Consider the following 57671-nt stretch of genomic DNA (forward strand, 5'->3'; position numbering starts at 1 on the left):
GTAAAAACAGAAGAGGTCACAGTGGATGGAAAAAAGGTTGAAATGGATTTGAATGAATGGCAAAAATTCTGGCAAGTTCATTCTATGCACTATGATTCTGATGCGCAGGTTATGAAAAACATTAGTGCTACCTATCTACCCGCTACCCAATCTGTACAACTCTCCCTAAACGAAAAACCTCTAAAACAAGACAACACTAGATGGAATTCTCACTATATCCAGCAGTACAACCTCACAGAGGAGGAATCATATCCCGGACCTTTTGAAGAATTACAGTCTGGATCAAATGACTATAAAATATATCATGGGCTTCCACCAGTTGACAGGGGAGAGCTACCTGCTCTTGATGTGTTTTATTGAGAATAATATAAAAAATGTCACATTCCATCCCCTTGCTGTGTCTGTATGCCATCGATTGTGTTAATCGGTCAATGATGATGCTCCCCCATTTTCTTAAAAGCTACAGCTTTCAGGTCAAGGTTTTTAATTTCATTTGAGTTTTCCTTGATTCTAATGGTGGCGTTAGTGTTTACATTGGTGAAACGGGAAGTGCTCCTTTCTTTATTTGGCCAGATGATTTCCAGAGTGTCAATGGTACTTGTTTTGCCTAATCCTATTTCAGCCATCAAACTATTGCCTCCAAAACTGGCACCTGTACCGACAGTATGATAAATTTTCCTGCTTATACCTGTTTCCTGAATAGTTGCTATGATTTTAGCGCCTATAGCAGAACGATTACTTTTACTGCCTTCCAGTACTATATTTATCCAGTTGTTGGTATTGCCAATGGGGTTTTCAAAAAGGATGTTTTGGAAATTATCCCCTTCATAAGCACCTCCCATTACGGCATATATATCCTGATCGCCATCCATATCCAGGTCTCCAAACCCAACGGCATGGCCTTTTTGAATATGCCCAAAACCACCGCTATAGGTTACATCTTCGAATGTTTTTCCATTGTTGTTGCGGTACATTTTGTTGGGAACTATCGATAGAAAACTCGGATCTCCGGTGGCCAGATAGAAATCCGAAAATCCGTCATTGTCCAGATCGCCAAAGTTGCAACCCATAGTGGTTACAGGTTCAGTGAGCCCTGCTTCAGGTGCAACATTGGCAAATGAGCCATCCCCATTGTTTCTGTACAGCTTTGGCCTTCGTTCCTCCAGGCGATAGTCATCAGGATTGATGATATTGGCCATCATCATGTTTGATGGAGAGATATTGCCTGATGAATAGCCGGAAACAAAAATGTCTTCAAAACCATCGTTGTTGTAGTCAAATATCCAGGTGGAAAAACTTTGGATTGGCCCGGATACTCCAATACTATCTGTAGCCAGGTTAAACGACAGGGCATTTTCAAGGCCGGCATTGATGTATAATAGGTTTTTACCGTTAAAATTGGAAATATACAAATCCGGATAACCATCGTTATTGATGTCACCCGTGTCAACTCCTTTGAAAAAACCAGTTTCCGTAATGCCTGCAATTTGAGCTATGTCACTAAAAGTTCCGCTCAGACTATTCAGAAAAAGCTGGCAATTGTTTTTTCCTTTGGGAGTAGATTCGTTGGCAATAAATATATCCAATAAGCCATCCAGATTAAAATCAGCCCATATAGCTGTCTGAGTTGGCCGGGGAGAATAAATACCAGATTCCATAGTAACATCACTAAAGGTGCCATCACCATTATTTCTGATCAGTGAGTTGGGTATTTTGCCATAGTCTTCCAACCAGGCTCCTCTCAAAATGATAAAATCTAAATTTCCGTCATTGTTATAATCAGCTTGCTTAAGGTTTAGCCCACCAGTGACACCAACCAATCCTGTAAAGGATGTTTTGTCAATGAAGCCACCTTTTTGGTCATTTTCAAAGTATCTGATTTGACTGTTAAAAGCCCATGATGACACCATAATATCCAGAAATCCATCATTATTAAAGTCATCCAGACAAATGCCTCCCGACAATTCATTGACATCTACCCCAAGATCCATTGCTATATCTTGAAATTTGGGAAACTCATTTTTATTAAAATATGCTTCCGGTATCCGAAATTCTTCCGGCACACTATCAGGGTATCCGCCCAGGGTCATGTGAGCAACATTCAAAAGGTATTGAATTTCATAATCATAGGGGTTGATTTCTAGCAATTCTTCAAGATAGCCTATTGCTTTCATAGAACCTTCCTTATTGATATGTTGGGCTTTTTTGGAAATTGGGATAATGCAGGATTCATTGTTGTGGTTGGTGATGCAGTTTTCCTGCTCGGCTTTTCTCAGGTAGCAAATGGCCAGTTGTGTTTTAAATTCCGTCATAGCCTTGTCTTTATTTGGAAGGGGTTTTTCAAGGTAAAAATTGTGAAAGCTTTCAAAAAGTTCAATAGCCTTATCTGTTTCACCAGACCGGAGCAGTTCAATGCCATAGTCATAAATGACTAGGTTTCGTTTTGCTCCAACTTCCATTTCGCCCAATTTTTGCTGGATTTTACCTGCTCTTTTTTTATTCAAAACATAACCTGCTTTTTCAGGGTCTATTGTGAGATATGATTCGTTTACCTTTTGTATCATCAGTTGGGTAATACTGTCTGGTTTCACTTTTGCTTCATATATTTTTATCCTGGTCTGGTTATTTTGGATAGGGTCACACCCTGCCGAAATGAATAATATAAGCACTGAAATGAGTATATGAAATACCTTGACATTCATTGTATAACGAATTCTGAATATTTTTAATGGGTTTACTATAAAGATGTGGGAGGGTAATATTCTATGGCCTGAAGAACATCCTTATTATTGCCTACCAGTATTACTTCCTTGCTCCCTATTTTAATGGTTGTCATTTCCTTTGCATCGAAGGGAGCGAAAAAGCCACTTTTCTGGATAGACATTGGATCGAAATTGCCTTTTCCGTCACCAATAAGCAACAATCCTGTACCGGCATCATTACGGGGTGTTTCAATTTCTGAGGAGTACAAATTTCCGGAAATTAACAGGTCTTTATTTCCATCACCATCGTAATCCTTTATCAGAATATTGTTAATGGAGGACACCTGTGCCTGATTGGGTAAGGGAACTATTTTAAAACTACCATTGCCAAGGTTTTCAACGTAGGCTGACGCAAATGTTTTGGCCTGAAGATTTAAAGCTTCCTTAAGAGATTCTCCATATACTTCACTAAGGTTGGAATCACCAAATTTCTCGTATGTACCAAACTTCTTACCGATATCAGGTATTTGCTGCGTAGAGCAATCTTTTCCTCTTACTGGAAATGCTTCTCCATGCTCATAGTAACTCAGTACAATGTCCAGACTGCCGTTGTTGTCAAAGTCCGAGCTATAGACTTCAAAAGGCTCATGAGTTGAGGCTTTATATTTATAGTTGAGGCCCAGGTTTCCTACAATAAAATCTTCATCTCCATCCTGGTCCATGTCATGGGCTTGTACTTCGTAATACCATCCTTCACTATCCTCCAGTCCGTCTAAAATTTGTTTTTCGAAATGTCCATTTGCGGTTTGTGTGAAAAAAGTAATTGGCATCCATTCGCCAACAACTACTAAGTCAATGAGTCCATCATTATTGTGATCTGCCCAGTTGGCTGCAGTTACCAGTCCGAGATTGTTTAGTTCCGGGGCTTTATCTTTTGATACCTCATACAAGGTACCGTTTCTGTTTTCCAGTAAATGGCTGCTGGCAGGGTGGGGGTATTTCCCCGGAATTAGCCTGCCTCCTATGAATAAATCCATGTCGCCATCTTTGTCATAATCATAAGGTACTGCACACGATCCGCTCGACAGGTATTGGGGAACACCATTTATTTTTTTTGTAAACGTGCCTTGCCCGTTGTTTAAGTACAACCGATCCTGAAGTGCCGGATCTTCCGGGCTAAATTCGTTTCCTCCGCTTACCACAAATATGTCCAGGTCATTATCGCCATCTACATCAAGAAATGTAATTCCCATATCTTCGGATTTTTGATCCTGTGTCCATGCGCCTTTTTCTATTTTGTCGAACTTCCCATTTTTGTTTTGTATGAATAATGTGCCAGAATGTCCTGCCGATCCTCCCATATAAAAATCATCTCTGTTGTCACCATTGACATCTCCAACACCTATACAGGGGCCAAATTCAGACATCTTATGTGGTAACAGTACTTCTTTGGCATAATCATCATAATTATTCTCCAGATGAAGTATATCATTCAACCCCAAATCCTGAGCACTGTTTTTAAACAAAAGATTTTTAGCAATATCTGCCGATACCTGTTGCGTTGCTTCTGCCTCTTTTTGACTGACTACAACCAGTTGATTGGTATTTACATTTTCCAGAATATTTTTCATTCCGTTTTGCCACTCTATTACCACCTTGTCCACCGAGGTTTCTACCCCTACTCCGAAGTGGGCAATGTCTTCACTTTTGGACATATATCCTCTTGCGTTGGCCAATTGGAATGTTTGCCATAATTTATCCTTTTGATATAGGGTAACTTTGGTGCCATATACATTTTGCTTTTCAGAAGGACTTAACTTGAAACGCAAATAATTACCCTTACCACTTTCAATGGTATTATTTTTATATAAAAGGGCTTTATCATCGATATTGTTGATGATTAGATCTAAATCTCCATCCAGGTCTAAGTCGGCATAGGCTGCACCATTGGATAGGGTTTTCATTTCCATACCCCACTCATCAATTTTCTTACTGAAAGTATAATCGCCATTATTTTTGTAGATGTAATTTGGCAGCTTATCCATTGGTGCCAGATCCACAAAATCCATTACATCGACTAACTCGCTCGGATTTATTCCTTTTTTCTTTGCTATGCTGTTGAGGCTATCCAATTTATGGTCGTATAGGGCAGTAAGGTCGCTGTATCGATTGTTGTGTTTGACACCATTGGTGACGAAAATATCTTTAAGGCCATCATTGTCGAAATCAGCAAATAAGGGAGCCCAGCTCCAATCTGTACTGGTGACCCCAGCTAATTGAGCCAGATCACTGAATGTACCATTGCCATTATTTCTTTGGAGTGTATTAAACATGTATTGGTAGTGTCCACCTTCGTTTACCAGTTTCCAAAATGCTTCAGGTTTCATTGCCCCCATGTGCGTTTTTATCCTTTTATGATCTTCTGCCATCATATCGACTACCATAATGTCCAGGTTGCCGTCATTGTCATAATCTGCTACATCACTGCCCATACTAAAGTTTGATATGTGCTTGGCTGCTTGATAAGCAGCATCTTTGAAAGTACCGTCTTGTTGATTGAGGTAAATATGGTCTGCTACATCAAAATCATTGGTTACATAAATATCCAGCCAGGTATCGTTGTTGAAGTCACCCACGGATGCAGACAGTCCAAAAGCAAAATTTCTTGTGTTGGTTTGATCTGTAAAATCTTCAAATTTATTATTGCCCAGGTTTTTGTAGAGCTTATCGCTGAATAGCCGATTAGAAGCCATCGACTTGTTTAGTTTACCACCTTGTCCGGGAATACTTGGAGGTTGGTTTACCAGATACATATCGACTAAACCATCTTTGTCAAAGTCAAAAAATATGGATTGTACAGAAAATCCATGATCGTCCAAACCATAAGTACTGGCTTGGTCAGTGAAGGTTAGGTCACCGTTATTGATATAGAGTTGATTGGCACTTTTTTCATCTTCCAGATAGACACTGCGACACACATAAATGTCCTGATCACCGTCATTGTCAATATCGACAAAAGTGACACCAGTGGACCACTTATTGTCATTTGTAATGCCGGCATTATCAGAAATATCTTCGAACTGAAACTTACCTTTGTTTAGGTAGAGTTTGTCTCTTATCTGATTGCCGGTAAAAAAAAGGTCAGGTAAGTTGTCATTGTTGATGTCTCCCACTGCAACTCCTGCTCCTGATATAAATTCAACATTAATGATGTGATTGTTTTCTTTGGATTGTTGTACGCTGTTGATGAATCCTATATTAGAATAACTGGCAGGTATAGAGGTAAAAAGCTTATTGTCTTTGTAATTGATATCAAAATCATTTCCACAGCTACTATATAAAGCAGTTATTAATATTGAAGTAGTAATTGTCTTGAATAGTTTCTCCATATTTTTTGATACTTCTTTTCTAGTTTATTATTATTGACTTCCCAAAGGTGTTGTTCAGGGCAGTCAGGAGTCAGGGGATAGTGTAAATTTTTAAATACGATTACCCTGAGGTGTTGTTTGATGATTCCCTATTGAGCTTTTAAGGCTATTTTTAAGGATTAATGATAAAAAAAGGGCTGTTCAAAAAAACAATGCCTTTTGAACAACCCGGTTAATTTTAATTAAATCAATTTAAAAGTTTGGACCACCAGTATCCCACCATAGGGGCGTACCTATTTCATCCGGGCCTTCCAGTTTAGTAGTAGCGTCTGCTACACCTGCTGTGTTGTTGTTACGTTCAGCATTTACAAATGGCAATCTTCTAAGGAAGTCAATGGTTTTCCCATCAGCATCCTTGGCAATAACACCCCAATCTGCATTACTATCATTTTTATAGTTATATGGGAGCTTAGGATACCCTGTTCTGCGATGATCCACCCATATCTCTATGGTATTCATATAGGCAGCAATCCATTTCTGAGTCATTATTTTTTCCAGTTTGATCTCATTGTCGGCTGCTTCATCCCATTTTACAGTCACATCTATGCGGCTTACAAAATCATTAATCTCACCGGCAGCTTTGGGATCATTATAGTCAATAGGTGTTTTAGTATCATCTGCAAGATAGTCAGCAGCACCAGCAGCACCCCATTCTGCAAATGAGTCTTTGACTCCCTGCTCATAGTGCTCCTGTGCTGAGCCGGCACCTGCCCAGCCTCTTAGTGCTGCTTCAGCTAATAAAAAGTGAGTTTCGGCTGACATAAAGCAACGACGCATCCCATCAGAAGTGGTCGGATTAAAATCAGAACTGATGTTGGAAAAAGTAAGTCTGTCATCTTTGGCTACTAATAATGCTCCATTTCTGATTCCTTTGTATGGATAAGAAGGATGATCAGGGTATAAAGTATTGTCAGTAGCAGGATCGAAATATTTGGAAATTCTGCCATCTTCATAGCCTACGAGTACGGATTCCATAGTAGCACTCATACGTGTATCACCCCATCCAAAACTAATTCTGGCAGGGGGGAAAAATCCTGCATATAACTTTATTTTAAAATCGTCAGCAGCAGTTGTTATCAAACCACCTGCTGCAGCTATTGCTTTTTCACCCTGGACTTTAGCTAATGCTGGTTCCACTTTTGAAATACGCATGGCAAGTCTTAACCTCATACTATTGGCGAACTTAATCCAGCTTGGTATATCTCCACCATAACTGGCGTCAAATGCTGTCATACCTCCAAAATCTGAATTAGCTGTCAGAGTAGCAACAATTTCATCTAACTCTGCGAACCATGTATTGTATAATGTTTCTTCACTGTCGTACAAAATGGTGTTTTCCAAAGACCCGTAATTTGTATAAATAATAGGGCCATGATAGGCAGACAACCTTGATGCAGAAAGAATTCTAACCAATTTTGCCCAGGCTACAAATACTTCATTATTTTCAGCCTCCGCTATTTCTATTACCTTTCCACTAGGACCAAACACATTATTGTAACAACGATCCCAGTAAGTATTCCATCGAATGTAGTAGGTAGTGTTGTTTATACCGCTTGTAAAAGGTGTTGGTGTACCTAGTTGACGTGTCCAGGAATCGTGAGCCAGATTGTGCTCAATTTGATCTCCAAATATATTGCCAAGCATGGTTGGGAAAAATGCTCCAACGTGATTGTTATCCTGTCTTAACGATTCATCTGAAATCTGATAAGGATTCGTATTGGCTTCTTCAAAGTTATCAGTACAGCCATAAAATAGAAATGCTAGTACTGCTGTAGTATATATAAATATATTCTTTTTCATATCTCTCTAAATTAAAAGCTTATGTTGATGTTAAAACCAATAGTTCTGGTTGCTGGTACATTGAAATTGTCCAATGACTGGCTATTTCTATTGGTACTCATTGCCAACTCAGGATCGAATGGTGCGTCAATGTATAAGAACAGTAAATTCTGACCAACAATTGAGAAACTAACAGGTAAAGCAAGACTGGTCAGTTTCGTATTATAAGATAATGACATCTGCGTTAACCTAACATTTGTTCTGCTATACACATAAGGCTCCATGATACCATTTCTACCACCAATGGTGCGATAATAATCTTCTGGGACAATTTGAGTGACAGTAGCACCATCTTGAACCGCATTGATTGTAGTGAATCCCTGATCTCTGTCGTCTGCTGTTCTTTGTGATACTCCCGCCTCATCGAGCATAGCTTCTGTTTTACTAACCGCTTTTCCTCCAAATTTACCATTTACGATAAAGTTCAGTGAGAAATTTTTATAGTCCAGAGAGTTGGTCCAACCCAAACTCCATACCGGATTTAGATTTCCTCTGTAGTTTAAGTCAAAATCTTCTGTAGCTGTTTTGAGTGGCACACCATTTTCAAGCATTATTCTACCCTGGTCATCCCTAAGAAAGCTTAATGTATATATGTCCCCAATAGAACCACCTGCTTTAAATTTAGCTTCATAACCTTCAGAAGAACCTGTAGATATAAAATTATCTGGGTTGTCCGGGTTTGCCGAAACAACCGTATTCACATTCTTAGAAAAGTTAAGGGTAGTTTTCCACTTGAAATTAGTGGTGAAAATTGGTGTGGCATCTGCAATTATTTCAATCCCTTTATTGTTTATTTCTCCTATATTTATTACTCTGGTATTGTATGGAGACCCGGCAAGTGCTGCTACTTCTAAAAATTGATCTTTACTTGTGATATTGTAGTAAGTAAAGTCAAAACCTATTCTATCATCCAAAAACCGCCAGTTGGTTCCAAACTCTTTTGTCGTAATAATCTCTGGTTTCAACTCAGTACCTGGAGCAATAGTGCCGCGGTTAACCCCTCCTGAAGCACCATCAACGGTATTGGATGGTATTATATAGTTCCAGGGCAATTCAAGGCCTACTCTGTTTAATGATACTCTTACTTTAGCGAAACTAATTGGTTCGGGCATACTAAACATTTCACTTATGATACCAGTTAAACCAACCGCAGGGTAAAAATAATTCTCATTTCCTGTGCCAATTAAGGTAGATGCCCAGTCAGTTCTTCCTGAAAAATCAAAATACAACATGTCTTTGAAGCCGAAGGTTGTGTTTACAAACAAACCTTGTTTGATCACATTACTGGTCAATGTCGAGTTTACCGCTACTACTTGTGGAAGGTTTTGGAAATAAAATTCATTTGCATATAACAATCCATTTGTACCTGTATTCACACTTACTCCTTTACCATAAGTTGTCTTTTGATAACTTGTTCCGGCTATTACTCCCAGACTAAAATCTTCAAAATTATTATTGTATTTTAATATAGCATCTGTGTAAGTTAGTTGATCAGTGAATTTGCTGTAATTCCAGGCACCATTGGGATGAATGTTGGTAGTATTTCCCCCAGATGCATATTGAGTCTCATTTAGCTTATCTGCAAAATCAATATTGCCTCTTACAGATAAACTGACTTTGTCAGAAATTTCGTAATCTAAGTTAAGGCTGCTGATCACACGTTTGGTTTGATTCACACTTGGCTGTCCCTCAAGTATAAACCACGGATTGGACTGATGGTGGTCAACAACAAACCAGTTCATAACTTCTACATTTCTATCTGGGTCAAGTATGGTTGGATTGTCCTTATAAATTTTGTAATCCCTTTCCCTTGGAAATCTGTAAAGACCAGTCAAAGCATTCAAATAATATCCGGCTGCCGGACGGTTTTCTGCTTTTTCCTGAGACAGCATAACACTCGAACTTACTTTCAACTTGTCATTCAACAACTTGGTTGACTGCTTAAAAGTAAGGTTGTTTCTGTCATAGGTGTTATTTTGCATAATACCTTTTGCATCCACATTCGCATAAGAAAAATATGTCTGAGTCTTGTCAGTACCACCACTAATAGAAACAGAATTGATTCTATTGGTCCCGGTTCTGAAAAAATCATCTACATAATTGTCAGCGTAGTTACCCGGATTGGTGTCCCAGCTTTCTTTGATTCCTCCTACAGCTCCATACTTGTATTGTAAGTCTGGCTTTAATAATACACTTTCAAATGTGAAACCGGAACTAAACTGTACTTTGGCTGCTCCGCTTTTACCTTTTTTTGTTGTGATTATGACAACACCATTGGCTCCCTGGCTTCCATAAAGTGCAGCAGCATTAGATCCTTTAAGGACACTTATACTTTCGATATCATCAGGGTTTATTTGAGACATTCCGTCTCCACCATCAACTCCACCCCACATGCCAGGCTGGCCACCTCTGTTATTGGCCATTGGAATACCGTCTATAACAAATAAGGGCTGGCTATCACCAGTTAAGGATTTATCGCCTCTCAAAAGCACTCTTGTTGATCCTCCTGGTCCGCCGGAACTTTTCTTGATTTCCACACCAGCAGTTCTACCGGAAAGGCTATTCAAGAAATTAATATCTCTCGCTTTGGTTATCTCATCGCCATCAACAGTTTGTTGAGCATAAGTCAAGGTACTTGCTTCTCTTTCTATACCAAGAGCAGTTACCACCAATTCATCCAATTGTTGAGCATCTAATTCCATGCTTATGTTGATAGATGTTTGACTTCCAACTGTTACTTCCTGTGCGATATATCCAACATAACTGAATACTAAGACAGCAGAACCATCTGGTACTGAAATTTTAAAATTACCTTCAATGTCAGTCAATGCACCTTGAGCAAGTCCTTTTACAGTAATATTGACACCCGGTAGCCCCTGAGAGTTTTCATCAAGAACTTTTCCTGAAATACTAATGTCTGCTTTTTCTTCCGTGACGGGTTTTTGTTTACGACTTTCTTTTTTCGTTACTGAAATGGTATTGTTGATCATTCTGAACTTAAGACCTGTATCTTTAGAGATATTCTTCAGAATCTTGTTCAACCCTTCTTTCTTGTAGTCAAAAGAAAGCTTTTCATTTTTGGAAATTATTTGTTTGTTGTACCCAAAGATGAACTCTGTTTTCTCTTCCAACTTTTCGAAAATTTCTTCCAAAGTGGCTCTCTCTACATTGATAGTTACTTTAATGTTTTCGAGTCTCTGACTGTTGGAGTTCTCAGCTAGGAGCAGCTGCATTGCTATTACCTGCACCAAAAACATATAAAATGCTCGTTTTGATGTCAAAATCAATAGTTTTAGTAGTTTTAAATACATAAATTTGTAATGATTGTGTGAAACAATTATTTATAAGTAGGATCCGGGTCTGGTGCGAACAGATTCGGGTCTTTTTTTGCATATACGAGAGGTATATCCAATTTCGTATGTCACATAGGTTGGGTAATTCTAAGATGTGTTGTGCATAATGATTTTGGTTTAGTTTTTACATATACCTCCAGAAATTACCACTTCCTTGCTGTTTACAAACCGGAAGTCGATACCCTGGATAAATTTTAAACTTTTCAAAATGTTCTCAAGGCTTTCGTTTTTATAGCTACTACGAAGAATGAGGCATTCTTTTAGATTTGATTTATCAAAAGTGATAGTTACATCGTACCATCTTTCCAGAATGTCGGCAGCTTCCCTCATTGATACATGATCGAACAGAATGGTATTGTCTTTCCATGAGATAACTTTATCTAACTCGACGTTTGTTTTGGTTAGTTCATTTGAAACAAGATCAATGTAACCTTGTTCTTTGGGAAGCAATAGAATGCTTTCTTTAGCTAATTTTTCATACTGATTGACACTCACCTTTACTTTGCCAGTCACAACTGTAACGGAAGATTTTTTCTTTTCAAACGCCTGAATGTTGAATGAGGTACCTAATACTTCGGTGGTTAATTTTTTAGTCTTGACGATGAAAGGTTTTTTAGGGTTTTTAGTTACTTCAAAAAATGCCTCTCCAATCAGTTCTACTTCTCTGGTATCATTTGCAAATTTTTCAGGGAATATCAGTGTGCTTTCTGAATTCAATCGAACCTTTGTTCCATCAGCCAGTACTATGGAATACTTTTGTCCTTTTTCTGCTTTTCTTATGACTGTTGATACTTTTGATTTTTCCAGAACATCCTGATCACTGCTGTACATCAAAATGCTAAGTACCAGTAGTATGGATAAGGATGCCGCAACAAGAAGAGAAGAAGTTGTGATTAGTTTCCTGCTTGTTGACTTGTTGGCTTTTGGTTTAAGTTTTTGTTCTAATTTTTCAAAAATTCGGTTTTCAACCTCACTGTGACGACCATGAATAGATTCATTCCATTCATTATTTTTTTGAAATGAATTCAAAAAATCTTCTACAATGCGCACCTCCTCAGTCGTGCACATATTGTTTTGGTATTTGTCAAAGAGTTTAATTAATTCAGACTCATTCATTATTTACTAATTATCAATGTACAATAGATAGTACCTCAACTCAGCAGGAGGTACCATTGATATTCTATTTATTTTATAAAAAATAACTAAAAGAATGAATGACAGATTGGAAATAGAAAAACGACGCTTAGGGTTGTTTAACTCTTTACTAAAAAAACAGTGCAAAACACAAGATTGAGATGCTGTCAAAAGAATCTCTTAAATGCCTGAGTGCTTTGGATACCTGATTTTTTACTGTTTGGTTGGTAATGTTAAATTTCTTGGAGATTTCCTGATGGGATAGGTTTTCGTACCTGCTGGCATAAAAAATTTCCCTACATCGGTCTGGTAGTTGAGAGAGTAAATTGTGAAGAGAGTGTTCAAGTTCCTTGAAATTCAGGGATTCTTCGGTGTTGTTTACAAATTTGATGACATTTATTCTGTCTATGTGTTTTTTAGCAATTTTTCCGTTTCTAAACACATTGAAAATTTTAAATTTTACCGATTGGTAGAGGTAGTGAGATAAGTTGGAAATTAGGACTTTATCTTTTTTTGCCCAGAAATCGACAAAAACATCCTGAATTACATCTTCGCAAATTTGTTTGTCATCTAAAAGATTATGAGCGTATATATACAGCTTGTCCCAGTACCTCTTATATACTTCCAAAAACGCTTCTTCACCGTTTTGGAGAAGCCTCATCAACTCTATATCAGTTAGTGTATTATAGTTTGAAGGGCTTTCTGATGTATTTGTCTTTTTGGGAATCAAGTTTTGGGTAAATGATTGTCAGAAAGGCAATGTATGAAATTTAGAGCATAAATGTAAATTATGGCTGTTTAGTTTTCTGGCCTGGCCCGGGATGTATTATATATGTCTTGGTTTAAACACTTTTAAGTAAGTATGTTTTACCCAAAACATTTTTGATAACCCTTTGTCTTTAAAATGGAGTACTTTGATTTATGTTTTTGCAATGAAAATCATTTTGGATCGTACCTCCAGACTTTATCGTGCATTGTAAAGAGGCTGTATTTGATGCCATCGAATACCAAAATAGGGCTGGAATGGTCTCCTTCTACGATTGGATTTTGTGGGTATTTTGTCCAGTGAATCAAATCTGTTGACATGGCTACATTAGAAGTCCAAAGTGCTTCAACTCCCGGTTTCATCCAGTCAGGGTTTGACGAACCATGATAAAACATGTAATATTTCCCCTGATATTTAATAATTTGATTGGTGGCTACAGCACCGGCATCATATTCCTTTGGCCCTTTTTCCAGTACAGCTTCATCCTGCATATTAGTCCAGTTTTTAAAATCTGTAGAAGTTGCCAGCCATATAGCTTCGTCATCACGTTCGTAATAAAGATATATTTTCCCATTTTCTATCCACATGGTAGGTGTACCATAAGGTCCTTCGCTTATAGGCTCTCCATTTACTTTAAAAATAGAAATATCTCCTTTTGAATCCCAATTGATGCCATCAGTAGAAGTGAGCAGGTGCGTAATGTCTCCTTTTCCTTCAGCGAGCATATAATACAAGTTATTGTATTTTATCACATGCATGTCTTCCACCCATATATCTTTTAATATAGGTTTTTCTGAAAAGCGTTCCCAGTTGATACCGTCTTTAGAAGTAGCATAGCCCAGATATTTCACCTCGGAGATTCCTTCATTATATCCTGAATACCACATTTTGTACAACCCGTCTTCATAGAGGATATAGCCTCTTTCTCTTATCTGCTTGTCCCAGGTTTCGGTTCCCGTTCCTTGAAAAATGGGATTGGATACAATGGGAGAGAATTGTACCATAGCCTCCGGAAAATCTTCGCTTAGATTGCTTTTTTCGGATTTAGTAGTTTTTGTATTACAGCTAAATCCTACCATTATTAATAAAAATAGGCTAAAAAGAGAAGTAGTTTTAATCTTAATATTCATATGTTAATTCTTTTAACTTGTTCAATTGTGTCAGGAGTGTTTTATAAAAATCTGTCTTCTTAGTTATTTGAAATGAAAAAACTAAGGATAGAATTCCATTATCGTGTTAGTAAGGAAATAAGATGCTTTAAAAGATAAAACGAAAGTAAAAATAAAATTAAAACTATGCAAAAAGTTTCGAATACTTATTATTAATTTGCAAGAATAGAAAGTATGAGTATCTGTTTACATTATTTAATTAGAGCCTGTCTATAAAGTACGATCCACACTTTACTAAGCTTTTAAAGATTGGTAAAGCTGTTAAAACAGTAAGCTTTAAGAATCCTGAAAGGCTTCTCAAAGCACATTATAGACAGCTCTAATTAGTCCTAAACTATCTTGTAAACAGGGTAAACCAGAAAAGGATTAACCTAATTTTAAAATATTATGAGTAACGAAAACCAGAGATTGCTTTCCCTTGACTTTTTTAGAGGGGCTACCATGTTTTTATTGATAGGAGAATTTTCGCATCTCTTTAATTATATGCGTGACCCTTCTCTTGAAGGTACGCTTATTTATGCTTTAGGCCATCAACTTGATCATGTAGAATGGCATGGATTGGCTTTTTGGGATTTAATTCAACCATTTTTCACCTTTATAGTGGGGGTGGCCATGCCATTGTCCTTTGCAAAGCGGATGCAAAAAGGAGATTCCTACAATGATATTTTCAAACATACATTGAGAAGAGCATTTCTCTTGCTGTTTTTCGGATGGGCACTGTACTGCATTGAGCCAGGAGAAATTGTTTTTCACCTGAATAATGTCTTGGCACAATTGTCTGTTTCTATTTTGATTGCCTTTTTGATAATGCAAAGACCAGCCTGGATACAAATTGTTGTTTCATTTTTGTTAATAGCCATTTCAGAATTGCTGTATCGTAATTTCTGGGTAGATGGATTTAATGAAGCTTTTGTTCCGGATAAAAATTTTGGTTCCTGGGTTGAAATACAAATTTTAGGTAAGCTTTCCGGTGGGCATTGGGTACCATTTAATGCCATTCCTACTACTGCTCATACCATCTGGGGAGTTTTGGCTGGCAAGTTGCTGATGTCTGATAAGTCGGAGCAATCCAAGTTGAAGGTATTAATAATTGCCGGAGCAATAGGAGTAGTTGTGGGTTACGGAATGGACTATTTTACTCCTATAATAAAAAGAATTGCAACCAGTTCGTTTGTAATTGTGAGTGGAGGATGGGCTTTGCTTGTATTGGCATTGTCTTATTATCTGATAGATGTGTTGAAATATAACAAGGGAGTAATATTTTTTGCTATTGTGGGCATGAATCCGTTGTTTATCTATTTGTTTGCTCATGTTGGTGGAGCGGAGATGCTTCGAGAAGTTGTGTACCCGTTTACTATGGGGATATTCTCTTTTACCGGAGACATTATGGCAAATGCGATTACCAGTATTGTTACATGGTTTGGGCTCTGGTATATTTGTTATTTCATGTACAAGAAAAAAATATTCATTAATATTTAACTGTACAGTTGAAGTTGGAGCGGATTTTGAAATTTAAAGGATGTAGATTTTCCTATGTAATTGGGGAAATCTACTTTTTATAGATGATAGATCAGATTAGAGAATTATCGAATAAATACTGGAGGCCTTCTGTAGATATAAGGAGGTATCTGCACATGCATCCGGAACTTTCCTTTAATGAAAAGGAAACCTCGCAGTATATTGAAAGTAAACTGAGAAAGCTCCCTTTGGATAGCCTGTCCAGAATTGATCAAAACGGTTTACTCGGTACAATTCACGGAAGAGATTCAGGTAAGACTATCTTACTAAGGGCTGATATTGATGCCCTTCCAATATTGGAGGAAAACCAACATGATTTCGTGTCTAAAAATTCTGGTGTGATGCACGCCTGTGGCCATGATGCACACACTTCGATGTTGATTAGTGCAGGTAAAATTCTGTGTGATTTGAAGGAAAGTTGGAATGGAACAGTCAAGATATTGTTTCAGCCTGCCGAAGAAAAAATCCCAGGAGGAGCACCATTGATGATAAAAGGCGGGGTGCTGGAAAATCCTAAACCATTAAGTGTGGTAGGTCAGCACGTAAAGCCTGAATTGGAGGCAGGAAAAGTGGGGGTGAGGCCTGGGAAATTTATGGCTTCTTCAGATGAAATATACATTAAGTTTATAGGAAAAGGAGGGCATGGAGCTATGCCGGAATATTGCATAGATCCGGTGCTTATAGCAGGTCATTTTCTTGTAGCTGCCCAGCAAATTGTTAGCCGAAATGCCAATCCCAAAATACCAACAGTTTTATCCTTTGGAAAAATTGTAGGAAACGGTGCGACCAATGTAATTCCTGACAGTGTAATTTTAGAAGGTACTTTGAGAACTCTGGATGAAGACTGGAGGAAAGAAGCCTTGCTGAAAGTCAAAACACTCGCAATTGGTCTTGCGGAAAGCATGGGAGGAAAATGTGAAGTTGATATTGCTCATGGTTATCCATTTTTACTCAACAATGAAGCTTTGGCATTGAATCTTAAAAAAGGAATGCAGGAATACATGTCTCCTGAAAATGTAGTGAATGAAGATATCTGGATGGCGGCAGAAGATTTTGCTTATTACTCTCACGAGCTACCGTCGTGCTTTTATCTGTTGGGAGTTGGAAATAAAAAGAAAAACATTACTTCAGGGTTGCATACTCCAACTTTTGATATTGATGAGAAAGCTATGGAGGTTGGTGCCGGATTAATGTCCTTTCTTGCTATCAGAGAATTACAATAGATTATTCAGTCTTAAAACCTAACTCATAAAGTTGTTTCTTCACTCCCGGGTAGAGTCGCATGGCATTTTTGTAATAAATTTTTTCAAGCACATCTTTTGGGAGTTCTAAGCCAACTATGTCAGGTCCTCCGAAAAAGCCGCCTTTAACTGTTCCTTTTGTTTCTAAAATCTGAAAAGCTTTAAGGTATTGCTCAATTCGCTCATTCGTCGTGTCTTCGTTTTCCCAGGCTCCTATATCCGTTGCAAATACAATGCGATCTGCCCATTCTATCATGAAAGATCGTAAGTTGTCTCTGTTTACCAGATGATAATATTGAAAGGTGGCAGCTAAATCAACATGTAAATTAGGGAATGTGTGTAGCATATTTCTGAGATAATCTATTTGAGCATCCTGACACATCAGCCAATTGCCATGTGCGGCTACTACTGTTAAGTTGGGATGTTTTTCCAATACATTTCTCCAGGCTGTTATCTCTTTCCAATATTCTATAGGGTCGGCAAGCCAGGCGGTGCGCTCTCCCCACGGGCCGTTAGGATCAGCAATGTGCACTGATGCTCCAATCATTCCAATCCTTTCCATTTCAGCAAAGGTAGGTTCGTGAGCAGGGTTGTCTATATAGGGAAAGCCATCTTCCTTGTTTTTTAGTTTTCTATACCAGGGGCCAGACCATATTTTATAACCAACAAAGCCTTGTTTCATTAGACCTTCAAGATTTTCTGGTGCGTGTTGTAAACCGTCATGTGCCGAATAATCAGAAATACCACATAATATGCGCCCTTTGCTCAAGGTGAGGATTTCTTCAGGATTCTCAATTGGATCATTGCCTTTTCCCAGATTGATCCATACGGCCATATCAATGCCATTTTTATCTAATATTTTTTTTCTCAGGTCAAGGTAATTGGAAATAGCTTTTGGATCACTTCCTATGTGAGTATGTACATCTATTCTTGGAATGTCAGGATAGGCCGTCTTTAGCTGGGAGTACAGATTTGTTGATAATACGAGGGTAATGGAAAAAATAATTGAGATGGTTGCTTTCTTAGATTCTTTTGCCATGACTATTGGTTTGCGTTCTATCTTGTTTCGTAAAAATAAGTAAACGAAAGATAAATTATATTATTTATAGTTTATTTGTTGTATTTATTTACGAATAATGTATTTTTATGTATAAAAATATTGCAAAACATGTTTATTTGCAATGCTATTTGCTATGTTTGCTTGCGCCTTTGGAGTAATGGTGTGTAAAATCTTTCAAAAGGTAACATTCTGAAAATTATTTTTTCGGAATGTTACTTTAAACAAGGAGACCGTAATCACGAATCTGTTATTTGATAAAGTATAGTTTGTGTCTCTTTTGAAAGTTTGAAGGAGTAGTTGGATATATAACATTAATAAAATATGTCAATAGAAAAATCAGGATCATACCTGAAAAAAATAGGTCCAGGCATTATCACTGCAGCTTTGATCTTTGGCCCGGGAAGCCTGACCATCAATACCAAGCTTGGAGCCAGTTATGGTTTTTCCCTGATTTGGGTGATTGTGTTGGCAATGGTGTTTATGACAGCTTTTACAGCTATGACTACTAAGATAGGATTGTCTGGTTCTGTTTCTTTAATAGAAAAAATAAAGAATGAATTAGGGAAGCCTTTAGCATATATAGTTGGAATTGGAGTGTTTTTGGTTACGGCTTCATTTCAGGCTGGTAATACTATTGGAGCCAGTGTAGCATTTTCTGAACTATTCAATTCTTCTGTCATTTTCTGGATAGCATTGTTTACCTCATTGGCTATTTCTTTGCTTTTCTTCAAATCGTTTTATAAGATTCTGGAAAAACTCATGATTGGCTTGGTAATGTTGATGCTTACCTCATTTTTACTAACGATTATAATGGCAAAACCGGATTTAATTGCCATCATGAGAGGGTTAATTCCTAATATACCCAGTGGATCAGAATACCTGATTATTACACTTACCGCATCCAGTTTTTCGATAGTTGGTGCGTTTTACCAGTCATATCTGGTGCGTGAAAAGGGCTGTGCTCCGGAAGATTTACAGGACTCATTAAGTGAAAGCAGAACCGGAATAATTATTCTGGGACTATTATCTACAATGGTAATGCTTTGTGCCGGGGCAGTTTTGAAAAACAACAACATAGAGGTGAAAAATGCAGCAGATTTGGGAATGGCTTTGGAGCCTTTGTTTGGATCTTTTACCTCCAAAGCTTTTATGATTGGCTTTTTTGCAGCATCCTTTTCATCCATGGTCGGCAATGCAACTATCGGAGGAGTGATTCTCGCAGATACATTCTTTTCTGAAAGTCAATTGAGCAACATCAGAGTGAGAATGATGATTGTGTTGGTAATTGTTATAGGAGCAATAGTGGCCTTTATTTTTGGTTCTCTTCCTCTCCAACTGATCATTTTTGCTCAAGGCATTACCGTCATGATTGTACCGGTTTCAGCTGGTGTCATTCTGTTTTTTGCCAACTCTAAAAAAATGTCAACAGAGCTGCAAAATACCAGATACTTAAACGTGATGGGCTATTTGGGAATAGCTGTTTTGCTGATTATGTCCATGTATAGTGTGAAATACCTGTTTTTTTAATGAATATGAAGAAGATAAATAATGTAGAGGAATTGGAAGATCAATTGGCACATCCCACGCCGGAATTGATAAATGATCTGGTTAAAATTGATGGAGATATCATGATATTGGGGTTGGGAGGGAAAATGGGACCTAGTCTTGCTAAACTGGCTGTAAATGCCATTCGTGAAGGTGGATTGAAGAAAAAAGTAATAGGTGCTTCAAGGTTTTCGAATAAAAAGCTAAGAGACGAATTAGAGGGAAATGGTATTGAAACCATAGCCGGAGATTTGTTGGACGAAGATTTTTTGAAAAGCCTGCCGGAATGCAAGAATGTTATTTATATGGCTGGTAACAAATTTGGAACAGCTGGCAATGAACATTTTACCTGGGCTATGAATGCTTATTTACCCGGGCGGGTAGCGGAGAAATATAAGAACTCCAGAATAGTGGTTTTTTCAAGTGGAAACATATACCCATTCATGCCAACTGATAGTAAGGGTGCCAATGAGAGTGTAAAGCCTGATCCGATTGGTGAGTATGCTCAGTCTTGTCTTGGCAGGGAGCGGATTTTTGAACATTTCTCTATCAAAAATCAAACTCCGATGCTGATTTATCGCCTAAACTACGCAGTGGATTTACGTTATGGGGTATTGTTTGAAGTGGCCAAGTCAGTATTTAATGAGAAACCTATTGACATCACTACAGGTTATGCCAATGTAATTTGGCAAGGGGATGCCAATAGCTTTGCAATCAGTTCATTATTGCACTGCTCTACTCCTGCAAAACTGCTCAACATAACCGGCCCTGAGGTTATTTCTATAGAGTGGCTTGCAAAAAGGTTTGGAGAACTTATGGGCAAGCCTGTACGGTTTACAGGAGAATCAGAACCAACTACTCTGCTCAACGACGCTTCGCATTCTTTCGAACTTTTTGGCAAACCAAAAGTGGCATTGGATAAGGTTATAGAATGGACGGCAGATTGGGTGATGTCCGGTGGAGAAGACCTTGGAAAACCCACTCATTTTCAAGAACGAAAAGGAAACTTTTAAACTATGAAATTATCAGAAGAAATTAAGGAGTTGTTATTTGAAGGGACAGTTATTCCGGCTCATCCGCTTGCCCTTGATGCCAACAGGCAGTTGGATGAATTTCACCAGCGTTTGCTGACCAGATATTATGCTGCTTCCGGTGCTGGGGGTATTGCTGTGGGTGTTCATACTACTCAATTTGAAATCAGGGACCCGGAAATCAATTTGTACGAAAAGGTGTTATCGTTGGCAGTATCAGAGGTGGAATCTATCGGGCTAGATCGCCCTTTCATTAAAGTTGCGGGTGTAAGTGGTTCTACTGAACAGGCTGTAAATGAAGCTAAAATAGCCAGGAAATTAGGCTATGACATAGTATTGGTAAGTATCAATGGGTTGAAAGACTGGTCTGAAGAAGATCTCTTGGACAGAGCCAGACAGATAGGAGAACACATGCCTCTTTTTGGATTTTATCTACAAACTTCTGTAGGTGGTAAAGTTCTTACCGAGAATTTTTGGAAAGAATTTGCGGAAATACCAAATGTGTATGCCATAAAGATCGCGCCGTTTAATCGTTATCAGTCCATCGAAGTGGTCAGGGCAGTTTGTAATTCCTCCCGATGCAACGATATAGCTATTTATACCGGAAATGATGACAATATCCTGAATGACCTGTTAACAACCTATCGTATAAATACTGAAAGAGGTATAGTAGATAAAGACATAGTAGGTGGCTTGTTGGGACACTGGGCAGTTTGGACCGAAAAAGCAGTTAAATTGCTGAATCACGTTAAAAAAGTGAAGCTTTCCGGAGGTCAAATGAATAGAGATTTACTCACTAAAAACATAGAAGTGACAGATTCTAATGCTGCATTTTTCGATACTAAAAACAATTTCAAAGGATGTATTGCAGGTATTCACGAAGTATTGCGCAGACAAGGATTGCTCAAAGGAATTTGGTGTCTTGATCCAAATGAAACGCTTTCAGTTGGGCAAGCAGAAGAAATTGACCGGGTTTATAAGGATTATCCTGAACTCAACGATGATGCGTTTGTCAAAGATCATTTAGAGGAATGGTCTCAGAAAATAAAGGCATCAACTTTATCTGTGAATTGAAATAACAAATGGAACGCATGAGAAATTTGATTTCTATTTTCAGTATTTGCATGGCAGTTTCCTGTTCCGCTTTTTGTCAGTCTTTTGACAATTATTCAGAAGTAATCCAAATGGGAGATAAAGGAGAATCCTTTAAGATGGTGGCTATTCCCGGTGGACAATTTAAAATGGGAAGCCCTGAAAAAGAAAGCAATAGAAAAGCTGATGAGGGGCCTGTTCATACCGTTCGAATTGATAGTTTATGGGTTGGGGAATTCGAGATGACTTGGGAGTTGTTTGAACTGTACTTGAATAAAAATATTGATAAACAACAAACAAATTTGTCAGACGCAGTACAATTAAAGGTGGACGCTATTTCACGTCCAAGTCCGCCATTTGAAGATCCCAGTTTAGGGATGGGCAAGCAAGGTTTTCCAGTTGTAAATATATCCCCTTATGCAGCTTTAACTTTTTGCAAGTGGTTGTCAACTGTGACAGGGCATTTGTACAGATTACCCACCGAAGCAGAGTGGGAATATGCATGCAGGGCAGGGAGCAAGACGGCTTTTCATTTTGGAGAAGACCTTTCACAATTGGATGAATACGCTGTTTATTTTGATAATAGCAACGGCCAATATGCCAAAGTGGGTACTAAAAAAGCCAATGCCTGGGGATTGTACGACATGCATGGTAATGTATCTGAATGGACACTGGATTTGTACGATGATCAGTTTTACTCAAAATTTGAGGGACAGGAAGCTGATAACCCATGGAATACACCTTATGTACTTCACCCAAGAGTTTACCGGGGGGGATCGTGGGATGATGATCCGGAGGATTTACGGAGTGCTGCCAGAATGAAGTCGGGGCTTAATTTACAACGAGGAGATCCACAAGTACCGAAAAGCTTTTGGTGGTACACCAATTCTGAGTTTATCGGATTCAGGGTAGTGCGATCTTATAAAGAATTAACACAAGTAGAAATAAGAAAGTTTTGGGCAAAAGTCCTGGACGAATAAAGTAATAATAAACATCCTTTTATTATGAGAATGAGTAAAGACGTAAATCAAGGAAGAAGAAAATTTGTCAAAACAAGTGCCGCAGTAGCTGCAGGAGGTACTATCCTCAGTAGTTTTCCAATTACTTCATTTGGAGTTGGAACCCAAAGTGAACTACGGGTAGGTTTAGTCGGCTGTGGTGGTAGAGGTACAGGAGCAGCCAGTGAGGCATTAAAAACCTCTAAATCGGTAAAACTTGTGGCACTTGGGGAAACGTTTGAAGACCGATTGAGTGGAGCTTACTCACAATTGAAATCTACTTTTGGAAATCAGGTAGAAGTTCCTGATTCAAATAAATTTATCGGTTTTGATGCCTATCAAAAAGTAATTGAAAAATGTGATGTAGTGATTTTGGCCACACCACCTCCATTTCGCCCACAGCATTTTGAAGCCGCTGTAAAAGCAGATAAACATGTATTTATTGAAAAACCTTTATTTGTGGATATTCCCGGTTATCACAAAGTAATGGAAACCAATGAACTGGCCAAACAAAAGAAATTGAATGTAGCTGTGGGTTTGCAGTTGCGGTTTGAGACTGGCTACCAACAGATGGTTGAAAAAATCAACAATGGAGCTATTGGCGACATTACGTCGCTGAATGTGTATTACAATGTCGGTGCACCTAAAATTCATCCCAGACAACCGGGACAAACGGAGATGAACTATCAGGTGAGAAACTGGAGGTATTTTACCTGGTTGTGGGGCGGACAGCTTGCAGGGCAGGCTATTCATCAAATTGATGTGATTAACTGGCTGATGAATGATTATCCGGTGACTGTAAATGGTTTGGGAGGGCGGCAGGTTTTTAGTGGACCTAATCAGGGAAATACGTATGACCACCACTATGCTGAATTTGAATATGCCAATAAGATAAAATTGCATGTGCAGTGTAGGAATATAGACAACAACTGGAATAAAAATGGTTTTCACATACAGGGAACTACAGGTTATGCAGATGACAAGTCTCGTATTTACGATCCTTCCGGTACTATTGTGTGGAGGTACCGTGACAGAGATGAAACTATTGGTTCTTCTCAAAGGTGTCAATCCAATTTCATCAATTCCGTGTTGGAAAATAAACCACTCAATCAGGTGGAATACGGAGCTAAATCTACCTTGGCTACTATTATGGGTAGGATGGCGATACATTCCGGTCAGGTCATTACCATTGATCAGGCATTGGCTTCTACAAAGAGTATTTTACCAAAAGAGTTTCACTGGGATGCAGAAATGCCGGATATGCCGGGTGCAGATGGAAACTACGAAATTCCAATGCCGGGCAAAACAGAAGTATTGTAAAATGGGGTTGAATTAAAATTTTATGGTTTTGAAATTTAGAACAATGATGAGGGCAATTTCTTTTTTTCTGGTGCTGATACTGCTCTGTTTTATTTCTTTTGCTCAGGAGAAATATGTCGTGTCTGCTAAAAGCAATATAAAAGTGACAGGTACTTCTACTTTACACGATTGGGAAGTGCTATCCAATGAAATTTCCGGTAGTTTACTTTTTGAATTGAAAGATAAGGGTAAAAAGAACCAACCATTGAAAGGAAGTATAGCCAGTGCTGAGTTGAGTTTAAAGGTGGAAAGCCTGAAGAGTGAGCGTGGAGAAACTATGAATGGCAAGATGCACAGGGCATTGCTGTATGATGAGTTTCCTCAGATCAAATTTTCACTGACAGAAGCCATTCCGGTAAATGAGGCCAGCACAATTGCCAAGGGAGTTTTGGCCATAGCAGGAACGGAAAAAAGTGTACAGATTGGAGTGGATTTGGATGTTTCAGAAGATACTATTTTGATTCAGGGTTCGAAAAACTTTAAATTGAGTGATTTTGAAATCGATCCTCCTTCTGCCATGTTTGGACAGATAGAAACAGGAAATGATATCGTGATTTCTTTCGACCTGAAATACACCAAAGAATAAGTGCAATATTATTACAATAAGAGAATAACTATTAACAATTGGAGAAAAATGGAATCGTATCGTCTTAAGTATAGGTCTTTGAAAATAAAGTTATTTACGGTATTGCTTTGTATTTCTTCACAAATACTGATGGCTCAAACTGTAACCATTAGAGAAGAAAAAATAACCATACCCACCTATCCTTTTGATAACCCTAATCCGGTTCCTTTATTGGTTTCCAAACCAGCAGTATATCCCTATCATAAATTTGACGGGTATAGTCATAAAAGCGAATTGAAAGATTGGAAAGTCATTACGCTTGAGAATGATTACATCAAAGTGATGGTATTGCCTGAGGCAGGAGGTAAGGTTTGGGGCGCAATTGATAAAAGCACAGGAGCGGATTTTATTTACAAAAATGAAGTAATGAAGTTTCGCAATATCGCCTTGCGTGGGCCATGGACTTCAGGTGGAATTGAATTCAACTTTGGCTATATCGGGCATACACCGTCAACTGCCACTCCTGTGGACTATTTGACGAAAAAAAATGAAGATGGTAGTGTGAGCTGTTTTGTTGGCGGTATCGACCTGCCCTCCAGAACACAGTGGAGGGTCGAAATCAAGCTTTCGGGAGATAAGTCATATTTCGAAACCAATGTATTGTATTTCAATCCCACGAATACCACAAAATCATATTACAACTGGATGACTGGTGCGGCGCATGCCAGAGATGGATTTGAAATGATTTATCCCGGTAATCAGGCTTTAACTCATTCAGGAATGCCGGTTTCCTGGCCTGTAAATGCAGAAGGCATTGAACAAAACTTTTATGAAAACAATAATTTTGGCAGTCATGTTTCTCAGCATGTGGTAGGTGCCTACGAAGATTTTTTTGGAGGATACTATCATGATGAACAACGAGGGTTTGGCCATATTGCACCTTACGAGCAAATGCCGGGACAGAAAGTCTGGTTGTGGGCATTGTCCAGATCAGGTGGTATTTGGGAGGATTTGCTGACAGATACTGATGGTCAATACATGGAATTTCAGGCAGGGAGAATGTTGAATCAGTTTTCACCCGGTAGTCTGGATAATCCTATTACCAAAGCGGAGTTTCAACCGTACAGGTATGACACCTGGAATGAGATTTGGTTTCCGTACAACAAGATCGGAGGAATGGTGGATGCATCAGATATGGGAGTGCTAAATGTTAAGAACAACAACGGAAAGCTTAAGATAGGGCTGAATGCATTGTCCTTTGGTAAAGCCACCATTAAGGTGTTGCAAAAGGGAAAAGAGGTTTATTCAAAAACGCAAGACTTTTCACCCAATCAGGTCTTTATGGATGAATTGTCCATAGCACAAGAAGAAGGTTTTGAAGTAGTTGTTGAGGGGCTTGATTTGGCTTATAGTAGTACACCAAAAGAAAACCTGAAACGTGAATTTAATTCTCCTCCAAAAAAGGAAGAGACTGCTGGATTACTCTTTCATGAAGGTTTGGAATTAAAAAGATCAAGAAAATTCACTAAAGCCATTGAAGTACTAACAAAGGCGGTGGAATTGGATCCGTATCACATTGATGCGTTGAATGCCCTTGCAGAGATTTACTACAACAAGGGTATGAATGAGCTGAGTTTACAATTCGCAGGCCAAACATTGACATTGGATACTTACGATCCTGCTGCGAATTTCATCGTTGGGAATGTTTACAAATCGATGTATGATTATACCAATGCATTGGAGTTTTACGGTTGGGCTGCCCGATCTATGGAGTTTAGAGCTGCTGCTTATATGGAGATGGGAGGCATTTATTTAATAGCAAAGAAATACAAGAAAGCACAGGAGTATCTTCAAAAGTCTTTGAACTATAATGGAACCAACTTAATTGCCATGCATTTGTTGGCTGTTGTCAATAGAAAATTGGTAAGGAATGATGAGGCACAAAAACTGCTTTCAAAAATATTGGACATTGATCCCCTCAACCACTTGGCTGGCTATGAATTTGGCTTGTTGGATGCGAGTAAAAAAAGCAGCTTTAGTGAATCAATTAGGACTGAATTGGCTTATCAGGCTTATTTGGAAATGGCAATGCATTACTACAATTATGGATTGAATGATGAAGCGTATGACATATTGGAGATTTCACCAGACCATCCAATGATTTTGGGTTGGAAAGCCTTTTTGCAGCAATCTAAAATCTCAGAAAGCAAAAAGAATCTTGATGCAATGACGGCTGCTTCTCCGGAATTTGTTTTCCCTTACAGAACTGAGTCTATTGAGATGTTGAAATGGGTCAATACTCAAACAAATAGTTGGAAGGCAAAATATTATTTGGGACTCAATTATTGGGCAAAAGATAGGGTAGAGGAGGCATCAGTTTTGATTGAAGCTTGTGAAGATAAGTCCGATTATGCACCATTCTACACTTCAAGAGCATATTTGCTAAACTCAACGAAAACAACAGACCAGCTTGCTGACTTGGAAAAAGCAAGGGCGCTTGATAATGAAGATTGGAGGAATTGGGACAATATCATAGATTATCGACTGAAAAACAACGAAGATCAGTTTGCATTGAAACTGGCTCTTCAGGCGGTAAAGAAATTCAAAGGAAACTATGAGTTGGGGCTAAAGCTTTCTACAGCTTATGTGAATACAGGTCAATATAAAAAGTGTATTGATTACCTCAAAACGCTCAATGTACTTCCTTTTGAAGGAGCAGGAATTGGAAGAGAAATCTACGAACAGGCACATCTTTTATATGCCATCGAGAAAGTGAATTCCGGGCAATACAGCAATGCTTTGAAGCTGGTAGATCAGGCAAGATTGTGGCCGGAAAACCTAGGGGTAGGAGCGCCTTATGATCCAGATTTAAGAACAGAAGACTTTTTAGCGGCTCTTTGTTTAAAGAAACTGAATGAAGATAGTTATAAAGATTACGAGCAAAAAGTTGTTGATTATACCGTAGCTAAACTTGCTCCTAATTCGCTTCAAACCATATTGGGTTTGAAGCTATTAAAGTCATCAAACTCAGCAAAATTCGATGAAATCACCCAAGATATTGTGAAATCAAAGTCTTCTAAAAGCAATCGAATGAAATGGGTTTTGGCAGCTTATGAAGAAAATGACTTAGCCATGAAAGAATATGCTGATCTCCTAAAAGATGACTATGATTTTAAGATTGTTTCAGCATTATTGCAGTTGAAGTAATGCCTCAATGTTGCGATTATTTCTGAGATTTGAATGCCTTTTTTTTATCGTCGTAAATCGTTGATAGTTTTTTTGTAAAGTCATCCAATTCATCGGAGACAATTCTGATGAACTTTGCATATTTTTTAAGGCTCTTAAGGTCGATATTGTCGTTTTCAATCATGGAGCTGAGTCCGAGCAGGTTGCTTAAAGGTCGGCGGATCACATGGGCAATATCAAATGAAATTTGCTCCAATGTCAATTCATAATCCTTCCTGTTGGTGATATCCAGATTTGTTCCAACTAATCGAAGTGGTGTACCGTCCTTGTCGCATTCCAAAATAGCCATGGCGCGAACGTAGCGAATAGAATTATCAGGCTGTAAGATCCGAAATTCAATGTCAAGGTTTCCTTCACCTCTCATTACTTTTTCTGTATTTTCCTGAAATGCTGGTTTATCTTCAGGATGTATCAGTTCCATCCATGCGGCATGATTTTCCTTGAATGATTCTTTTTTAATGCCATATATTCGAAACATACTTTCATCCCAAATTAACTTGTCTTTGGCTATATCCTGATCCCAAATCCCTAATTTTGAAGCTCTGGTAGCCAGAACTAACCGCTGGGTTGTAATTCTTAGTTCTTCCTCAGCTTGAATACGGTCTGTAACATCTCGGAAATTATCGACAATTCCATTGATGGAAGGATCATGTAACATGTTGGTAACGACTGCTTCCAGCCATCTCCAAGAACCATCTTTATGTCTGACTCTGGAGGTATGCCCTTGTACAGGAACTCCTGGTTTTTGCATTGCATTAACTATAGCCATTTGGGCTCCCTCTGCTTCATCTGGGTGGATCAAGGTCATCATGTCCAGTTTTAGTACATCTTCAGGAGAATAACCTAGGATTTTGGTAACTGATCGAGAGACATATATGGGTTTTGCTTCTGGTGAAATAATAATGACACAATCAGAACCATTTTCGACGAGTGCCTCAAATCGGGTTTTGCTACTTTCCAATTCTTGAAGTGTATCTGTACTTATTGTAACAACCACATATACAAAAACAGACCCTATAAGAAAGAAAATGCTAATTAGCAATTCGAACCAATTAAATGGGCTGAACATGACAAAATAACTCAAAGCCAGATAACTAACCAAAAAGAATATAATCAAACCAAATAAAATACGCCAATTTTTGATCTTACCATATTGAGATAATTTGCTGAATTTTTTATACAAATAAACAGCACCCCAAAAGAATACAGCAGCACCCAGAAAGAACAATCCTGATGCAATTAATGACGTATTTGTAATATATTCCATTGACTATTTTTTGTAAACTGAGAAGGAATAGCATTTGATACTGTCAATCTTATAATTTAAGATTGGGTATTTAGCTGGTATCATTTACAAATAATACTCCATTATAGTTCTGATACTAAAACAATAGTAAAATAGCGAATATATTTCAATTGTAAATTCTACTTTTAATTTATACTCGGAAAATCAAAGAGAAGTTATTTATTGTTTTTTTGCCAATTTAAGAAAAATGAAGATTTAATATCAATGGCGATGTAATAAAAAAAGGCAAACCAAAACCGGCCTGCCTTTGTCAAGAAATTTATTTCTAATTAAACTTTCTATTTCTTAGTAACTATCGTTTTGATCCAGGTAACCTTCTAAAATGGAAGCTCCATCAACAGCAGACTGAGGAATTGGAAACAAACGTTTCTTAGGATCAGCATTTGTTTTTTCTGTATAAGAATCTTCATATTTTCCAAAACGGATCATATCAGTACGTCTTTGAAATTCCCAGTAGAATTCAAATCCACGTTCACGATATAAGATATCAAGATCCATTGCAGTAAGTGCTGGAGCGGTATGCCTGGCAGTTCTTGATGCTCTAACGATATTGACATCAGCTAAAGCACCCGGAGCATCTCCTTTACGAAGTTTAGCTTCAGCACGCATCATAAACATATCTGCATAACGAAGTACAACTAAATCGGCCTGTCCTCCATTTCTACCTGAACTGGATTCTTTACTAAATTCATATTTTTCCACTCTATATCCAGCACTATGAGAGCTATTGGTTGTGAAATCAATTTCAAGGGTATGGTCAACAGGTGCCCCAACTTCTGATCTATTATTAATAACCAAATCAACTACATATTTATCTCCTTCACATCTTTCAAAAGGATCTCCACCTCTTTCGTGTTGCAGGCCATATAACAAACCTCTGTAAATACCCCTGTCAATTTCAAAATCTGCTGCACTTACACATCCGGGTTCATTAATTAAATTGTCTTTATGAAATCTCGGATCAGCATCTGCCGGATCAACGTCTCCGTATGCATCTACCCATGTTTGATAAAAATCAGGGGTAATAGCAGGGCCATCAGTACCATTGGCACTGGGGAACTCTGGAAGTGGATAAAAATCTCCTGACATAGAAAAATAAGCCATACGATTATGTCCACCCAAATCAGCTCGCTGATCAATAGCAAATATTAGCTCTTTATTGGTATGATTTTCATCATCAAATATCTCAAAATATTCAGCTGAAAGTTGATGCTCTTCAGAGTTAATTACCTTGTTGGTATAGTCAATAACCGCATCCATATCTGCTGCACCAAAATTAGGTGTCCCGATAGGATCTCTATAAACAGGGGCATTCAAATAAATTCTGGCCAATAAAGCCCAAGCACCTGTCTTTGTCATTCTACCCGGTCCAACGGAAGTTGCTGTAGCTAAATCTCCTTCAACAGCTTTCAACTCACTTATCAAATAATCAACCGCTTCACTTTTTCTAAGAATTACGGATTGATCTTCAATCCTGTCTTTAACAAACACCAAACCAAATGCATCCAGCAATATATGATTGAAAAGAGCTCTCATTGCCCTGGCCTCAGCCAAATAGACAGCAGCTTGAGGGTCAGTTTCGGCCAGAGGTGTTAAAACAGCGATAGCACTAACAGATGCGGTGATATGTTTTGTAACTCCATTCCAAACGTCTTTCATGATGGCGTTTCCTGGTGTTGGCAAATGCTGATATAAATCTGAAAATTTACCACCATCACCCCAATCGGTACCACCTCTATAGGGTAATATTGCTTCATCTGTTGAAATTTCCTGCATGGAAAAGTATTTCGTATGTACCCATATGTCATTATTTGCATTTGCATACACAGGGGCTAATGCCGCTATTGCTTCATCAATTCCTGCGGTACTGGGAGTCAAAGATTCGTCTAAAACAACTTCTTCCAGATCTGTGCAATTCCAAGTTAATAGCAAGCTGCTTAGCAACAATACTGATGTTATCTTGTTTTTCATATCTCTATTTTTTATTATTAAAACGTAAGATTAAGACCGATCACAAAGGTTTTAGCTTTTGGATAGGCGAATTTATCGATACCAAAGGACTGAATTCCACTTATAGAACTATCCGTATTTACTTCAGGATCATATCCATCATAATCTGTAATTACAAATAGATTTTGCCCGGTAAAGGTTAGTCGCAATTCTTGAAGCCAGTTGATAGATTCTGTATTAAAAGAATATCCAAGTGTTAAATTATTTAAACGCAGGTAAGAACCGTCTTTTAAATAACGTGTTGAAACAGCTGCAGCATTTATGATACTTTCATTTGGATATTCAGAAGCTATAGGTGTGGTATTATTTGATTTGCTCAATAATGTTTTGTAGAAGCTACCCATAGCAGTATGGTCATAAATTTCATTTCCGGATACTCCATTGAAATTCATATTTAAGTCAAATCCTTTATACCTTAAATTTGCATAAAAATTATAGGTCAAATCGGGTAAAGCACTTCCAACAACAGTTCTGTCGTTTTCAGTAGATATACCATCTTCATCTTGATCTATAAATTCTGAAAAGCCATCTTCATCAATTCCTGTAAAGGTTTTCATATAAAAAGCTCCGATTGAAGCACCACTTACAAATCCGTTGATAGTAGCATCCGTAAGTCCCTGGCCAGAAGCCGATCCCGTAGTTACAATGGTAAAAGGAGAGTCCTTTACTACATTGTCAATAAAAGTGGCATTTCCACCAAAACTGTAGGATAACCCTTCATTATTCCGCTTGGAATAATCCAGTGCTATTTCAAGCCCCTTGTTTACAATTTTCATATTTGGGACATTAGTCCAATAAGTAGGAGCAGGAGATATAGGATCTACAGGTACTACCTCTAATAAAATATTATTTGACACTTTGTTAAAATAATCTACCGTACCAGATAATTTACCATCAAAGAAACCAAAATCAACCCCAATATTGGATTGTGTAGATACTTCCCATTGAATGTCAGGATTTGCAAAGCGAGTATATACAGACCCTACCGGGTAAGCTCCATTTTGATCAATCGGATAACTAACATTACTAGATGTGCTAACAGTAAAGGACTCTTTCGTGATTTTGTTTGGAATTTCCTGATTTCCAGTTTGACCCCAACCCGCTCTTAATTTCAAATCGCTAAAGAATGAATCACCCATAAAGTCTTCATTTAGAAGTCTCCATGCACCAGCCACAGAAGGAAATATTCCATATTTATTGTTTCCGCCAAATTTAGAAGAACCATCAGCTCTTACTGTAGCTGTTAATAAATATTTGTCTTTATAATCCCAATTGACTCTTCCAAAGAAGGATTGCAATTCGTTTTCGTATGCGCTTCCAGAAGGCCGATTGTTATCACTAATGGTTAGTTCTCCTCCTAATCCCGGATTGTTGCGAGGTTCTATGCCTGTGTCAGCTGGAAATTCGTCTATAGACCATATATTTTCTCTAAAAGAAGTTTTTTGATACGAATGGCCTCCCAAAACACTGATATTATTATCTCCAACATCAAAAGTATAGGTCAAATAGTTTTCAATTAAGTTGTTTTCATAATTGCCAAATGTTTGTCTCAAACTACCTAAATCATTCCTTTCCGTATTGGCAATAGTTTGTTCATCCCTGCCTGAAGATCTGTTCTCGTAACCCACATTCATTTTATATACCAATCCATCTATAATTTCAAAAGAAGGTGCTATGCTGAACAAAAGTCTTCTGGATTCAGAAAAGTCTCCTACATATTTATTGTGTAGTAGTGGATTTTCCCAGTTTACAGGATTGTTGATTTCACCATCTGAGGTATAAGCATCAAATGTAGGGTTGGTGCTATATCCCACGTTATTGTTTCTAGATTGTTCTGTGATTGTTGTATTTAAGTTATAGTCGATATTTAATCTATCATCCAATAATTTTTGAGTTACATTAATTCTTGCACTTGTTCTTTTAAGGCCTGAATTATAAATAACCCCCTCTTGATCCTGTAAACCTAAAGAAGCATAATAATTTATATTTTTAGTCCCTCCGGATAAAACTAAATTGTGATTTTGGGTAATGGCAGTACGTGTCAATTCATCTTGCCAGTCTGTAGATCCACCACCATCTATTAGTTCATTCCCTGGAATTGCTGCCACTTCTTTACGGAACTCATCGGCACTAAATACATTTAATTTACGTGCCAGTTTAGATATACCTAAACTAGAAGAAATGGATACCTTAGAAACACCCTCTTTTCCCTTTTTAGTGGTGATAATCACAACACCATTGGCTCCTCTCGCACCATAGATAGCTGTTGCAGAGGCATCTTTCAAAATATCAATTGATTCAATATCGTCCGAATTGATGAAGTTTAAAGGGCTTTCTCCTGAACCTGTTCCTGCAAGTCCCAATGGAAATCCGTCTAAAACGAATAAAGGACCTGAACCTGATCGAAGGGTTCCTTGTCCACGAATAATAATACGTTGGCCACTACCAGGTTCTCCACTCGAAGAAGTTACATTGACACCAGCAGCTTTACCCTGTATTAATTGCCCGGGAGAGTTCGTAATTCCTCTATTGAAATCTCCACTCTTTACAGAGGTAACAGAACCTGTAATATCTTTTGCCTCTTGTACACCATATCCTACCACTATTACTTCAGATAGTGTTTCAGCATCTACTTCCATGGAAATATTGATTTCTGACCTGCCGTTTATGGGAGTCTCAATGGTTTTATATCCAACAAAAGAAATAGTAAGAATTGCATCTTCCGGCACATTGATCTTGTAATTGCCGTCTAAGTCAGAGGTAGTACCAATGGAAGTTCCTTTCACAACGACCGAGGCACCAGGTAGTCCCTGACCATTTTCGTCATTGATCTTTCCGGAAATTTCAACATCAGCCAGCTTCATGTCATCGATAACCTCGATGATATTAGCCTGACCAAAAACCTTTTTGCTAACAATGATATCCTGATCTACTCTTTTAAATTGAAGGCCTGATTTTCTTGAAATAAGCCTTAAAACATTCCCTAATGATTTATTTTCAACATTCAGGCTGATGTTTTTTTGCTTTTCCAGCAAGTCGTTGTTGTAGATAAAATCAAATTTGGTTTCAGAGCTGATTTGTTCAAAAACTTTTTCAATGTTATGCTCCTTAAGGTTTACCGAAAGGTAAATTTCTTCGACACTTTTAATTTGGGCATTTCCTTCTTTTGCCAAAGAGAGTGAAAGGAAAAGGCACTGAATGCAAAACCCATACATCGCATATCTAGACATAATGATAATTTGCCTTAGTAAGTATAGTTTCATAAATTTGTTATGATTTGGTGAAAAATTTTTTTATCGAATTAACGCCTTGAAGGAAAGCGTAAGAGGGTCTGAAAGTTTTCTTTAGCTTACTTCAAGGTTCTTTATTTTTGAGATAGCTCTCTAGCTTGTGTTGTTTGTTTTTCCCATATTATTTTCGTTTTAGAATTACTTTATTGTCTGTGATTTCGAAACTGATTTCCGAAGTGTATGAAATGGCCTTTAATACATATTCAAGACTGTTGTTGTCGAATTTTCCGGTATATCGTTTGTTCATGATATTGTTTCCTCCTTCGAACTCTACGTCCAGGCCATACCAGGCTTTCAATCTGCTCGCTATGTCCTTTTGACCTGCATTTTTGAAAATCAAAATACCATCTTTCCATCCGATTACTTCTTCCATATTGAAAGAGGTAGTGGCTATTTTTCTTTCCTCTCTTTGATATGAAGCCATTTCATTGGGTGTGAGGAAAACCACATCCTCTGCCTCGTCTTTATAATATGAGGCTTTTTTAACTTCAACTTTTCCTGTTACTACTGCTACTTCTATATTATCAGATTTAGCATAGGCCCGTACATTGAATGATGTACCCAATACTGTAGTGGAAATATCTCCGGTTCTAACAATGAATGGCCGGGATTGGTCTTTTTCAACCTCAAAAAATGCTTCACCTTCCAGAATTACTTCCCGGTAGTTTTCCCTAAAGCCTTTTTCGTACCTGATTTTACTATCTGAATTGAGTATTGCTTTTGATCCGTCAGGTAAAATAATGGTCGATTTCCTGCCGTTTGGATTTGATTTTTCGATGAATACTATTTCTTCAACAACAGTTGGTTGATTCGAATATTGATAGACCGAAAATCCGATTCCCAATACAAAAATCAATGAAGCAGCCACTTTCAATAAGAGCCATCTTTGGCCTGACTCTGTTTTTTTATTTCTTCTCACCTTGGTGTGTAAATTTCCACGTTCTAATAACAGGTTGTAGTCGTTGTTTTTTTCTAATACGCTTTGAATAAAGTATTGCTTATCAGGCATACCTTCAGGCATTTTATTGGGCATTTTATCCCATGATATTTTCATAATGGCTGAAACTTCTTCCTTGTTTTTAGGGTCAGACATCCAGCCGTACACATATTCTTGTTCTTCTTCGGAACATGAACTACTTATGAATTTTTGAAGTAATTCTTTTGTCATGATATTATTGCTTATGCTATTAAATACACCGTATTTTTTAGCAGCCCCCACTCTTCTGAAAATATTTTTATCCTAGAGTGATATCATGCAAGTGTTTCTTCTTTTGATTTGGCTTTGAATAGTATTGCAAAACTGATTATCATTTAGGAGAAAAAAAGAGTAGTGTTGGTTATGTTTTAGTTAAGGAATTAACGAAGTTGATTAACCTAATTTTACCAATATTAAGGATATGTGATTTTGAGATACGGGTTGTTTTACACTAAACTTTAGGCAGAACGACTGTCTGAGAGGCCTCAGGTGTAGCTCATGTAACTTCTGAGGTATTTGATGGCACGTCCAATCTGATTTTCAACTGTTTTTTCAGACAGACCCAGTTGCTGTGCAATTTGTTTATTGGAAAGTCCTTCCATTCTACTCATTTTAAAGATTTGTTGTCTTTTATGAGGCATTCCAAGTATGGCTTTTGAAAGAAAAACCTGCATGTCTTCCAGTAATAAGGATTGATCTGTTCTGGTTGATCCTGCTATATCCACCTGAAGCTCTTCTGTGTAAAATCCTTTTCTGGATTTAGTTCTGATGCGGTTTAGTAACAAGTTTTTTGTCATTTTAAATAAATAACCTTCCAAAAAACCCGTAATATCTATTTTGCCTCTGTTTTGCCAGAGTTTCAATAATACATCCTGAACTACTTCTTCTGCCTCTTCTCTGGATTTTAAATAGGCAAAAGACATATTATAAAGCTTTCCTCCATATTGATTGAATAGTAAATCCAAGCCCATAGGGTCTCCTTTGTGCAGCAATCCTACAATATGTTTTTCCTGATATCCGATAAGAATTTGAAGTTTGGGTTAACAACCTATCTCTTGTGTATGTAGGTAAGTTACACATTTAAATACACCATTTTTTACTATACCCCCCGTGTTGATAATGAGTTTTTTTACGGATAAGAAAAATGGAATTGGAAGATTGCTTAGAAAGTAGATTTGAAGGGTACGGAATTAGTTGTTGAAAACAGATAGTTCACTTACTTCTAAATTTTCTGTATTCAGTAATTCCCTGGAGTCTTCCAGAAAAACTTTCAACTGATCGATTTGGGTTGATTCCATTCCTTCAAATTGCTTTTGCTCGTATTCTTTTCCAGAGATTATTTGAAAATTAGATTTACCGCCTATTATGGGTTTGTGAACCCAGATCAAGTGATAGCCGCTTTTTTTGATATGAGTTTCTTTATCAGTTTTAGTTAATGTCAACTCTACCATTGCACCACCATCACGCTTTCTTACTCTTTGGTTCGAAACGAAATTTCCAAGAGAGTAGGCTATGAAAGTTTCTTTAGAATTGTCCAGATTTTTGCGATATTCCATTTTCTGGATTACGTGAGGATGAGAACCAATAATAATGTCCGCACCATTGCTAAACAGGTAATTGGCTAAATCTACCTGATCTGTGCTTGGTTGGGATTGATACTCATTGCCCCAATGTAGAAATACAATCAGTTTATCCAGATTTTGAGTTTTACTGGCTTCAATGTCTTTTGCAATGTTTTTCCAGTCAATTCTATTCACAGTGGTAGGAGAGGGCGTGGGGATGCCATTAGTCCCGTAAGTGTAATTGAGTAACCCTACCCGTATGTTGTTTTTATCCAGAATCAAAAGATTATTACTTGCTTGTTCCGTAGCATTTCTGAAGGTTCCGGTATGAAGAATATTTAAAGAATCCAGCACATCTATGGTTCTGATAATGCCACTTTTGCGCCTGTCACAGGAGTGATTGTTAGATGTAACAAGTACATCTATCCCATTGTTTTGACATGCTACAGCCAATTCATCGGGAGAAGAAAACTGAGGGTATCCCTTAAAAGGAGGGCCTGCCAGAGTGACTTCCAAATTAGCGATCGTGTAGTCCGGCTTTTGCAGGATCGGTTTTATTTTTTCAAAAACGCTATTGTAATCATAGCTGTTGAGGTCATTGTCAAAGGCCGCATTGATTTGGGAGTCATGCCCCATAATGTCGCCAATGAATAGTAAGGATAGGGTGTCAGTATTGCTTTCAGATTGTCCGAACGTATTTGAAGCCAAGAGGATCAAATAAAAGAATATTGATAAGCTCCTTTTCATAAATTACAGTTGTGGAATTGGACTTAAACTTAGACAATAATTTCAATTTACTCTAAAGTGAGGTCTGCCAATAGGTTTCGTTTTGACATTTCCCCCGTCTCAAAAGAGGAATACTCTTATTGTCGCAGAATTGCCTTAACTTTTCAATACCTCTTATTTACATTTGCTTATCAACATTTAACTCAACATCATGCAAGAAGTATTTATTGTTTCAGCAGTACGCACACCCATTGGTAGTTTTGGAGGGGCATTGGCTTCCGTTGCAGCTACCAAACTTGGCTCTGTAGCCATTCGTGGAGCTTTGGATAAATCAGGAGTGGAAGCCTCTTTGGTGGATGAGGTTTTTATGGGCAATGTGGTATCGGCTAATCTTGGGCAGGCGCCAGCACGTCAGGCAGCTGTAGGGGCAGGTATAGGTTATAATGTACCTTGTACTACTGTCAACAAAGTTTGCGCTTCCGGGATGAAGGCGGTAATGCTGGGAGCACAATCGATCATGTTGGGGCATGCTAATGTGATAGTAGCAGGAGGGATGGAAAGTATGTCGAACATACCTTACTACTTACCCAAAGCCCGGTATGGATACGGATATGGTCATGGCCAGTTGGTAGATGGCTTGATGCATGATGGCCTGTGGGAAGCATATAATGGATTCCCTATGGGGAATTGTGCGGACAATACTGCTAAAGAGATGAATATTAGCCGTGAGGAGCAAGATGAGTATGCGATCAAGTCTTACAAGAGAGCGACAACTTCGGTTGAAAAAGGATATTTTAAAGATGAGATAGTATCAGTCGAGATTCCTCAGAGAAAAGGTGATCCGATTGTGATGGATACTGATGAGGAATATAAAAATGTGAAGTTTGATAAAATACCGGGTTTGCGTCCTGTATTTAGCAAAGAAGGGACTGTTACTGCTGCCAACGCTTCTACCATAAATGATGGTGCTTCAGCACTGATTCTTGTGAGTGGAGTTAAATTAAAGGAACTTGACCTGACTCCTATCGCAAAAATACGTGGTTTTGCAGATGCAGCTCAGGATCCTATTTGGTTTACCACTGCTCCGTCTTTGGCAATACCCAAGGCGATGAAAAATGCGGGTGTTGCAAAGTCAGATGTTGATTATTATGAAATCAATGAAGCATTTTCTGCTGTTGCTATTGCCAACAACAGATTGTTGGAACTGGATGTGGATCATGTAAATGTTTTTGGAGGAGCAGTAGCTTTAGGTCACCCTCTTGGCTGCTCTGGAGCAAGAATCATCACCACTCTCAATTCGGTTTTGACTCAAAAGAATGCCAGTATTGGTGTGGCTGGTATCTGTAATGGTGGTGGAGGTGCTTCTGCTATTGTAATAGAGAAGGTATAGTAGAGCCTGTTCATTTCAGATAGATTGACAAAAAATAAGTGAAACATAATCTACTGCTATCTTCCTCGTTGTATTCGAAAAGTTAAAATATTTGTGTTGTTGGTTTTTTAGTATTGTTATGAGAATTCACTTTCTGTTTGTAATCATTTTTTTATTTTCTGCCTTCACAGCCTTTTCTCAGACAAAAATTATCAAATATCATTTTGAGGGAAAGGGAAAAATTAAAGAACAATATACAGTTTCTGACAATGACAGCACTAAAATGGATGGAGATTATTTTGCTTATGATGTAGAAGGAAACTTGGCCGTAAAAGGACACTACTCGATGGGTGTCCGAGATGGAGAATTCCAAAACCTCTATCCAAACGGAATAGTTCAGCGAACCACATATTATCAGAACGGCTTGAAAGAAGGGGTTACCAAGGTATATAGTGAGGAGAATCGTCTTATACAAGAGGGTACTTTTGCTAAAGATACACTTACAGGAGTACTTACAACCTATTACCCGGATGGAGTCATTAAAAATACCACGGAGTTTGCAGCGGGTAAGCCTAATGGCCTGGTCAAGGAGTTTTACCCAAGCGGAACTTTGAAAGAGGAGATCTCTTACCTCAATGGGAAGCAACATGGTTTGAATAAGACATATTATGAGTCTGGCACTCTAAAATCGGAGCTGAACTACACCAATGCTGTATTAGACGGACACATCCGTTCTTACTATCCTAATGGGCAATTGAACAATGAGACATTTCAAAAGAATGGCTCGAAGGAAGGTTTTTATAAAAAATATTACGAAAATGGCCAACTGCAAACTTCTGGAAACTATTCGAAAGGGATGTTAAATGGGAATATCATTTCCTACTACGCTTCAGGAGCAGTAGAGCAAGACCTCAATGTCGTCAATGGGTTCAAGGTTGGGATCAATAAGACATTTTTTGAGAATGGAACAGAGAAAAGCATCACCAGCTATTCAAACGATGAGAAGAACCGCAGTATTAAAGAATATGACAGCCAGGGGAATTTAACGGCTGAGATGCAGTATGAAGACGATTTGAAAAGTGGAGCCTGGAAGTATTATTTTCAAAAAGGAAAGCTCAAAATAAAGGAAGATTACCTGCTGGGAAAACTGGAAGGGAAACGCATGACTTACGATGAAAAAGGAAATGTAATAAAGGAGGAGAATTTTCTTAAAGGGAAAAAGAATGGAACGGAGACTGTTTTTCATCCAAATGGAACTCCTGCAGAAACTTTTAATTACAAATTTGACAAGCTAAGCGGGTTGTACAAGAAGTTTTCTAAATCTGAAAAAGTAGAAATAGAGGGAGAATATTCCCGTGGATACAAGCATGGAGAGTGGAAGTACTACGACAAAAAGGGCAATGTCGAAAAAATAGAAAAATATAAAATGGGAAGATTAATGGAGAATGTTGAATAATTGCATTTTTGTCTTTTTCGACGGGAATAAATTTTAATTATATGCCTAATTTTGGAGATATGAAAAAAGCCATTAAATCTACCGATTTTCATTTCCCGGGTCAAACCAACAAGTACGGAGGAAAAGTAAGAGACGTATATACCGTAGGAGACAAACTGGTGATGGTTGCCAGTGACAGGATTTCTGCGTTTGATGTAATCCTGCCAGAACCGATTCCATATAAAGGCCAGGTGCTGAACCAGATTGCTGCAAAATTTCTTGATAATACAAAATATATTGTACCCAATTGGGTAGAGTCCATACCTGATCCAAATGTAACGATAGGCAAAGCCTGTAAGCCGTTTCCGGTAGAAATGGTAATACGTGGCTATCTGGCAGGTCATGCAGCCAGAGAGTATAAAGCAGGAAAAAGGACATTGTGCGGCGTAAGCTTACCCGAAGGGTTAAAAGAAAATGACAAGCTTCCAGAGCCCATTATCACACCATCTACTAAAGCAGTGGAAGGTCATGACGAAGATATTTCAAGAGAAGAAATCCTGTCACAAGGTATTGTAGAGGAGTCATTGTATGTTCAACTGGAAGATTATACAAGAAAACTATTCAAAAGAGGTACAGAAATAGCTGCTGAGCAAGGATTGATTTTGGTAGATACAAAATATGAGTTTGGCCTTTTCGAGGGGAAAGTAATTTTGATAGATGAAGTGCATACGCCGGACTCTTCGAGATATTTTTATAAGAACACCTATCAGGAACTTCAGGATAGCAATAGTCCACAGCGTCAGCTTTCCAAGGAATTTGTTCGACAATGGTTGATCTCGCAGGGATTTCAGGGAAAAGAAGGCCAGGTAGTGCCGGAAATGGATGAAAACATGGTAACTTCTATCTCTGAACGCTACATTGAGTTATACGAGCAGATCACAGGTGAGACTTTTGTAAAAGATACCACCGAAGATGTTCTTAAAAGAATGGAACAAAATATTTTAAATGCGTTAGGATAACAATGCCTTCGTATTCAGCAAAAAACAAAGTCTTTATAAAATTGATTAATTTTGATTCAGCCGAATGAGGTTGTAAGTTTAGTAGATTAAAGGCCTGATTTGATTATTTTAAATAAATAGTAACAGATGAAATATACAATAGACAGACAAGAAAAATACAACATATTAAAAGTAGAGAATGAAAAGCTTGACTCTACAGTCTCTCCTGAACTTAAATCAGAACTACAGGCCATTCAGCAACAGGGAATTCAAAATATGATTGTTGACCTTACTGAAGTAAAGTACATAGATTCATCCGGATTAAGTTCGTTACTGGTTGGCAACAGAGTGTTTACAGAAAACAAAGGGACGTTTATACTGGCTTGTGTATCCGATCATGCAATGAAACTTATTAAAATCTCACAGCTTGACAAGGTACTCAATATACTGCCGACTGTTGAAGAAGCCGTTGATGCTGTTTTTCTATTGGAAATAGAAACTGACCTGCTGGGTGAAAATGAGTAATCAACCCTTATTTTAAAATTTTATTTTGCCAATTTCCCTTACAATATTGGGTTCAAATGCAGCTGTTCCTGCTCATCAACGCAACCAGACTGCACAGTTTTTGGCAATAATGCATCACGCTTTTTTAATTGATTGTGGTGAGGGAACCCAACTTCAACTCAAAAAATACAATATAAAAGCAAATAGAATCAATCACATAATGATAAGCCACCTGCATGGCGATCATTATTATGGGCTTATGGGTTTGATCTCTTCCATGCATTTATATGGCCGAAAGAAAGATTTGAATATCTATGGGCCACCCGGGTTATTGGAAATTATTTCTATTCAGTTGAAATATTCTGATACTTCTCTCAACTATAAAGTCAATTTTAAAGAATGGACTCCTAATCTGTCTGAGTTGATCTATGAAAATGACAATCTAACAGTTCATACCATACCACTGGATCACAGGGTCAATTGTTCCGGTTTTTTATTTAAAGAGAAACCTAAGAAAAGGAGAATTGACAAGTCTAAAATCAATGAGAACCTGACACCTCTGCAGATTATTGGTTTGAAAAATGGTGAAGATTTGTTGGATGATGATGGAAAAGTCATTTCGAGCAATGAAGAGATGACTTTTGAGCCGCACCCTGCTTATTCTTATGCCTATTGCTCTGACACTAAATACAATGAGCTCATAGTTCCTCAAATAAAAAATGTCAGCCTGCTCTATCACGAAACCACTTTTATGGAAGACATGACAGATAGGGCAGAGATGACTTTTCACTCCACAACCAAACAGGCAGGAAAAATTGCAAATTTTGCTAATGCAGGTCAGTTGATCATTGGGCATTTTTCTACTCGATACAAAGATCTGGAACCCATGATCGAGGAAACCAGAGAAGTCTTTCTCAATGCTGAGTTGGCTATAGAAGGTAAGACCTTTGAGATAGGTGAGGTTTGAGATTGCTTTTCCATGTTTGTATTGAAAAAATATTGCGCCAATCATAAAGATTTAGTTTTCTGTTGATATTATTGTAAGACAGTCTAAAGTGGCAATCGCATTTAAAAATAAATCCTGCTTACCGCACAAGTTGCGGTATCTTTTAAGGATACAATCAATCCTAAGAGACCCCTGAACTGGTCAGGGGATAGCCGGGATTTTTAAAATGCGTTTGCCACGGGCAGTCAACGAATTAATCAATTGTGAATCAAACGGAAGCCACTTTACAATCTAAAAAGAATAACCTTTTCCTGGTATTGGCAGGAATATTTATCACCAATGCATTGCTTGCAGAGATTGTTGGGGTTAAGATTTTTTCGGCAGAAAAAACCGTTGGGTTGTCGCCTGCTCAAATCAAACTCTTTGGAGAGTTTGTGCTTGACTTTAACCTGACAGCCGGAGTAATATTATGGCCTGTGGTGTTCATCACTACCGATATTATTAATGAATATTTTGGAAAAAAGGGAGTAAAGAAAATTAGTTATTTGACAGCAGGGCTGATAGCATTTTCTTTTGTTGTCATTTACATCATCACCATCCTACCACCCGCTGTTTTTTGGTTGGACATCAACAATACTGATGGTAGTGGCGGAACTTTCAACATAGATTTTGCTTTTAAAAAGATTTTTCGGCAGGGACTGGGGATCATTATAGGTTCGCTTACAGCGTTTTTAATCGGACAACTACTGGACGTATTCATATTTCAAAAACTCAGAAAATATACAGGATCTAAAATGATTTGGTTGAGGGCAACCGGATCTACTCTGGTGTCACAGTTTGTGGACAGTTTCGTAGTATTGGGTATTGCTTTTTACATTTTTGGTAATTGGTCTTTGTCTCAGGTTGCTGCTGTAGGGGTGATCAATTACATCTACAAATTTGTAGTAGCCATTGTTCTGACACCTCTTATTTATTTTGCCCATAATATCATTGACAGTTACCTTGGTAAGGAAGATGCAAACCTGATGGCAGAAGAAGCCACTAAAGAGAGCAATTCTTTTTTCTGATTTTTCTATAAGTTTGATGCCAGAGTGAGGCCAACCTACAGAGAAAGTACGATTGACAGGAGTAAGGTTTTATTGTAAAAGAAAATCGGTTAGCACTGTCCTTTGGTATTTCGTTCTTTTTGATACATTTCTACAAACTCTGATAATTGGAATGAGGCAATAGCATTACCAATAACTTCCAGCGGCAGGTTTTCAATTTTTCTAAATCGAATACAGCTTTTACCCATATCTGGCTTTTTTCCTGAAGCCAGATAATCTTCCATGAATTGTTTTTTCAATTCTTCACTGGCATACACTCCACTAAGGTAAACAGCCATGTGATTTTTTTGTGATGCTAATGCAGCATACATGAGAGGTTTTTTATTGTAAGTATCCGGGCATATTGCCAAAGGAACCTCGTAGCATATCATGCCCCAGTTCATCACTTCTTCATATCCTTCCGGTAAATGATTGAGTATGACTTCACGTACCTTTTCAATCTGTGGTTTTCTATCTTCCGGCAACTCATTTAAATATTGCTGTATGGTGGTGGCTTTGCTTTGCATAGAAATAGGCTTTTGTTAAAATTAAAATATTTAAACCAATTCCATAGGATCAGGATACTTAAATTGGTAGCCTAATATTTTTTTGAGTTTGTTGTTAGAAATTATTTTATGTGAGGTCAGTGAATTATCAAGAAACTCAGGTGGTTCCAGGCCAAGGGTTAGGGCAGCTTTGGTATAAAATTCTTTTCTACCCGGGTGCTTGTCCGAGCAGCAGTTGAATACTTCATTCCAGATACCTTTTTCAATAATTTTGTTGATAATTGCTATGCAATCATCCTGATGTATCAAATTCACGGCTCCATTATGGTTATCAAGTCCTTTCTTTCCGGCTAAGAACCTTCCTGGCTTGCGATCATATCCATACAAACCAGCCATTCGAAGGATGGTAGTGTCAAATTTATGGTTGTGAAATAGCAAATTTTCTACCTCAAGAAGCACTTTGCCGGAAGCAGAATCCGGTATTCCCTGAAACTCTTCTGACACTTCACTATTGGCATTGGGATATACTGAAGTGGAACTGATGAGTATTACTTTTTCAACAGAAGACCTTTCAACAAAAGGGATGAGCTTGGTTATTTGGTTCTGGTAGTCATTTTGAACTTTTACTCTGGGAGGAATGGCAATGATTAAAATGTCACTTTTTAAAAAATCACTTAGTTTGGAAACAGAATCCTCATTTCTTAAGTCAATTAAAAATGGGTTTATATGATTTATTTTCAGTAAATCTAATTTGCCCAAAGAAGTAGTAGAACCATTTACTGATTTTCCTTCTTTAGTTAACCCGATGGCCAGTGGTAATCCCAGCCAGCCACATCCTAATATGCTTATTGAATTGTTCAGAATTTATACCCCAAATTGATTCAAATGATAGTCAATGTGTTTGTACATGGACCATCCTTTTTCTTCTTCTGTCATCGGGCCAAAAAGTGGGTGCTCTTTTTTAGCAGCTTCTTCTTTGGGATCATTTACAAACTCGTCCATGATGTTGAGTAGTCGTTTCTTTTCAGTTTGAAAATCCTTTTCTTCAGTCTGTTTGTATTGAGGATGGGTTTTGGTGTTTTTAGGATAAGGATTGTTATCTACCACCAGTTTGCGAATAACACCCTTAATGATTTTGATATAGAAAGGGGTATTGAGTAGTGGTTTTCCATGGGTTACTTCTACTATTTCAGCACAATGTGCCAGCATTTGGGCTACAGTCATTTTACCCCATTCCGGTTGAGTATCCGACGATAATGATGCAATTCGTTGTATAATACTTGCATAATGGTCTTCATCATACAAGCTGCAAATTTCCAGTTTTTCCTCTGACATAGTATTTCTTTTCCTTATTTTTCCCTAAAACGAAAATAGTTATTTTTTGTAAAGTGGAGAAATTACAATTGAAATAAAGTGGTTAATGACAATATTTAGTCGGAAAGAATGATTAGGTGGTGAACAGGGATTTGTTCACCACCTGTTTTTTTAAAATGATCAAATCAGTTATTTCGGAAATCCTGTACTATTGATTATTTCTTCAATTTGTAAAACGTGCCTTTTTGTATGGCTTGACATAAAAAGTATCACCTGATAAGCATCAGCAGTTCCGAAAGGAAATTGAAAGAAATGGTTTCTAAGGTCATCTTGAGTGTTTTTTAGATAATTTATACTTGTTTTTCTACTAGTTTTAAAAGCTTTCAAAGATCCTTTGTAGGAATTAAATTTGTTAGAAGGCTCGAATACTTCTTGAGTTTTTACTTTTTTACTTCTGTCCGCTATCATTTGTATCAACTGGTCATCGGAAAATTGAGCCTTTACTTCTTTATCAGATTTTTCCTTTAGAGTTCCTCGAGCCATGGAAAATATTATTTCCTCGGAGATGGCGATATGTTCAACACATTGTGCAATTGACCATGAATCTTCAGAGGTTTTGTAGTTCAATTGCTCCATTGTTAGGTTTTTTACCGTTTGGAGTAATAAATCATTGGTTTCATTTAAATAATTGATTGCTTTGGTTCGATCATCGGTGGAGATGCTACCTGAATATGCTATGTCTCCAAATAGCATGCAAGTTACAAGTAAGGGTAAGTGAATTCTTAGCGTTTTTGTCATGATTTCATTGTTTAATGATAGAATATATTATGCATTCGATTGTGATTTTTTGTCAAGAAAATCCCCAAGTTTATTGAGTTTGTTTTCCCAGAATTTCTCGTAAAAGGTGATCCAATCTCGAATTTCTTTTAGTGGTTCCGGGTTGGCAGAGCAATAATGTTCGCGTCCCTTATGGTTCGTTTCTATTAGTCCTGCCGCTTTCAATAATTTAATATGCTTGGTTACCCCTTGCCTGGTTATGTCAAAATGTTCTGAGATTTGTGTTATAGACAAAGCCGTAGTGGCAACAATCAGTACATTGAAAATTTCTCTTCTGGTGGGATCTGCTATTGCCTTAAATATGTTATTTAGCTTGTTAGACATGTTTTTTTTCTTTTAAAAACTTTTCCAGATTTGATATGCAACTGCTCCACCCGCCAGAGAAACTTTCAAACATCGTGGTAGCCATTTGTTTATTAGGGTAGTTGCTGATTCCCGAATGCTCTAACGTTAACAGGGTACCATGTTCATTTTCTTGTAAAGTCCAGGTAACTATAGTTTCAACTGCTGTATCTCCCACAATCCATGTATATGCCAAAGTATATACCGGATCAGCTTTCAATACTTTCCCATTAATGACGGTGTTTTCGTGTGTGAAGGTGTACTCATATCCGACCTTAGCTTTAAAATCGGCTTTGATAAACCATGAGGAGATTTCCTCAGCTTCAGAGATAGCCTTCCATACATCTGAAATGTTTTGTGAATACTGGTGAACTTTTTTAATAACGTCTTTCATTGTTTTAATATTTAGTTTGATGTTTCGCAACTTTATGGTTGCAATATTAAACAAAAACAATAATGCAACCAAAAGGTTTCTTAATTGTTTTTTATAAAATAATAATTTGCTTTACCATTGTTAGACTTAAAAGAAAATGACAATGAATTACAGAAACCTGGGAAAATCCGAATTGAGCATTAGTGAGATCAGCTTTGGTTGTATGTCATTAAAGGTTGGGGAAAAGGACAACCAAAGAATACTAAACAAAGCTGTTGATAATGGCATCAACTATTTTGATACTGCAGACCTGTATGACAAAGGCGAAAATGAGAAATTGGTTGGAGCCGCATTGAAAAATAGAAGGCAGCAAATACTAATAGGCAGCAAAGTAGGCAATCAATGGAAAGCAGATAGAAGTGGCTGGGATTGGAATCCCAGAAAAGAGTATATACTGAAAGCAGTAGAAAATAGTTTGAGCCGATTGCAGACCGATTACATTGATTTGTATCAGCTTCATGGCGGTACGATTGATGATCCAATTGATGAAGTAATTGAAGCTTTTGAAAAATTGGTGGAACAAGGAAAAATCAGGTATTATGGTATTTCTTCCATACGTCCGAATGTGATTAGGCAGTATGTGTCAAAATCAAATATTGCCAGTGTGATGATGCAATACAGTATGTTGGACAGGCGTCCGGAAGAAAGCTGTTTCAAGTTGCTTGAAGAAAATAACATTGGAGTATTGGCGAGGGGAGGATTAGCCAAGGGGATTTTGGTAGATAAGCCTGCTATTCAATATTTGAACTACAGTGAAAGCGAAGTTCAAAATGTTAAAAAAGCGATATTGGAATCAATTAAGAATGAAAAATATGCAGAGCAGATAGCCCTGCAATTTGTCCTAAACCCTACAGCAGTTTCTTCGGCTGTAGTGGGCATTAGGACACTGGATCAATTAAACAAAGCATTGGTAGCAATAAAAATTCCAGCTCCTATTGATGAAATTCATTATTTACAATCGATTATTCCTTTAAACTACTACGAACTCCATAGATAAGAATGGTGCGATGGCTATCTTTGACCTATGAAAGCTTCCACCATTCATCAACTAAAAAATGAACTAAAAACCCTGGAAAAGGATGATTTGTTGGAACTGTGTCTGAGACTCGGGAAATACAAAAAAGACAACAAGGAATTGCTCACCTATCTGTTGTTTGAAGCACATGACGAGCAAGGGTATATTGAGTCTGTCAAAAGAGACATGGATGAACAGATGGAAAGCATCAATACTCGGAATACTTATTTGGCCAAAAAGACCCTGAGAAAGGTATTGCGGTCAGCCAACAAGTTCATTAGATATTCGGGAAACAAGCAAACTGCCGTGGAGGTGTTGATGTATTTTTGTACTATTCTCAAAGATTCGGGCATTCCGTTGTATCAAAGCAGGGTGTTGACCAATATGTTTGACATGCAAATCAAGAATATAAAGGCGGCACTCTCTACTTTGCATGAAGACCTGCAATATGATTACCAGCTTGAATTAGAAAACCTCGAAATGAAACGTCTATGAATTGTGTAACCAATAAAAGATGCTACGAAACCAAAGAGGCTCTGATTCGAAACAGATTGCGCAATCATAATGCTCCAGACAATGGGCAAATAAAAAGGGCTGTTTTTTCAAACAGCCCTTTTTATAATAAGGCGATTTTTAATTTACCTTTTATTGATATCGACGTAAGGTCTTTGGTTTGCACCAGTATAAACCTGTCTTGGCCGTCCGATTGGCTCTTTGTTTTCTCTCATTTCTTTCCATTGAGCAATCCAACCCGGAAGCCTGCCAATAGCAAACATCACGGTGAACATGTCCGTAGGAATTCCCAATGCTCTGTATATGATACCTGAATAGAAATCTACGTTCGGATATAATTTTCTTTCCACAAAGTATGGATCATTTAAGGCAACCTCTTCAAGCCCTTTTGCTATGTCCAAGACCGGATCAACTACTCCAAGAGACTCTAATACTTCGTCAGCGGCTTTTTTGATGATTCTGGCTCTTGGGTCAAAGTTTTTATATACTCTGTGTCCAAATCCCATCAACCTGAAAGGATCGTCTTTGTCTTTAGCCTTATTCATCCACTTGTTTATATCACCCCCATCTTCTTTTATGGCTTCCAGCATTTCAATCACAGCCGAATTTGCTCCACCATGAAGAGGTCCCCAAAGTGCATTGATACCAGCAGAAAGAGAAGCATATAAACTTGCCTGAGACGAACCAACGATCCTAACGGTAGATGTAGAGCAGTTTTGTTCATGATCAGCATGTAAAATCAATAGCTTGTCAAGGGCATTGGCTACAACAGGATCGATCACATGATCGGTAGAGGGCAACCCAAACATCAGGTGTAAGAAGTTGCTACAGTAGTCCAGATTGTTTTTAGGATAAACTACAGGCTGTCCAATTTTGTTTTTATAAGCCCAGGCTGCAAAGGTCGGTAATTTGGCAATGATACGAATAATGCTCATTTTCACTTCATCCCAAGACCTGTTTGGATCAAGGCTTAGTGGATAAAAAGCTGTCATTGCAGTTACCATAGACGACAATACACCCATAGGATGGGCAGAAGATGGAAACCCATCTAATATTTTATGAAAATCTTCGTGAATTAATGTATGGTTGGTGATCTCATGCTGAAAACTTTCTAATTCAGCGGCTGTTGGAAGTTCACCGAAAATCAATAAATATGATACTTCAAGAAAAGATGATTTGTCAGCAAGTTCTTCGATAGGGTATCCTCTATATCTCAAAATACCTTTTTCACCGTCAAGAAAAGTGATGGCACTTTTGGTAGCACCAGTGTTTTTATAACCCGGATCTATTGTGATAAGGCCCGATTGAGCTCGTAACTGGCCGATATCTACTGCTTTTTCATTTTCAGTACCTTCCACAACCGGAAGTTCATAAGAATTTCCGTCTAATTTAATTTCTGCTTTTCCTGACATATTTCTCTAGTTATCAATAAATAAAAAATCCTTTCGAATATAATCAATTTGGGTTTAATTGTTTCCTAAAATCAAAGGAAGACCATCTTTACCACTTCCAATTACGATCACTTTGCTATTTGGTGATTGAGATAGCTCTGTAGTAGCTTCAATACCTCTCATTTTAAGTAGTTCTGGTGTTAAACTGTTGTTGATGATCTTATTTGCAGCTGCTTCTCCTTCAGCAGCTATTCTTTTTCTTTCCGCTTCACTTTTTTCTTTGTCTAGTCTAAACTGATATGCCAGAGCTTCTTGTTCTTGCTGCAGTTTGTTTTCAATCGCTTGTTTGATTTGAGCAGGCAAGTTGATAGATCTTATCAACAATGCTTTCATTTGTACATTGTTGTTCTTGTTTCCTAATACAGCTTCCGTTTCACTTTTTATTGCAGTTTCAACTTCAGACCTTTTCGTAGAATAAATCTCCTCAGCTGTGAATCGACCCATTACCTGTCTTACCGATGATCTTACTTCTGGTATTACCAATCTGTTGATGTAATCTTGTTGGAAGGTTTCTTGAATGTAACCTATTCTGCTTGGTATAGGACTGAATCGGACAGATACATCTACACTTATAGAAAGCCCGCTTTTGTCTAAGACATCCATGGCCTCTTCTACTTTATTTTCGGATACATCAAATGTGTAAATGGTATTCCAGGGAGCTTTGGTGTGGAAGCCCGGCCCCATTATGTTTTCCTTGTCAAGCCCCGATCCAAATTTGTAAAACATTACTCCTCTTTCAGATGGTCCGAGAGTGTAAAACAGGCTTGAGGATAAACTTATTATTATAAATAAACCTACTACTATTATTACCAGAAAAGGAAGAAATTTTTTATTATCCATTTTTTATATCTTTTTATTTGAGAGACAAAAATAAGGTTTAGAGATCACATTCTTATATTATTTAGACAATAAGAAAGCGTGGTATCAGCCAACCATTTACATTCTCTCTATTTCCAAATTCAAGGTATATACCCTTTTGCAGTTGCAATGCAAATTTGGTGATCAAATGAATGATAATTGGAAATTTTGACGATTATTTGCGAAAGTATTAATAATTCAGCAAAAAAGCCATCATTAACAAAGTTTTCGAATATACCGTCTCGGTGGTATGTTTTTCAGTTTGATAAACGCATAAACTTGTAGTATAGATTAATAAGTGAAAATTATGGAAAATATACTACTGGTTGTATCATTGGTTTTGTTTATTGCCTTTATCATCGGAATGTTTAAACCTTCTGCAGTGATTAAAACCGGGAGTCCTGGCAGGGGTAAGGTGCTTCTTTTCTTTTTCCTGCCTTCTTTTATTTGTTTTGTTACAGTGGGTGTGCTCGGAAATAAAAAAACAGAAGAGGCTCTTAAAAACCCTGAAGGAGTTGAAGAACTTAGCTTAATATCAAAAGGATATGATAAAGTACCAGAGTTATTGAAGGATTTTAAAGACTTGAAAAAACTTAGTTTGAGGAGCAATAAGATAAAAAATATTGACAAAACAATTCTTGCTATGCCCTTGTTGGAAGAGTTGGATTTATCTTCTAACCCAATAGAAGAAATTCCTGATTGGATTACCGGGCTTACGAACTTAAAAAAGCTTGTTTTGGACAAAACAAAAATTGACACTATTCCACCTGCGGTTTCTTCTATGGTGGAAAATATTTCATATAACAATACTCCTTTTGAAGAAAGGCAACTGAATGCCGGAAAAATGGCTGAAAAAGCTAGTGAGGAAGAATCTGAAGGAGATATAGAAGGTGAGAGTTTTGGGGATTTCGCAATTAGAAAACTAATGGGCAATGAGCATGGTTATAAAAGAAGTTTCAAGAAAGGGGATTTGTACTACATCAAGCCAGTGACTAAGGCTCAGGCTGACAGCTTAGGGAACTTTTTGGTGGAAGCAGGTTTTTTTAATGATGATAACAAAGTATCCATGCAAATTATTTATAATTCTGCTGCTGAAAAACCCGTGTATGAGTTGAGAGCTATTACAGCCAAAGAGATGGATGAAGAAATCAAAAATGCATTTAAACTGCAAGCACTTTTTATCTCATTAAGAGTATTTGATGGTCAGCCAGTTGATTTCCATCTTTGCGACGACCAGTTTAACACTCATACCATTTTATCGTCTGCCGACTAATCCATTTGGCAGACAGATACTTTGTACGTAATTTGGGTAAATGAAAGTATTTAAATATTTCATTTTACCTCTGGTTATTCTAACAGGAACTGTTTTCTTGGTTTATAAAATAGTGGATGAGCCACTTCCTGAAGGGAATTCCGGAGAAGAAGCCGACTTATTGGCTAAAAAAATGCTGGAATCTATTTCTGATGATGCATGGCAAAATACAGGAGCAGTACAATGGGAATTTTCAAGCCGAAAAGGAATCAACAAGCACCTTTGGGATCGTAAGAGGCATTTTGCTCAGGTTGAATTTGAAGGAAATCTCGTTCAAATTGATATCAATAACAGGAGGGGAGTAGTATTGAACAATTCACACTCACTATCAGAACTTAGGAAAGCTGAGTTATGCGAAAAAGCATGGCGGTTATGGATTAACGATTCTTTTTGGCTCAATCCGGTTTCAAAAGTATTTGATCCCGGAGTTTCTCGTAAAATAGTGAAATTGGAGGGAACAAAACAAGCTTTGTTGGTTACTTACGAATCAGGAGGGGTTACCCCTGGAGATTCGTATTTGTGGATATTGGATAACAACTTTCGTCCGCAAGCCTGGAAATTCTGGGTCTCTATCATACCTGTTGGTGGCTTGGAGTTTTCCTGGGAAGGGTGGGAACAGCTACAAACTGGAGCTTATATCTCTACTATACACAAAGGTGTGATTGATATATCTGTTAACAATGTAGCAGGAAGAGGTACACTCAATGAGTTGACTGGAGGCAAAGATATTTTCAGTGGCTTTCAAAGAGCGACAGTTCAGTTTTAAATACCGAATAGGACAATGATTTTCCTGATGCACTGTTTGGAGACCTATTTTATTATTCTTTCAAATAGGTTGGCTTCAGTATTTGATTTTGATAAAATAGTTCTCACTTTTGGCATCTCAAATTTCCTGAGAGATGAAGAAGACAATAAAACTCAAAGCTGAATATGACTATAATTTTCACCTGTTAGGAATAATATCCAAAGCCAAGGAATACACTTTGTCATGGGCGATCAATAATTCATTGGGAATAGAACTAAAGAAGGAAGAAGATTTATTTATCGATATAAAAAATGATAAAGAGCTAAAAGTGTCCAACTATGGCTACCAGACCGAAAGTGCGGGATACTATTTGATTAAAAACAAATTGGAAGAGGAAATTGAAGGAGAACAGGTTATTTTTGCACCTTCCCTTAAAACGTTTGACTACATTTTGAAAATAGAATCAGACAACAATAACCCATCCATAAATGATATCTACAATGTTTTTAGATCAGTTGATCAAATTCAGTCTGTACTGAAGTTAGATGTGAATAAAATTAAAGAGAAAGAATATTTTTTGTTGTAAACCAAACCAAATATGCATAAAAGAGCTAAAATTCTAGCCACTGTAGGACCTGCCAGCAATACCAAAGAAAAACTGATACAATTGATTGAAGCTGGTGCTGATGTTTTTAGATTGAATTTTTCTCACGGCACTCATGAAGATCACCTCAAGATAATTAATCTTATCAATGAAATCAATGAAGAGCGAGGATTGAATATTTGCATTCTTCAGGATTTGCAGGGGCCAAAAATAAGAATTGGCCAGGTTGAAAATGACGGAGTAGAGATCGTTTCTGGAGAGCAGTTGATCATTTCCATCGAAGAAGAAATATTAGGAACCAAAGAGAAAGTAAGTACTACATATAAGTCACTGCCACAGGATGTAAATCCCGGAGATGTTATTTTGATAGATGATGGAAAGATTCAGGTCAAAGTATTGGATACTATAGGTGAAGAAGTAATTACAGAGGTAGTATATGGTGGTGTGTTGAAGTCTAGAAAGGGAATAAACTTACCGGATACAAAAATATCTGCGCCATCATTGACGGAAAAAGACAGAGAAGATCTTGAGTTTGGATTGAAGCATAATGTGGAGTGGGTGGCACTTTCCTTTGTGAGAAATGCGAAAGACATCACTGATTTAAGGAAAATTATTGATGCCCATCAAAGGGATACTAAAATAGTGGCCAAAATAGAAAAACCGGAAGCACTTCTGGAGATAGATGGGATCATAGAAGCAACAGATGCCATCATGGTAGCCCGGGGAGATCTGGGTGTGGAGATTGTTATGGAAGATGTGCCTATGGTTCAAAAGAGGATCACAAACAAGTGCAATAACCTTGGGAAACCGGTAATTATAGCTACTCAGATGCTTGAGAGCATGATTGACAACCCGCGTCCGACAAGAGCGGAAATCAATGATGTAGCCAATTCCATTCTTGACGGAGCTGATGCAGTGATGCTGTCAGCAGAATCGGCCTCTGGTAAATATCCGATTGAGTCTGTGAAATGCATGGCAAATACCATATTGTCTGTTGAGAAAAAAGCGAGCGTAATATTCAACAAATACTGGAATGTAGATAGCCCTACTACAATGATCAATGATAAGCTCATCAATTCAGCTTGTCGGTTGTCTCATGATGTGGGAGCCAAAGTGATTGTAGGAATGACCAAAACCGGAAGTACTGGTTTTAGCCTGGCTAAAATCAGGCCAGAGGCACCTATTTACCTTTTCACTGACAACAAGAGAATTCTTAGGACAATGAATCTAGTTTGGGGAGTGAAAGGTTATTATTATGACAAGATGAATAAAATTGATCAGACCTTTCAAGACATTTCTTCTATATTGAAACAGGAGGGCATTCTTGATAAAGATGATGTTTATATTGGTACTGCTTCTATGCCGCTTCATTGGGCTGGCAGGACCAACATGATGAAATTGAATGTAGTAAGTTAAAATTTTCAGCCAGTCATCCTTTGGGTGATTGGCTGCTTTTATTATATCCTGCAACCTAAACTCCAGTATTGAAAAACAGATTTAAGATATATTGTTTATTCATTGTACTGTTTCACTTTTCTCTGTTTGTACAGGCTCAAAACGAGCAGGAAACATTCTTGCAAGGGAAACAATACCTGAATGAGGGCAAATACAATTTCGCCATGCAATCATTTGAGAAGCTGGCAATTCCTGATGCTACTCATGCCTTTAAAGAATATGCGTCGTTCTATTATGCACTGGCTGCATATAAGAACTATGACTTTGGTTTGGCAAGATCCATGTGGCTACAGATGGAATCGAAATATCCGCAATGGAAGAAAATTCAGGAAGTATATTACTGGCTTTCTGAAGTTTACTTTCAAGAGGGAAACCTGGAAAAGGGAACGTATTATGCAAAAAAATCAAACCTGAGCGATGGTGTTGGAGTAATAGATCACTATTTATCTGAAGTGGATGATGTATTGGTTCTTAAATCTATATACGAGGCATTTTCTGATGACAAAAATGTTGCAATGGCATTGGTGGCTGCAATCGACAAACAACCTCTTTTTGAAAGAGATTTTGATTTGATAAAACAGCTTACTGAGAAATTTAATTTTGGGCAGTCACTTCTTGGTTTTTCTCAGATTGGAGAAAGTGTAAAAAAAGATTTTTATCGGGTAGCGGTATTGTTGCCTTTTATGTTTGAAGGCCTTGACGATACAAGAAGGGTAGAGAGAAATACTTTTGTAATGGATCTTTATCATGGTATTGTACAAGCTACTGGTGAATTGAACTTGAAAAATAAGCTAATTGAGGTTTTTCCTTATGATACCAAAAGAGACAAAAGAACAACAGCTAATATATTGCGGCAGGAAGAATTGAAAAGCATGGATCTCATTATTGGTCCTTTATATCCCGAGCCTAGCAAACTTACTTCAAGCTTTTGTTTTGAAAACAAGATCAATATGATCAACCCGGTTTCGTCCAATAGCGTAATTACCGGTGATAATCCCTATTCTTTTTTATTCAAACCTACACATGAAGTGCAGGCATTGAAAGCGGCAGAATTTGCAATCGACACTTTTCAGAGTAACAAAAAAAACACTTACATCTTTTTCGATGATGAAAAGGATTCCATTATGGCGGATTTGTATGCTAAAAAAATCAAAGAAGCTGATTTTGAGATAGCCGGAAGCTTGAAAATAGATGATGAAAAAGTACAATTTGCTTATGAGCTACTTACCGAAACCTATGAACAGAAGCTTTCAGAAGAAGAAGCTGATAGTATTAGTAAAATAGAGGGACGAATAGTCAAGGAGAGTATGCCAAAGTCAAAAAACGATTCGGCTTATTTTTATGAAGAACATTTTGTAATCGAGAAAGACAGTATTGGACATATTTTCCTGGCTTCATCAAAGCCACTACACGCATCACTATTTATAAGTGCAGTAGAAATAAGAGGTGATAACATTCCCATCGTCGGCAGATACGATTGGCTTAAAGATGAAATGCTGACCATCGATCAAATGGAACGGCTTGGAGTTTATTTTATCAGTCCCGATTATGTGTTAAGAAATAGTCCTGCTTTTCTTAAGTTTAGAAGGGATTATCAGAAAGAATACAGGGAAATGCCGTCTATGAATAGCATGCTGGGCTATGAAGTGATGATGTACACAGGCGAAATGATGAAGAAATATGGTCATTATTTCCAGAGAGGAGCATTGCAGGAAGGGTTTGTTCCTGGGAAACTTTTTTATGGAATAGACTACAAAATATTTAACAGCAATCAGGTAGTACCCATCACACAATTTATCAATTCAGAATTGCAACTAGTTAATGCTCAATATGATATCAAAGAAGAATAGCTCACAATTATTTTCGAAAGCACAAAATTTCATCCCCGGAGGAGTTAATTCTCCTGTTCGGGCATTCAGAGCGGTAGGGGGAGATCCTGTCTTCATCAAGTCTGCAAGAGGTGCTTTTATGTTCGATGAGGACGGAAATAAGTTTGTTGATTTGATCAACTCCTGGGGACCTATGGTTCTTGG

46 protein-coding genes (1 of these 46 running past the window's edge) are annotated in these 57671 nt (G+C 37.7%); 24 read left to right on the forward strand and 22 right to left on the reverse strand.

Going from position 1 to position 57671, the window contains the following annotated elements; all coding sequences use genetic code 11:
- On the forward strand, window positions 1-360 hold a 360-nt coding region (locus AAOP42_RS15065), incomplete at its 5' end, for a hypothetical protein (RefSeq protein WP_349529369.1).
- Between the two features lie 68 nt (window positions 361-428).
- Here AAOP42_RS15065 and AAOP42_RS15070 read toward each other — a convergent pair.
- From AAOP42_RS15070 to AAOP42_RS15100, 7 genes are all read right to left on the reverse strand, one after another.
- Window positions 429-2702, reverse strand: coding sequence for a CRTAC1 family protein (locus AAOP42_RS15070; protein ID WP_349529370.1), 2274 nt, complete (start codon window positions 2700-2702; stop codon window positions 429-431).
- 35 nt (window positions 2703-2737) lie between these two features.
- A complete protein-coding gene (locus AAOP42_RS15075; protein WP_349529371.1) occupies window positions 2738-6091 on the reverse strand; it encodes a VCBS repeat-containing protein in 3354 nt (1117 codons plus the stop codon).
- Window positions 6092-6322: 231 nt separating this feature from the next.
- Window positions 6323-7930: a SusD/RagB family nutrient-binding outer membrane lipoprotein gene (locus tag AAOP42_RS15080; RefSeq protein ID WP_349529372.1), complete on the reverse strand. Its 1608-nt coding sequence runs from the start codon at window positions 7928-7930 to the stop codon at window positions 6323-6325.
- Window positions 7931-7941: 11 nt separating this feature from the next.
- Entirely contained in the window at window positions 7942-11250 is a 3309-nt protein-coding gene (locus AAOP42_RS15085; protein ID WP_349529373.1) for a SusC/RagA family TonB-linked outer membrane protein, read from the reverse strand.
- A 189-nt stretch (window positions 11251-11439) separates the two neighbouring features.
- Window positions 11440-12390: a FecR family protein gene (locus AAOP42_RS15090; protein WP_349529374.1), complete on the reverse strand. Its 951-nt coding sequence runs from the start codon at window positions 12388-12390 to the stop codon at window positions 11440-11442.
- A 196-nt stretch (window positions 12391-12586) separates the two neighbouring features.
- A complete protein-coding gene (locus AAOP42_RS15095; RefSeq protein ID WP_349529375.1) occupies window positions 12587-13186 on the reverse strand; it encodes an RNA polymerase sigma factor in 600 nt (199 codons plus the stop codon).
- A 209-nt stretch (window positions 13187-13395) separates the two neighbouring features.
- Entirely contained in the window at window positions 13396-14352 is a 957-nt protein-coding gene (locus AAOP42_RS15100) for a glycoside hydrolase family protein (RefSeq protein WP_349529376.1), read from the reverse strand.
- A 426-nt stretch (window positions 14353-14778) separates the two neighbouring features.
- Between AAOP42_RS15100 and AAOP42_RS15105 the strand changes: the two genes are divergently transcribed.
- Window positions 14779-15870: an acyltransferase family protein gene (locus tag AAOP42_RS15105; protein WP_349529377.1), complete on the forward strand. Its 1092-nt coding sequence runs from the start codon at window positions 14779-14781 to the stop codon at window positions 15868-15870.
- An 83-nt stretch (window positions 15871-15953) separates the two neighbouring features.
- Window positions 15954-17132, forward strand: a complete 1179-nt coding sequence (locus AAOP42_RS15110) for a M20 metallopeptidase family protein (RefSeq protein WP_349529378.1) — start codon at window positions 15954-15956, stop codon at window positions 17130-17132.
- A 1-nt stretch (window position 17133) separates the two neighbouring features.
- On the opposite strand, the gene AAOP42_RS15115 is transcribed toward AAOP42_RS15110, so the two are convergent.
- Window positions 17134-18189, reverse strand: coding sequence for an amidohydrolase family protein (locus AAOP42_RS15115; protein ID WP_349529379.1), 1056 nt, complete (start codon window positions 18187-18189; stop codon window positions 17134-17136).
- A gap of 342 nt (window positions 18190-18531) precedes the next feature.
- Between AAOP42_RS15115 and AAOP42_RS15120 the strand changes: the two genes are divergently transcribed.
- The 7 genes from AAOP42_RS15120 (at window position 18532) to AAOP42_RS15150 (ending at window position 28007) form a co-directional block, all read left to right on the forward strand.
- Entirely contained in the window at window positions 18532-19737 is a 1206-nt protein-coding gene (locus AAOP42_RS15120; protein ID WP_349529380.1) for an Nramp family divalent metal transporter, read from the forward strand.
- 5 nt (window positions 19738-19742) lie between these two features.
- Window positions 19743-20768 (forward strand): NAD-dependent epimerase/dehydratase family protein, encoded by a 1026-nt coding sequence (locus tag AAOP42_RS15125; protein WP_349529381.1) that lies wholly within the window; start codon window positions 19743-19745, stop codon window positions 20766-20768.
- Between the two features lie 3 nt (window positions 20769-20771).
- Window positions 20772-21860, forward strand: a complete 1089-nt coding sequence (locus AAOP42_RS15130) for a dihydrodipicolinate synthase family protein (protein WP_349529382.1) — start codon at window positions 20772-20774, stop codon at window positions 21858-21860.
- A gap of 17 nt (window positions 21861-21877) precedes the next feature.
- A complete protein-coding gene (locus AAOP42_RS15135) occupies window positions 21878-22858 on the forward strand; it encodes a formylglycine-generating enzyme family protein (protein ID WP_349529383.1) in 981 nt (326 codons plus the stop codon).
- Window positions 22859-22882: 24 nt separating this feature from the next.
- Window positions 22883-24196: a Gfo/Idh/MocA family protein gene (locus AAOP42_RS15140; protein WP_349529384.1), complete on the forward strand. Its 1314-nt coding sequence runs from the start codon at window positions 22883-22885 to the stop codon at window positions 24194-24196.
- Window positions 24197-24224: 28 nt separating this feature from the next.
- A complete protein-coding gene (locus AAOP42_RS15145) occupies window positions 24225-24821 on the forward strand; it encodes a YceI family protein (protein WP_349529385.1) in 597 nt (198 codons plus the stop codon).
- 78 nt (window positions 24822-24899) lie between these two features.
- The gene (locus tag AAOP42_RS15150; protein ID WP_349529386.1) at window positions 24900-28007 is read left to right on the forward strand and encodes a DUF5107 domain-containing protein; all 3108 of its coding nucleotides are present in this window, start codon (window positions 24900-24902) and stop codon (window positions 28005-28007) included.
- A 16-nt stretch (window positions 28008-28023) separates the two neighbouring features.
- Here AAOP42_RS15150 and AAOP42_RS15155 read toward each other — a convergent pair whose 3' ends face one another.
- The 6 genes from AAOP42_RS15155 to AAOP42_RS15180 all read right to left on the reverse strand — a co-directional run bounded on the left by AAOP42_RS15155 (window position 28024) and on the right by AAOP42_RS15180 (window position 37937).
- Window positions 28024-29313, reverse strand: a complete 1290-nt coding sequence (locus AAOP42_RS15155; RefSeq protein WP_349529387.1) for a PAS domain-containing protein — start codon at window positions 29311-29313, stop codon at window positions 28024-28026.
- 324 nt (window positions 29314-29637) lie between these two features.
- The gene (locus AAOP42_RS15160; protein ID WP_349529388.1) at window positions 29638-31323 is read right to left on the reverse strand and encodes a RagB/SusD family nutrient uptake outer membrane protein; all 1686 of its coding nucleotides are present in this window, start codon (window positions 31321-31323) and stop codon (window positions 29638-29640) included.
- A 17-nt stretch (window positions 31324-31340) separates the two neighbouring features.
- Window positions 31341-34625, reverse strand: a complete 3285-nt coding sequence (locus AAOP42_RS15165; RefSeq protein ID WP_349529389.1) for a TonB-dependent receptor — start codon at window positions 34623-34625, stop codon at window positions 31341-31343.
- Window positions 34626-34773: 148 nt separating this feature from the next.
- A complete protein-coding gene (locus tag AAOP42_RS15170) occupies window positions 34774-35820 on the reverse strand; it encodes a FecR family protein (RefSeq protein WP_349529390.1) in 1047 nt (348 codons plus the stop codon).
- A gap of 293 nt (window positions 35821-36113) precedes the next feature.
- Window positions 36114-36599, reverse strand: coding sequence for an RNA polymerase sigma-70 factor (locus AAOP42_RS15175; protein ID WP_349529391.1), 486 nt, complete (start codon window positions 36597-36599; stop codon window positions 36114-36116).
- 219 nt (window positions 36600-36818) lie between these two features.
- Complete coding sequence (locus AAOP42_RS15180) at window positions 36819-37937, reverse strand: CapA family protein (RefSeq protein ID WP_349529392.1); 1119 nt, start codon at window positions 37935-37937, stop codon at window positions 36819-36821.
- A 190-nt stretch (window positions 37938-38127) separates the two neighbouring features.
- Between AAOP42_RS15180 and AAOP42_RS15185 the strand changes: the two genes are divergently transcribed.
- The 6 genes from AAOP42_RS15185 (at window position 38128) to AAOP42_RS15210 (ending at window position 44235) form a co-directional block, all read left to right on the forward strand.
- Window positions 38128-39306 (forward strand): acetyl-CoA C-acyltransferase, encoded by a 1179-nt coding sequence (locus tag AAOP42_RS15185; RefSeq protein ID WP_349529393.1) that lies wholly within the window; start codon window positions 38128-38130, stop codon window positions 39304-39306.
- Between the two features lie 118 nt (window positions 39307-39424).
- Window positions 39425-40741, forward strand: coding sequence for a toxin-antitoxin system YwqK family antitoxin (locus AAOP42_RS15190; protein ID WP_349529394.1), 1317 nt, complete (start codon window positions 39425-39427; stop codon window positions 40739-40741).
- 59 nt (window positions 40742-40800) lie between these two features.
- Window positions 40801-41739, forward strand: coding sequence for a phosphoribosylaminoimidazolesuccinocarboxamide synthase (locus AAOP42_RS15195; RefSeq protein WP_349529395.1), 939 nt, complete (start codon window positions 40801-40803; stop codon window positions 41737-41739).
- 126 nt (window positions 41740-41865) lie between these two features.
- Window positions 41866-42243, forward strand: coding sequence for an STAS domain-containing protein (locus AAOP42_RS15200; protein WP_349529396.1), 378 nt, complete (start codon window positions 41866-41868; stop codon window positions 42241-42243).
- Window positions 42244-42268: 25 nt separating this feature from the next.
- The gene (locus AAOP42_RS15205) at window positions 42269-43189 is read left to right on the forward strand and encodes a ribonuclease Z (protein ID WP_349529397.1); all 921 of its coding nucleotides are present in this window, start codon (window positions 42269-42271) and stop codon (window positions 43187-43189) included.
- Window positions 43190-43431: 242 nt separating this feature from the next.
- Window positions 43432-44235, forward strand: a complete 804-nt coding sequence (locus tag AAOP42_RS15210; protein WP_502947667.1) for a queuosine precursor transporter — start codon at window positions 43432-43434, stop codon at window positions 44233-44235.
- A gap of 89 nt (window positions 44236-44324) precedes the next feature.
- Here AAOP42_RS15210 and AAOP42_RS15215 read toward each other — a convergent pair whose 3' ends face one another.
- The 6 genes from AAOP42_RS15215 to AAOP42_RS15240 all read right to left on the reverse strand — a co-directional run bounded on the left by AAOP42_RS15215 (window position 44325) and on the right by AAOP42_RS15240 (window position 47646).
- Window positions 44325-44780 (reverse strand): DUF1801 domain-containing protein, encoded by a 456-nt coding sequence (locus AAOP42_RS15215; protein WP_349529398.1) that lies wholly within the window; start codon window positions 44778-44780, stop codon window positions 44325-44327.
- Between the two features lie 30 nt (window positions 44781-44810).
- Window positions 44811-45518: a Rossmann-fold NAD(P)-binding domain-containing protein gene (locus tag AAOP42_RS15220; RefSeq protein WP_349529399.1), complete on the reverse strand. Its 708-nt coding sequence runs from the start codon at window positions 45516-45518 to the stop codon at window positions 44811-44813.
- A 105-nt stretch (window positions 45519-45623) separates the two neighbouring features.
- Window positions 45624-46094 carry a DUF1569 domain-containing protein gene (locus tag AAOP42_RS15225; RefSeq protein WP_349529400.1) on the reverse strand — a complete coding sequence of 157 codons (471 nt, stop codon included), beginning with the start codon at window positions 46092-46094 and terminating at the stop codon, window positions 45624-45626.
- Window positions 46095-46262: 168 nt separating this feature from the next.
- Window positions 46263-46871 (reverse strand): DinB family protein, encoded by a 609-nt coding sequence (locus AAOP42_RS15230; RefSeq protein WP_349529401.1) that lies wholly within the window; start codon window positions 46869-46871, stop codon window positions 46263-46265.
- A 27-nt stretch (window positions 46872-46898) separates the two neighbouring features.
- Complete coding sequence (locus tag AAOP42_RS15235; RefSeq protein ID WP_349529402.1) at window positions 46899-47234, reverse strand: ArsR/SmtB family transcription factor; 336 nt, start codon at window positions 47232-47234, stop codon at window positions 46899-46901.
- Window positions 47227-47646, reverse strand: coding sequence for an SRPBCC family protein (locus tag AAOP42_RS15240; RefSeq protein ID WP_349529403.1), 420 nt, complete (start codon window positions 47644-47646; stop codon window positions 47227-47229). The genes AAOP42_RS15235 and AAOP42_RS15240 overlap by 8 nt, the downstream gene beginning before the upstream one ends.
- 142 nt (window positions 47647-47788) lie before the next feature.
- Between AAOP42_RS15240 and AAOP42_RS15245 the strand changes: the two genes are divergently transcribed.
- Together AAOP42_RS15245 and AAOP42_RS15250 are read left to right on the forward strand one after the other, a co-directional pair.
- On the forward strand, window positions 47789-48682 hold the full coding sequence (locus tag AAOP42_RS15245; RefSeq protein WP_349529404.1) for an aldo/keto reductase: 894 nt from the start codon (window positions 47789-47791) through the stop codon (window positions 48680-48682).
- Window positions 48683-48709: 27 nt separating this feature from the next.
- A complete protein-coding gene (locus AAOP42_RS15250) occupies window positions 48710-49195 on the forward strand; it encodes a hypothetical protein (RefSeq protein WP_349529405.1) in 486 nt (161 codons plus the stop codon).
- A 143-nt stretch (window positions 49196-49338) separates the two neighbouring features.
- On the opposite strand, the gene AAOP42_RS15255 is transcribed toward AAOP42_RS15250, so the two are convergent.
- A complete protein-coding gene (locus AAOP42_RS15255; RefSeq protein WP_349529406.1) occupies window positions 49339-50625 on the reverse strand; it encodes a citrate synthase in 1287 nt (428 codons plus the stop codon).
- 54 nt (window positions 50626-50679) lie between these two features.
- Window positions 50680-51504, reverse strand: coding sequence for a prohibitin family protein (locus tag AAOP42_RS15260; RefSeq protein WP_349529407.1), 825 nt, complete (start codon window positions 51502-51504; stop codon window positions 50680-50682).
- Window positions 51505-51829: 325 nt separating this feature from the next.
- Here AAOP42_RS15260 and AAOP42_RS15265 point away from each other — a divergent pair, with 325 nt between their 5' ends.
- The 6 genes from AAOP42_RS15265 to hemL form a co-directional block, all read left to right on the forward strand.
- Complete coding sequence (locus tag AAOP42_RS15265; protein ID WP_349529408.1) at window positions 51830-52795, forward strand: leucine-rich repeat domain-containing protein; 966 nt, start codon at window positions 51830-51832, stop codon at window positions 52793-52795.
- Window positions 52796-52835: 40 nt separating this feature from the next.
- The gene (locus tag AAOP42_RS15270) at window positions 52836-53600 is read left to right on the forward strand and encodes a hypothetical protein (protein ID WP_349529409.1); all 765 of its coding nucleotides are present in this window, start codon (window positions 52836-52838) and stop codon (window positions 53598-53600) included.
- Window positions 53601-53733: 133 nt separating this feature from the next.
- Window positions 53734-54165 carry an IPExxxVDY family protein gene (locus AAOP42_RS15275; RefSeq protein ID WP_349529410.1) on the forward strand — a complete coding sequence of 144 codons (432 nt, stop codon included), beginning with the start codon at window positions 53734-53736 and terminating at the stop codon, window positions 54163-54165.
- A 12-nt stretch (window positions 54166-54177) separates the two neighbouring features.
- A complete protein-coding gene (gene pyk / locus AAOP42_RS15280) occupies window positions 54178-55599 on the forward strand; it encodes a pyruvate kinase (protein WP_349529411.1) in 1422 nt (473 codons plus the stop codon).
- Between the two features lie 68 nt (window positions 55600-55667).
- Window positions 55668-57488, forward strand: a complete 1821-nt coding sequence (locus AAOP42_RS15285; RefSeq protein WP_349529412.1) for an ABC transporter substrate-binding protein — start codon at window positions 55668-55670, stop codon at window positions 57486-57488.
- Window positions 57469-57671 carry the start of a glutamate-1-semialdehyde 2,1-aminomutase gene (gene hemL / locus AAOP42_RS15290; RefSeq protein ID WP_349529413.1) on the forward strand. Its footprint extends 1090 nt past the window's final position, so 203 of the gene's 1293 nt are visible here — the first part of the coding sequence; its start codon is at window positions 57469-57471; the stop codon falls past the right edge of the window. The genes AAOP42_RS15285 and hemL overlap by 20 nt, the downstream gene beginning before the upstream one ends.

Source organism: Reichenbachiella sp. MALMAid0571, assembly GCF_040151475.1.
GTDB lineage: Bacteria > Bacteroidota > Bacteroidia > Cytophagales > Cyclobacteriaceae > CAXBNB01.

What these genes read in the sequence shown, in the direction of transcription:
- AAOP42_RS15070 (WP_349529370.1), bottom strand. Translation starts at nt 2,702, where the DNA reads ATGAATGTCAAGGTATTTCATATACTCATTTCAGTGCTTATATTATTC.
- AAOP42_RS15075 (WP_349529371.1), bottom strand. Translation starts at nt 6,091, where the DNA reads ATGGAGAAACTATTCAAGACAATTACTACTTCAATATTAATAACTGCT.
- AAOP42_RS15080 (WP_349529372.1), bottom strand. Translation starts at nt 7,930, where the DNA reads ATGAAAAAGAATATATTTATATATACTACAGCAGTACTAGCATTTCTA.
- AAOP42_RS15090 (WP_349529374.1), bottom strand. Translation starts at nt 12,390, where the DNA reads ATGTGCACGACTGAGGAGGTGCGCATTGTAGAAGATTTTTTGAATTCA.
- AAOP42_RS15100 (WP_349529376.1), bottom strand. Translation starts at nt 14,352, where the DNA reads ATGAATATTAAGATTAAAACTACTTCTCTTTTTAGCCTATTTTTATTA.
- AAOP42_RS15105 (WP_349529377.1), top strand. Translation starts at nt 14,779, where the DNA reads ATGAGTAACGAAAACCAGAGATTGCTTTCCCTTGACTTTTTTAGAGGG.
- AAOP42_RS15110 (WP_349529378.1), top strand. Translation starts at nt 15,954, where the DNA reads ATGATAGATCAGATTAGAGAATTATCGAATAAATACTGGAGGCCTTCT.
- AAOP42_RS15115 (WP_349529379.1), bottom strand. Translation starts at nt 18,189, where the DNA reads ATGGCAAAAGAATCTAAGAAAGCAACCATCTCAATTATTTTTTCCATT.
- AAOP42_RS15120 (WP_349529380.1), top strand. Translation starts at nt 18,532, where the DNA reads ATGTCAATAGAAAAATCAGGATCATACCTGAAAAAAATAGGTCCAGGC.
- AAOP42_RS15125 (WP_349529381.1), top strand. Translation starts at nt 19,743, where the DNA reads ATGAAGAAGATAAATAATGTAGAGGAATTGGAAGATCAATTGGCACAT.
- AAOP42_RS15130 (WP_349529382.1), top strand. Translation starts at nt 20,772, where the DNA reads ATGAAATTATCAGAAGAAATTAAGGAGTTGTTATTTGAAGGGACAGTT.
- AAOP42_RS15135 (WP_349529383.1), top strand. Translation starts at nt 21,878, where the DNA reads ATGAGAAATTTGATTTCTATTTTCAGTATTTGCATGGCAGTTTCCTGT.
- AAOP42_RS15140 (WP_349529384.1), top strand. Translation starts at nt 22,883, where the DNA reads ATGAGAATGAGTAAAGACGTAAATCAAGGAAGAAGAAAATTTGTCAAA.
- AAOP42_RS15155 (WP_349529387.1), bottom strand. Translation starts at nt 29,313, where the DNA reads ATGGAATATATTACAAATACGTCATTAATTGCATCAGGATTGTTCTTT.
- AAOP42_RS15160 (WP_349529388.1), bottom strand. Translation starts at nt 31,323, where the DNA reads ATGAAAAACAAGATAACATCAGTATTGTTGCTAAGCAGCTTGCTATTA.
- AAOP42_RS15165 (WP_349529389.1), bottom strand. Translation starts at nt 34,625, where the DNA reads ATGAAACTATACTTACTAAGGCAAATTATCATTATGTCTAGATATGCG.
- AAOP42_RS15170 (WP_349529390.1), bottom strand. Translation starts at nt 35,820, where the DNA reads ATGACAAAAGAATTACTTCAAAAATTCATAAGTAGTTCATGTTCCGAA.
- AAOP42_RS15175 (WP_349529391.1), bottom strand. Translation starts at nt 36,599, where the DNA reads ATGGGCTTGGATTTACTATTCAATCAATATGGAGGAAAGCTTTATAAT.
- AAOP42_RS15180 (WP_349529392.1), bottom strand. Translation starts at nt 37,937, where the DNA reads ATGAAAAGGAGCTTATCAATATTCTTTTATTTGATCCTCTTGGCTTCA.
- AAOP42_RS15185 (WP_349529393.1), top strand. Translation starts at nt 38,128, where the DNA reads ATGCAAGAAGTATTTATTGTTTCAGCAGTACGCACACCCATTGGTAGT.
- AAOP42_RS15190 (WP_349529394.1), top strand. Translation starts at nt 39,425, where the DNA reads ATGAGAATTCACTTTCTGTTTGTAATCATTTTTTTATTTTCTGCCTTC.
- AAOP42_RS15195 (WP_349529395.1), top strand. Translation starts at nt 40,801, where the DNA reads ATGAAAAAAGCCATTAAATCTACCGATTTTCATTTCCCGGGTCAAACC.
- AAOP42_RS15200 (WP_349529396.1), top strand. Translation starts at nt 41,866, where the DNA reads ATGAAATATACAATAGACAGACAAGAAAAATACAACATATTAAAAGTA.
- AAOP42_RS15215 (WP_349529398.1), bottom strand. Translation starts at nt 44,780, where the DNA reads ATGCAAAGCAAAGCCACCACCATACAGCAATATTTAAATGAGTTGCCG.
- AAOP42_RS15225 (WP_349529400.1), bottom strand. Translation starts at nt 46,094, where the DNA reads ATGTCAGAGGAAAAACTGGAAATTTGCAGCTTGTATGATGAAGACCAT.
- AAOP42_RS15230 (WP_349529401.1), bottom strand. Translation starts at nt 46,871, where the DNA reads ATGACAAAAACGCTAAGAATTCACTTACCCTTACTTGTAACTTGCATG.
- AAOP42_RS15235 (WP_349529402.1), bottom strand. Translation starts at nt 47,234, where the DNA reads ATGTCTAACAAGCTAAATAACATATTTAAGGCAATAGCAGATCCCACC.
- AAOP42_RS15240 (WP_349529403.1), bottom strand. Translation starts at nt 47,646, where the DNA reads ATGAAAGACGTTATTAAAAAAGTTCACCAGTATTCACAAAACATTTCA.
- AAOP42_RS15245 (WP_349529404.1), top strand. Translation starts at nt 47,789, where the DNA reads ATGAATTACAGAAACCTGGGAAAATCCGAATTGAGCATTAGTGAGATC.
- AAOP42_RS15250 (WP_349529405.1), top strand. Translation starts at nt 48,710, where the DNA reads ATGAAAGCTTCCACCATTCATCAACTAAAAAATGAACTAAAAACCCTG.
- AAOP42_RS15255 (WP_349529406.1), bottom strand. Translation starts at nt 50,625, where the DNA reads ATGTCAGGAAAAGCAGAAATTAAATTAGACGGAAATTCTTATGAACTT.
- AAOP42_RS15260 (WP_349529407.1), bottom strand. Translation starts at nt 51,504, where the DNA reads ATGGATAATAAAAAATTTCTTCCTTTTCTGGTAATAATAGTAGTAGGT.
- AAOP42_RS15265 (WP_349529408.1), top strand. Translation starts at nt 51,830, where the DNA reads ATGGAAAATATACTACTGGTTGTATCATTGGTTTTGTTTATTGCCTTT.
- AAOP42_RS15270 (WP_349529409.1), top strand. Translation starts at nt 52,836, where the DNA reads ATGAAAGTATTTAAATATTTCATTTTACCTCTGGTTATTCTAACAGGA.
- AAOP42_RS15275 (WP_349529410.1), top strand. Translation starts at nt 53,734, where the DNA reads ATGAAGAAGACAATAAAACTCAAAGCTGAATATGACTATAATTTTCAC.
- pyk (WP_349529411.1), top strand. Translation starts at nt 54,178, where the DNA reads ATGCATAAAAGAGCTAAAATTCTAGCCACTGTAGGACCTGCCAGCAAT.